This window comes from Rubripirellula reticaptiva (assembly GCF_007860175.1).
Lineage (GTDB): Bacteria > Planctomycetota > Planctomycetia > Pirellulales > Pirellulaceae > Rubripirellula > Rubripirellula reticaptiva.
Genome location: NZ_SJPX01000005.1, coordinates 865,073 through 922,743 on the forward strand (window position 1 = coordinate 865,073; position 57,671 = coordinate 922,743).

Annotated in this window: 39 protein-coding genes (2 of these 39 running past the window's edge); 15 read left to right on the plus strand and 24 right to left on the minus strand. The window is 55.3% G+C overall.

Annotated features, from left to right (window positions below; genetic code table 11):
- The 5 genes from Poly59_RS24405 to Poly59_RS24425 form a co-directional block, all read right to left on the minus strand.
- Positions 1 to 425: the 5' portion of a CPBP family glutamic-type intramembrane protease gene (locus Poly59_RS24405; RefSeq protein WP_186776487.1), read on the minus strand. The gene continues 325 nt to the left of window position 1, outside the view; only the first 425 of its 750 coding nucleotides appear in the window; the start codon lies at positions 423 to 425; the stop codon falls past the left edge of the window.
- Between the two features lie 4 nt (positions 426 to 429).
- Positions 430 to 1,293, minus strand: coding sequence for a 1,4-dihydroxy-6-naphthoate synthase (locus Poly59_RS24410; protein ID WP_146536688.1), 864 nt, complete (start codon positions 1,291 to 1,293; stop codon positions 430 to 432).
- Positions 1,290 to 1,976 (minus strand): futalosine hydrolase, encoded by a 687-nt coding sequence (gene mqnB, locus Poly59_RS24415; RefSeq protein ID WP_146536689.1) that lies wholly within the window; start codon positions 1,974 to 1,976, stop codon positions 1,290 to 1,292. The genes Poly59_RS24410 and mqnB overlap by 4 nt, the downstream gene beginning before the upstream one ends.
- Positions 1,977 to 2,006: 30 nt before the next feature.
- Positions 2,007 to 3,029, minus strand: a complete 1,023-nt coding sequence (tsaD, locus tag Poly59_RS24420) for a tRNA (adenosine(37)-N6)-threonylcarbamoyltransferase complex transferase subunit TsaD (RefSeq protein WP_146536690.1) — start codon at positions 3,027 to 3,029, stop codon at positions 2,007 to 2,009.
- A 93-nt stretch (positions 3,030 to 3,122) separates the two neighbouring features.
- A complete protein-coding gene (locus Poly59_RS24425; RefSeq protein WP_146536691.1) occupies positions 3,123 to 4,520 on the minus strand; it encodes a UDP-glucose 6-dehydrogenase in 1,398 nt (465 codons plus the stop codon).
- 299 nt (positions 4,521 to 4,819) lie between these two features.
- Here Poly59_RS24425 and Poly59_RS24430 point away from each other — a divergent pair, with 299 nt between their 5' ends.
- From Poly59_RS24430 to Poly59_RS24450, 5 genes are all read left to right on the plus strand, one after another.
- The gene (locus Poly59_RS24430) at positions 4,820 to 5,311 is read left to right on the plus strand and encodes a hypothetical protein (RefSeq protein WP_146536692.1); all 492 of its coding nucleotides are present in this window, start codon (positions 4,820 to 4,822) and stop codon (positions 5,309 to 5,311) included.
- A 232-nt stretch (positions 5,312 to 5,543) separates the two neighbouring features.
- Positions 5,544 to 6,647 (plus strand): Gfo/Idh/MocA family protein, encoded by a 1,104-nt coding sequence (locus tag Poly59_RS24435; RefSeq protein WP_146536693.1) that lies wholly within the window; start codon positions 5,544 to 5,546, stop codon positions 6,645 to 6,647.
- A 71-nt stretch (positions 6,648 to 6,718) separates the two neighbouring features.
- Positions 6,719 to 8,470, plus strand: a complete 1,752-nt coding sequence (locus tag Poly59_RS24440) for a solute:sodium symporter family transporter (protein WP_146536694.1) — start codon at positions 6,719 to 6,721, stop codon at positions 8,468 to 8,470.
- Between the two features lie 92 nt (positions 8,471 to 8,562).
- Positions 8,563 to 12,456 carry a serine/threonine-protein kinase gene (locus tag Poly59_RS24445; RefSeq protein ID WP_146536695.1) on the plus strand — a complete coding sequence of 1,298 codons (3,894 nt, stop codon included), beginning with the start codon at positions 8,563 to 8,565 and terminating at the stop codon, positions 12,454 to 12,456.
- A gap of 153 nt (positions 12,457 to 12,609) precedes the next feature.
- The gene (locus Poly59_RS24450) at positions 12,610 to 13,974 is read left to right on the plus strand and encodes an SMI1/KNR4 family protein (protein WP_146536696.1); all 1,365 of its coding nucleotides are present in this window, start codon (positions 12,610 to 12,612) and stop codon (positions 13,972 to 13,974) included.
- Positions 13,975 to 14,044: 70 nt separating this feature from the next.
- Here the strand turns inward: Poly59_RS24450 and Poly59_RS24455 are convergent, their stop codons facing one another.
- Complete coding sequence (locus Poly59_RS24455; protein WP_146536697.1) at positions 14,045 to 14,503, minus strand: FHA domain-containing protein; 459 nt, start codon at positions 14,501 to 14,503, stop codon at positions 14,045 to 14,047.
- A gap of 139 nt (positions 14,504 to 14,642) precedes the next feature.
- On the opposite strand from Poly59_RS24455, the gene Poly59_RS24460 reads away from it, so the two are divergent.
- The 3 genes from Poly59_RS24460 to Poly59_RS24470 all read left to right on the plus strand — a co-directional run bounded on the left by Poly59_RS24460 (position 14,643) and on the right by Poly59_RS24470 (position 16,782).
- Positions 14,643 to 15,749, plus strand: coding sequence for a TIGR01212 family radical SAM protein (locus Poly59_RS24460; RefSeq protein ID WP_390621522.1), 1,107 nt, complete (start codon positions 14,643 to 14,645; stop codon positions 15,747 to 15,749).
- 129 nt (positions 15,750 to 15,878) lie between these two features.
- A complete protein-coding gene (locus Poly59_RS24465; protein WP_146536699.1) occupies positions 15,879 to 16,376 on the plus strand; it encodes a hypothetical protein in 498 nt (165 codons plus the stop codon).
- Positions 16,369 to 16,782 carry a hypothetical protein gene (locus Poly59_RS24470; RefSeq protein WP_246151906.1) on the plus strand — a complete coding sequence of 138 codons (414 nt, stop codon included), beginning with the start codon at positions 16,369 to 16,371 and terminating at the stop codon, positions 16,780 to 16,782. The genes Poly59_RS24465 and Poly59_RS24470 overlap by 8 nt, the downstream gene beginning before the upstream one ends.
- A 16-nt stretch (positions 16,783 to 16,798) precedes the next feature.
- On the opposite strand, the gene Poly59_RS24475 is transcribed toward Poly59_RS24470, so the two are convergent.
- From Poly59_RS24475 to Poly59_RS24515, 9 genes are all read right to left on the minus strand, one after another.
- Positions 16,799 to 17,683: a serine aminopeptidase domain-containing protein gene (locus tag Poly59_RS24475; RefSeq protein ID WP_146536700.1), complete on the minus strand. Its 885-nt coding sequence runs from the start codon at positions 17,681 to 17,683 to the stop codon at positions 16,799 to 16,801.
- A complete protein-coding gene (locus tag Poly59_RS24480; RefSeq protein WP_146536701.1) occupies positions 17,680 to 20,412 on the minus strand; it encodes an amino acid adenylation domain-containing protein in 2,733 nt (910 codons plus the stop codon). The genes Poly59_RS24475 and Poly59_RS24480 overlap by 4 nt, the downstream gene beginning before the upstream one ends.
- Entirely contained in the window at positions 20,409 to 21,743 is a 1,335-nt protein-coding gene (gene ectB / locus Poly59_RS24485) for a diaminobutyrate--2-oxoglutarate transaminase (protein WP_146536916.1), read from the minus strand. The genes Poly59_RS24480 and ectB overlap by 4 nt, the downstream gene beginning before the upstream one ends.
- A 190-nt stretch (positions 21,744 to 21,933) precedes the next feature.
- On the minus strand, positions 21,934 to 22,281 hold the full coding sequence (locus tag Poly59_RS24490; protein ID WP_146536702.1) for a hypothetical protein: 348 nt from the start codon (positions 22,279 to 22,281) through the stop codon (positions 21,934 to 21,936).
- 50 nt (positions 22,282 to 22,331) lie between these two features.
- Positions 22,332 to 25,685, minus strand: a complete 3,354-nt coding sequence (locus Poly59_RS24495; protein ID WP_146536703.1) for an AsmA family protein — start codon at positions 25,683 to 25,685, stop codon at positions 22,332 to 22,334.
- A 43-nt stretch (positions 25,686 to 25,728) separates the two neighbouring features.
- Entirely contained in the window at positions 25,729 to 27,354 is a 1,626-nt protein-coding gene (locus tag Poly59_RS24500) for a hypothetical protein (protein WP_246151907.1), read from the minus strand.
- Positions 27,351 to 28,346 carry a glycosyltransferase family 2 protein gene (locus Poly59_RS24505; RefSeq protein ID WP_261343554.1) on the minus strand — a complete coding sequence of 332 codons (996 nt, stop codon included), beginning with the start codon at positions 28,344 to 28,346 and terminating at the stop codon, positions 27,351 to 27,353. The genes Poly59_RS24500 and Poly59_RS24505 overlap by 4 nt, the downstream gene beginning before the upstream one ends.
- A gap of 143 nt (positions 28,347 to 28,489) precedes the next feature.
- Entirely contained in the window at positions 28,490 to 28,675 is a 186-nt protein-coding gene (locus tag Poly59_RS24510; protein ID WP_146536704.1) for a hypothetical protein, read from the minus strand.
- A 115-nt stretch (positions 28,676 to 28,790) separates the two neighbouring features.
- Complete coding sequence (locus Poly59_RS24515) at positions 28,791 to 30,044, minus strand: DUF1559 domain-containing protein (RefSeq protein ID WP_146536705.1); 1,254 nt, start codon at positions 30,042 to 30,044, stop codon at positions 28,791 to 28,793.
- Between the two features lie 458 nt (positions 30,045 to 30,502).
- Between Poly59_RS24515 and Poly59_RS24520 the strand changes: the two genes are divergently transcribed.
- Complete coding sequence (locus tag Poly59_RS24520) at positions 30,503 to 33,583, plus strand: FG-GAP-like repeat-containing protein (protein WP_186776488.1); 3,081 nt, start codon at positions 30,503 to 30,505, stop codon at positions 33,581 to 33,583.
- 76 nt (positions 33,584 to 33,659) lie between these two features.
- On the opposite strand, the gene Poly59_RS24525 is transcribed toward Poly59_RS24520, so the two are convergent.
- From Poly59_RS24525 to Poly59_RS24535, 3 genes are all read right to left on the minus strand, one after another.
- Positions 33,660 to 34,514, minus strand: a complete 855-nt coding sequence (locus Poly59_RS24525; RefSeq protein ID WP_246151908.1) for a cell division protein FtsQ/DivIB — start codon at positions 34,512 to 34,514, stop codon at positions 33,660 to 33,662.
- 129 nt (positions 34,515 to 34,643) lie between these two features.
- Positions 34,644 to 35,522 (minus strand): UDP-N-acetylmuramate dehydrogenase, encoded by an 879-nt coding sequence (locus Poly59_RS24530; RefSeq protein ID WP_146536708.1) that lies wholly within the window; start codon positions 35,520 to 35,522, stop codon positions 34,644 to 34,646.
- Between the two features lie 12 nt (positions 35,523 to 35,534).
- A complete protein-coding gene (locus tag Poly59_RS24535; protein WP_146536709.1) occupies positions 35,535 to 36,824 on the minus strand; it encodes a hypothetical protein in 1,290 nt (429 codons plus the stop codon).
- A gap of 149 nt (positions 36,825 to 36,973) precedes the next feature.
- Between Poly59_RS24535 and fae the strand changes: the two genes are divergently transcribed.
- Both fae and Poly59_RS24545 read left to right on the plus strand, forming a co-directional pair.
- Positions 36,974 to 37,471 carry a formaldehyde-activating enzyme gene (gene fae / locus Poly59_RS24540; RefSeq protein ID WP_146536710.1) on the plus strand — a complete coding sequence of 166 codons (498 nt, stop codon included), beginning with the start codon at positions 36,974 to 36,976 and terminating at the stop codon, positions 37,469 to 37,471.
- A gap of 98 nt (positions 37,472 to 37,569) precedes the next feature.
- Positions 37,570 to 38,433 (plus strand): NAD(P)-dependent methylenetetrahydromethanopterin dehydrogenase, encoded by an 864-nt coding sequence (locus Poly59_RS24545; protein ID WP_146536711.1) that lies wholly within the window; start codon positions 37,570 to 37,572, stop codon positions 38,431 to 38,433.
- Positions 38,434 to 38,537: 104 nt separating this feature from the next.
- On the opposite strand, the gene Poly59_RS24550 is transcribed toward Poly59_RS24545, so the two are convergent.
- The 4 genes from Poly59_RS24550 to Poly59_RS29750 form a co-directional block, all read right to left on the minus strand.
- On the minus strand, positions 38,538 to 40,640 hold the full coding sequence (locus Poly59_RS24550; protein ID WP_146536712.1) for a carboxy terminal-processing peptidase: 2,103 nt from the start codon (positions 40,638 to 40,640) through the stop codon (positions 38,538 to 38,540).
- Between the two features lie 315 nt (positions 40,641 to 40,955).
- On the minus strand, positions 40,956 to 44,963 hold the full coding sequence (locus Poly59_RS24555; protein ID WP_146536713.1) for an ATP-binding protein: 4,008 nt from the start codon (positions 44,961 to 44,963) through the stop codon (positions 40,956 to 40,958).
- Positions 44,960 to 46,216 carry a metallophosphoesterase family protein gene (locus Poly59_RS24560; RefSeq protein ID WP_146536714.1) on the minus strand — a complete coding sequence of 419 codons (1,257 nt, stop codon included), beginning with the start codon at positions 46,214 to 46,216 and terminating at the stop codon, positions 44,960 to 44,962. The genes Poly59_RS24555 and Poly59_RS24560 overlap by 4 nt, the downstream gene beginning before the upstream one ends.
- Complete coding sequence (locus tag Poly59_RS29750; RefSeq protein ID WP_186776489.1) at positions 46,182 to 46,655, minus strand: hypothetical protein; 474 nt, start codon at positions 46,653 to 46,655, stop codon at positions 46,182 to 46,184. The genes Poly59_RS24560 and Poly59_RS29750 overlap by 35 nt, the downstream gene beginning before the upstream one ends.
- A 41-nt stretch (positions 46,656 to 46,696) precedes the next feature.
- Here Poly59_RS29750 and pgsB point away from each other — a divergent pair, with 41 nt between their 5' ends.
- From pgsB to pgsW, 3 genes are all read left to right on the plus strand, one after another.
- Positions 46,697 to 47,896, plus strand: coding sequence for a poly-gamma-glutamate synthase PgsB (pgsB, locus tag Poly59_RS24565; RefSeq protein WP_146536715.1), 1,200 nt, complete (start codon positions 46,697 to 46,699; stop codon positions 47,894 to 47,896).
- 126 nt (positions 47,897 to 48,022) lie between these two features.
- A complete protein-coding gene (gene pgsC / locus Poly59_RS24570) occupies positions 48,023 to 48,505 on the plus strand; it encodes a poly-gamma-glutamate biosynthesis protein PgsC (protein ID WP_146536716.1) in 483 nt (160 codons plus the stop codon).
- Entirely contained in the window at positions 48,502 to 49,647 is a 1,146-nt protein-coding gene (pgsW, locus tag Poly59_RS24575; RefSeq protein WP_146536717.1) for a poly-gamma-glutamate system protein, read from the plus strand. The genes pgsC and pgsW overlap by 4 nt, the downstream gene beginning before the upstream one ends.
- 106 nt (positions 49,648 to 49,753) lie before the next feature.
- On the opposite strand, the gene pyrE is transcribed toward pgsW, so the two are convergent.
- Complete coding sequence (gene pyrE, locus Poly59_RS24580) at positions 49,754 to 50,308, minus strand: orotate phosphoribosyltransferase (protein WP_146536718.1); 555 nt, start codon at positions 50,306 to 50,308, stop codon at positions 49,754 to 49,756.
- 122 nt (positions 50,309 to 50,430) lie between these two features.
- Positions 50,431 to 51,804 (minus strand): L,D-transpeptidase family protein, encoded by a 1,374-nt coding sequence (locus Poly59_RS24585; protein WP_246151909.1) that lies wholly within the window; start codon positions 51,802 to 51,804, stop codon positions 50,431 to 50,433.
- A gap of 352 nt (positions 51,805 to 52,156) precedes the next feature.
- Here Poly59_RS24585 and uvrA point away from each other — a divergent pair, with 352 nt between their 5' ends.
- A protein-coding gene (gene uvrA, locus Poly59_RS24590) for an excinuclease ABC subunit UvrA (RefSeq protein WP_146536719.1) crosses the window boundary here: on the plus strand, positions 52,157 to 57,671 show its 5' portion. Its footprint extends 908 nt past the window's final position; 5,515 of the gene's 6,423 nt are visible here — the first part of the coding sequence; the start codon lies at positions 52,157 to 52,159; its stop codon lies off the right edge, out of view.

Sequence of the window (57,671 nt, forward strand, 5' to 3'; positions counted from 1 at the left end):
CGCATGAAAATCTCTTCCATCCATGGCGTTACAATCGCGTAGCCCAGCATCCGAATGGCCATGACTAGCGGAACCAACGAGGCACCGGCCATCAGTGGATTCATTTCCGTCGCGTCAAATTCAGGCTGCAGGTTCGGAAACAAGATGAACGGAGCCATCCACATCGCGGCCAGCCCAACGCCAAGCAAGATATCCACCGCCGTCATCGCCGTCACGTGAAAACGCAGCTCGGGATACTCGCCCCGTCGCCAAAAGTAAATCAGCAAGCCAAGCGGAACCGCAACTCTCACCGCCAACATTGCTGCGGCACCTGCTTCGCCAACTCGCGCAGAAATTTCGATCAACAACAAAAACGCCATGATCGGCGTCACATAAGGCCAGTAAGATTCGCTTGGCTGACGTTGCGGTTGAGCGGATTCCGTCATTGACTCACTTTCCGTTTTCACACGACCAAACTTCGATCGCAGGCGCGGCATCCGCGACTAGCCCGATCGACCGAGCCATTTCCGATAGCCGCCCAAGCGACGCGCGGCCGATATCGCCCAAATCGATCGTCCAATCATTGACGTAAAGCTGGACGTGCTGCATCAACACGTCGTCATTGAATTCTTGTGCGTGCTTGCGCATCGTTGGCATCGCGGTGACCGGATCCGCCATCGCCACTTCAAGCGACTGACGAATAACCGATTGGACCTTGGCGATCGTTTCATCACCAAGACTACGATTGGCAACGATCCCGCCAAGCGGCAGCGGAGACTGCGTGGCCTGTTCCCATCGCGTCCCCAGGTCTTCGACCAAAAACAAGCCTTCGCTTTCCCAAGTGAATCGCCCTTCGTGAATGCAGACCCCAAAATCAGCATCATGATTCGCTAACCGTGGCATGATGTCCGAAAACACACATTGCTCGGTGCGAGTAGTGTTCGGATAGAACAGCGAAAACAGCAACGTCGCCGTCGTATGACGCCCCGGGCACAGAGTTACAAGTTGCGGTGATGCCGGTGTCGGAACTTGATTCTCGGTGGCCGCTAACAACAGCGGCCCCACACCGAAACCTAGCGCCGATCCGCTGGGCAAAACGACTGTTTTGTCGGTCATCAACAGTGCGGCGTGAAAGCTTGCTTTGGCGACATCAAAATCACCTGCAAACAATCGATCATTCAGTTGCTGAATGTCGATCAATTCAGTTTCAAAATTCAGACCCTGCCAATCAACACGGCGATCCATCAGCGCAGCAAACGCGAACGTATCATTCGGACAAGTCGAAATCCCAAGTCGAATCGGAGTCTTGTTCATGTTTCCGTTGGATTCCAAGTGCGGTGGATCAATGTTGCTGCAAGCGTTGCCGCCGACGCCAGTGCATCGTCGATTCGCCAATTCGAATGATCGCGGTCACCCACAACATTGGACAACCCGCGAACGATCTGCAGTGAGACGCCCGCCAGCGAACAGGCAGTCGCAACACCAAAACCTTCCATGTCTTCAGCAACTGCGCCGGGATAAAACGTGCGGCGACGACCGGCATCTTGCAAGTTCGCCGAAGCCGCCGGGCAGGTCAACAGTTTACCAGCACAGGGCACACCTGGAACAAAGGTTGAAACCAACGGCAACACGTCGCCAATGATCGGACGAGTCCCATCGGCACCAAACTGATGCCACCCCAGCGATTCTGCGGATTGAAAATCGTCGCCTGATCCGACTCCGATGCCATCACAAATGACCTCATCAAACCGGCAGCTCGTCCCAACTGGATACTGTCGCTGATCGAATGTCCCAGCAATCCCAATCAACAGCACTCGGTCGGGTTGGTAGCGGGCAATCAACGCCGCCGTCCGTGCGGCCGCAGCAATCGGCCCAAACCCGCACAACTGGAACGCGCAGGGCTCGATCGAATGGGAGTGGTCCGCAAGACTTGCACTTAGCACCGGACGCAAACGCTGCATCTCGATCGACGTAGGTACAAGAATAAGATCAGTCACGGACGAAAACTCTTTGAGAAAATGAAAACGTTAGAAACCGCGTTGCAGTCCGGGCGTGATATCCAAGTCCAGATCGGCAAACTGCCCACGTTTGATTTTCTCCATCGCGATCGCCCCCATCACCGCATTATCCGTACACAAATCCATTGGCGCGATCACCAGCGAGTATCCTTTCTTGTCAGCACTGAGCGTCAACTGATCTCGCAAATATCCATTCCTCGCGACACCGCCGCCGACAACTAACCGCCGAACACCGAATTGTTTAACGGCTCGGCTGCACTTGGCCACCAACACGTCCACCACCGCCGCTTCGAACGAAGCACACAAGTCGGCTTTCGCCGAGTCGGACATTTCTATTTTCGAAAAGTCTTGTTGCCCCGGGCCAACGATGGCGTAACGCACGGCCGTTTTCAATCCGCTGAAACTAAAATTGAAGTGCTTCTCGTGGATCATCGAACGGGGAAATGCATGAGCCGTTCGATTTCCAGACTGAGCCAGTTTTGATACTGCCGGTCCGCCTGGGAACCCCAAACTTAGCATCGCTCCGACCTTGTCAAACGCTTCGCCGGCTGCATCGTCGATCGTGCCGCCGAGGTATTCGAGATCTAGCGGACTGTCGAGTCGATACAGCGACGTATGCCCGCCGCTAACGACCAATCCAATGCAGGGGTAAATCGGCTTGTCACACGCCAATTGGCAGGCATACAAGTGCGCGTGCAAATGGTTGATCGAAACCAATGGTTTCTGCCAAGCCATCGCCAACGTTTTTGCAGCAACCACGCCCACCAGCAACGAACCGGCCAATCCCGGTCGATCGGCAACCGCAATCGCCGTCAAATCATCAGGACTGATACCGGCTTGGCGAATCGCCGTATCGATGACCGGCAAAATACGTTCTAAGTGCGCCCGAGCTGCGACTTCCGGAACCACACCATTGAACTTTTCGTGCAACTCTTCCTGCGTCGCAACGCAATCACCCATCACGGAACCGTCGTCACCGATCACAGCCGCAGCAGTTTCATCGCAGGTCGATTCGATGGTCAAAATCGGCATTGGCGATGAACCATGGGCAGCAGTTTACAGGAAACGAAACGAAAATCTTTACGGGCGAGCGAATCCAAAGGCAAGGTCGTCGAAACACGAAACCTAGACCGTAGCCGATTTTCCGATCGCATGAATCTCGAAACCGAGCAACGCAAGTTTTTTGTGATCCAGCAGGTTTCGGCCGTCAAACACGAACGCCGGTTGCTGCATTGATTGATAAATTTTTGTGAAGTCGAATTCTTTGAATTCGTCCCACTCTGTCATCACTACAATCGCATGCGAAGAATCCGCAGCCGACATGCCGTCCTTCTCGATCGTCACATTTGTTTCGATCAACTTCAAATCCGATTCGCAGATCTGTCCTTGCAAGTCCGAACAAGCCGTGACCAGATCAGCACGAATTTGTTTCTCAGAAACTCGCGGATCATAGATCGACAACCTCGCTCTTTCGCGAAGCAAGTCGCGACAAATGTACATCGCCGCTGACTCACGCGTATCGTTGGTGTCCTTCTTGAACGCGAATCCCCAAACTGCAATCTTTTTATCACTGACGGTGTTAAACATGGTCCGTACGATTCGTTCCGAGAACCGTCTTTTTTGGTAGTCGTTCATGCTGACGACTTGTTCCCAATACGCGGCGACTTCTCGCAAGCCAAAGTGCTCGCACAGGTAAACCAAATTCAAAATATCTTTTTGAAAGCAACTGCCTCCGAACCCGACGGATGACTTCAAGAACTTGGGGCCAATGCGCGAGTCAGTGCCGATCGCTCGCGCCACCTCGTCAACGTCTGCACCAGTCGCTTCGCAAAGTGCCGAGATCGCGTTGATCGACGACACGCGTTGGGCCAGAAATGCGTTGGCGGTTAATTTCGAAAGCTCACTGCTCCACAAATTCGTTGTCAGAATTCGATCGCGTGAAATCCAAGTCGCATAGATGTTCGCAAGCGCTGCGATCGCGACCGGCGACTCGCCGCCGATCAGAACCCGATCGGGCGACAACAAATCTTCGACGGCAGTTCCTTCGGCCAAGAATTCGGGGTTCGAAAGGACGTCGAACGTGGCACCATTCTCGGCACTCGAAAGAATGCGTTTGACCGCTTCAGCCGTGCGGACCGGCAGCGTCGATTTTTCGACCACGATCTTGTGACCGGTCGCCACTCGAGCGATCTGACGAGCGCACTTTTCGATGAACTCTAGGTTGGCTGCTCGGCCTGCACCGATGCCAAACGTTTTCGTTGGCGTGTTGACCGAAATGAAGATGATGTCGGCCGCTGCGATTGCTTCGTCGACTCGGGTTGAAAAAGTCAGATTTCGCGATCGAGCCTCGGCAACCACTTCGTCGAGCCCCGGTTCATAGATCGGCAACTTGTCCGAGTTCCAAGCATCGATGCGTGCCTGATTCAAATCGACGACATGCACGTCGATGTCCGGGCATTGTTTGGCGATCATGGCCATTGTGGGGCCGCCAACGTAACCAGCGCCAATACAGCAGATTTTCATAAGACCAACGAGACAAGTACGAGCGAGAAAGAAGGCTGCTATCCCTCGGCGGTGCGGCACGAGGGCTGAATCGAACAAGGATAATAGCCCAACATCGCGAGATTGAATCGAGGGGGGGAGAAAGCGACGTCAAATTTTCGAAAACCTCCCGTCAGTCTGCGCAATCGTTGTCATCGACGCATCAGGCACATCCAGCGTGTTCCGGCAAATTTAACTTCTTCCGAATCGGAGGCTCCGTCGTGCCGATCCAAACGGATGAAACTCTGCCGATTCTCTTCTCTCTGTCGAGCCCTCCTTCGATGAAACGATTTTCGATCACCATGCACTTGTCCGCAAAATTAGGACTGCCGGTCCTGATTGCCAGCGTGACGGTGGGCTGCGGCAGTGACCCTGATACGTTGGGCACCCTTCGCGAAATCGTCAGCCAGACTTCCCACAGCACAAAGTCCGGCAACTTCGGCTCAGATCGGGACACGGTAGCCAGCGGCGCCGATGTTCGGAAATTCACTGCACCCTATCCCGATCGACAGGACGCATTCGCATACCCCGGGCAATCGCCGGAAGCCAATGTTGCCGTTGTGTCAGCAACATCGGTGGCTGAATTCAAGGTTCTGGGATTCGCAAATGTTGGTGAGCCACGGGTTTTTTTAAAGTCGAAGTCGGCGACAAAATCAGTGGCTGTGGGCGAAAAATTCGACGGAGTCCATGTGCTGGAAATCAATCCACCGCGTGTTGAGTTACAGATGGGAACGCTGGTTTGGACCGCGACGATGTTCGATAACTCTCGATAGGCTTGGCAACCGGAAAACTTCGCCATACTTGACATGACATCGCAGCGTAGCCACCCAGCCGAAAAAGATTACCCGAGCGGTGGCTTTAATGCGGCTTAAGTCGCAATTCTAGCGAACTGCCCAGCACTTTCTCGCGAAATCTCTGCTATCGTGTGCGACGCTGGTTTGAGCTCACCCGAGCGTCAAATCAAGGCGTTTACAGCATGTCGATTGCAATCAGAGTTAGGTTGGGATGAGCGAGTCAATTTGTCGGTGGGGTTTCTTGGGTAGTGCCGCGATCTCGCGAAAAGTCTGGAAAGCGATTCGGTACAGCGGCAACGGCCGAGTCGCCGCGGTGGCTAGTCGTTCAGCCGTTCGTGCCCAAGCCTATATCGACACCTGCTCGGCCGAAGTTCCTCAGACCGGCCCGGTGACGGCGTTCGAGTCCTACGAGGCTCTGATCGCTCGCGACGATATCGATGCGGTCTACATTCCGCTGCCGACGGGGCTTCGCAAACCATGGGTCATCGCCGCAGCCAAGGCCGGCAAGCACGTCCTTTGCGAAAAGCCGGCGGCCGTTCACGCTGATGACGTCCGAGAAATGATTGACGCCTGCCAATCCGCGGGCGTTCAGTTCATGGACGGAGTCATGTTCGACCACAGTGCGCGAATGAACGAACTGCACCGCCAACTGCGTGACGAATCGCCCATCGGAACCGTTCGCCGGATCCAAAGTCACTTTTCGTTCCCCGGTGACAACTCGTTCCAAAAATCCAACATCCGCACCGACGCCGGTCTGGAACCGCACGGTGCGCTTGGAGACTTGGGCTGGTATTGCATCCGGCTGACGCTGCGTGCCACCAACTTGGAAATGCCAACGTCGGTACGTGGCCAAACTTTGACCGCTTTAAAAGGCGCCGATTCGGACGGAGAGGTGCCGGGCGAGTTCACGGGCGAAATGAAGTTCAGCAGCGGGTTAACGTCATCGTTCTATTGCTCGTTTCTGTCGTCGAACCAGCAAACAGCCACGATATCGGGCGATCAAGGCTATATCCAACTGAACGACTTTGTGCTTCCGTTTTACAGCGGCGAGTCGAGCTGGACCAAGAACCATCACGTGCTGGAAATCGACAATTGTCGGTGGAACTTTTCACAACACGCCGAGCGCAAAAGTGTCGCCGAGTTTGCATCGGGCGAACGCAACTCTCAAGAAGTCAACATGGTTCGGCGATTCGCAGAAGCAGTGCTGTCGAAAACAATCGATCCCATGTTTCCCGAGCTGACGTTAAAAACACAGACGATCCTGGACGGCTGCCGACGAAGCGATGCGGGCGGCGGCAACTGGATCGACCTCTAACAAGCTTTTCGCATTTGAATCAGCTCGCCTGATATTCGGATCCCACTTACCCACTCTCTCGAGCGCCACCGATGCTTACCCTTGTCTCCTTCATCTTCTTTACCGCCCTGGTCGGCGTGCTGACTTATCTATTGGTTCGTGGAAAAGAAAGTGAGTCGAGCGATGGTTACTTCCTCGCCGGTCGTTCGCTGACGGCCGGTGTGATCGCGGGATCGTTGCTACTAACGAATCTTTCGACCGAGCAGTTGGTCGGTCTCAACGGTGCAGCGTTCGGTGACGGATTGGCGGTGATGGCTTGGGAAGTCGTCGCCGGGTTGTCGTTGGTTTTAATGGCAATCTACTTTTTGCCTCGCTACTTGGCTCGCGGTATCACGACCATTCCGCAATTCCTTGCCGGGCGATTCAACGACACGACCGAGTCGATCACCAACGCGATTTTCATTCTCGCCTACGCTGCGATTCTGTTGCCGATCATCTTGTACACCGGTGCACGTGGATTGAGCGGCATTTTGGATCTGCATGAACTCACTGGCATCCAAGACGATCGAACGATTCTGTGGATCGTGGTTTGGATGATCGGCATCATCGGTTCGATCTACGCCATTTTTGGCGGTCTTCGAACGGTCGCGATCAGCGACACGCTGAACGGCTTCGGATTGTTGGTCGGCGGCGTGCTGATCGCCTACCTGGGCCTAAACTGGGTCGGCGACGGGAACGCGATGGAAGGCTGGTCGACGATGCGAGATGCCGAACCGGAACGTTTCAATTCGCTAGGCGGCCCCGAGTCATCGGTGCCTTGGCCAACTTTGTTTACCGGCGTGTTGCTGTTGAACATGTTTTACTGGACCACGAACCAACAAATCATCCAGCGGACGTTCGCAGCCAAGTCGCTCGCTGAAGGACAAAAGGGCGTTTTGTTGGCCGCCGGGATCAAGATTTTTGCACCGCTGATTTTGGTGCTGCCTGGCATGATGGCCTTCCATCTGGACAGCCGCGGTCAATTGTTTGACGACGAACGCGTGGCCATCATGCAAACCGAAGCGTCGGCGGAATTGGAAGCGATGGAGCCAGACGCAAGGGCCGCTGCAATCGCTGACCTTGGCGATGGGGCAAGCGAAGAAAACTGGATCAACAAGACGGTTCAAAGCAAAAAGAAAGACAAGGCTTACGGCACTCTCGTTCGCCAGGTCTTGCCGTGGCAATTGACAGGCTTCTTTGCCGCCGTGATGGTCGGTGCCATTCTCAGCTCGTTCAACTCAGCACTCAACGCAACGGCGACCCTGTTCAGTCTAGGCATCTATCAACGTTACCTTCGCCCCGATGCCGATGAAAAAGCAGTCGTTGGCAGCGGCCGAATCTTTGGTACCGTGATCGCGATCGTGGCCATGTTTGTCGGTCCCATGTTGGCGGGCCAAGACAGCATTTTCGGTTATCTGCAAAAGATGAACGGGCTGTACTTCATTCCGATATTCGCCGTCGTGCTCGTCGGAATGCTAGACCGGCGCGTGCCAGCCTGGATCGCCAACGTTTCGTTGGTCCTAGGTTTTTCTGCGATTGCCCTCGGATATTTCGTATTTGACGAAGCGATGACCAGCCTGAATATTCACGAGTTTCACTTTCTGGGCATCGTATTCGTCGCCTTGGTGATTCTGATGGAAATCGTTGCGATGACGAATCCGCGTGTGATTCCCGAAGGTGGTGCACCGGACGAAGATGAATCAAAATCGCCGATTCCAATGGAACGATGGGCTCTGGCTCGCCCCGTTGGTGCCCTTTTGGTGGTCGCGGTTTTGCTAATTTACGGGTATTTCGCCACAAGCTAGGGGGGCTTGGCATCTATAATCGGTGATCGATTCAATCCCACGGCACCGAGTCAGTGGGGTAGGCCGCCAATAAATCTTGCGTATCTTCCACCATGTCTGATTTTTTCCGAAGCGACGACGACACGCCGCTTCGACGGCAGGGCGAAAAAGAAACTCACGGCGACACCCACCGTGATCCTCCGCCATGGAAGGAAGGCGATACTCTGGGCGAATTCGTGCTGGAGCAGTTACTCGGCAGCGGCAGCAGCGGATTCGTCTACCGCGTATTCGATAAGAAAACGCGACGCCAAATCGCGTTAAAGATTCTGCGAACGGGCGATTCGGATGCGTTGATGCGAAACCGATTGGGGTTCCGGCGCATGATGCAAATCGAACATCCCAATCTTTTGTATGTCGACCGAATTTACAAAATCGGCGACTACACTGCGCTTGCGATGGATCTGGTCAGTGGCGTCACATTCAACATCGCCGTTCGTGGGCTAAGCACACTACCGCGCGACGAAGCGTTCCAGCAACTGCTGACCTGGATGCGTGATTTTTCGTCGGGACTAGCCGCGATGCATGGGGCGGGACTGACCCACCGCGACATCAAGCCGCAAAACCTAATGGTCGACGACCAAGGACGCGGCCGGGTGATTGATTACGGACTAGTCGATACCTTCAGTCTTGAACATTCCGAGGCCGAGTTTGGCAACGTAATCTTAGGGACGCCACACTACTTGGCCCCCGAAGTCATTTGCCGGCAACTCTATCTGCCGGCTGGTGACATTTTTGCACTCGGTATCGTGATGATCGAAGCGATGCAGTATGTCGCCTTGAACAATCTGCAAACCGATAATGCCAGCGGACGCGCGGACACGCTCGCATTCTTGCATGTCGATGGCCCCGGCGTCGAACGCAACCAAACTCTGCAGATCGACGCTGAACTGATTCTGACGGCGCTTGATAGTTTGTCGGAACACGTCCCTCAAGTCATCGGTGACGCCTGCCGCCAAATGCTCGATCGCGATGCCGCGGAACGTCCAACCGCATTGCGATTATCCCGGCTAGGAGCGCCGCCGAAAAGTCCGCCGATGCCCAGCGACAACACCATGGTCGGCCGCGCGGCACAGTTGGCGGAAATTCATCACTGGGCAGATTCGGTATTTGCGGGCAAGGTGTCACGACTAAACATCACCGGTCCATCGGGCATCGGCAAGACGCGTCTACTCGAGGAAGCGATTGCGTACATCGAATCCAAAAGGTGGGGGCAAGTCTTCCGCGGACGATGTCGGCTACGCGAAGATTCAGCACTGCAATCGTTCGAACAGATTTGTGATGCCATCGCCAATCGTTATCGGCAAGGCGACCGCGATCGATTGAAAATGGACCCAGTCAGCTTTGAAGTGTTGTCGAGCATCTTTCCCGTGCTTGAAAACGTGATGGAAAACTGTTTAGAGATGCCGCCGGTATCTGCCGAAACACCGCGTTTGGTTTCGATGGAAGCTGCGATTCGATTGAGCAAACAAATCCGTGAAATTGGACCGCTGTTCATCATCATCGACGATGCCCAGTGGGCTGACCAAGACTCGTTGGTGACGATCGATGGATTGCAAACGGGCGGAGGCGATACAGGATTGGGAATCATTACGGTGTCGCGGTCGACGGTCGATCGACAACAGACGCCGGCCGATGTTTCGATCGCACTGGGGCCCATCCCCACACGGTTTTTGGTTGATCACTTGGCCGCAACAGCCACGCGTTGGGGTATCCCGATATCCGAAGACGCACTTTCAAAACTTGCTGATTCAACCGGCGGCAGCGCATTCCGATTGCAAGAACTAGCCAACGAGTTCCGGCCGGGCGGTGTGCTATCGCAAATTGATTTCGATGATGTTTCCGATCACGCCGTAACGGACATCGCCGGTATCGATCGGCTCTGGCAACGGCGTCTGGAACGACTAAGCGAGCACGCCAAGCAGGTCTTACTGTTCGTGGTGACGGCTGGTGGCATGGTTTCGACTTCACAACTGGGGGAATTGACCGGCCAAGGCGAAGACGTCGATGCTGCGGTGTCAGAATTGTCAAACCTGCGGTTGATCATCGACGAGGCTACCGGCGGAGAATGCATTTCGATCTTTCACGATCGATTTGCCGACCAATGCATCGCAACGCTTGACCCAAAGGACAAACAGAAAGCCAATGCCGCCTGGGCATCATTGCTGGTACGCCAAGACCGCCCCGAAAGTCTGGCAGCTCGGATCGCCGGGCACTGGTTCGCAGCCGGTCAGCCGGGGCGTGCTGTATCGCATGCCATCCTAGCCGCCGAAGACGCCGAACGACGTGTTGCCAATACAGAGGCCGCTCGTTGGCACGCACAGGCGACACCACATTTGACCGGTGCTGAAAAAATACACCATACTCGTCAAGCTGCGCGTTGCTATCACGCAGCTGACCGTACATTAGAAGCCGCACAGCAGTATCAGTTGCTCGCAAGCTTGGTTGACGAAGACGAACGTTTCGATTTTGAAGTCTTGGCGACCGTCATGCTGCTGCAATGTGGGCAATACCAGTTGGTTGCCAGCACTTTGAATGCGTTTGCAAAAAAGCTTGGCTTGCCTCGCCCCAAACCACAGTGGCTGGCACGACTATCGATTGTCGCTCGCGTGATCCGTTTGAAGATGCAGCGACGTTCATTGATTGACCTCATTCGATCGTCACCTACGTCGTCGCCCACATCATCGGTAACCGACCGTGACGCGCAATCCGCCGCGTCTGCTACCAACTTCACCGAGTTCGATTCACCCCAACCAACGACGGTTCCCCCATCGCCCGAAGAAACGAACCCAAAGCTCAGACAAAAAATCGACTTGTGCGTTGCGCTCGAACGTCCGATGTCGCTGTTCAACAATCTCTACGCTACCGAACTGAATCTCACCAGCGCAATGCTGGTTCGAAAACATGGCACGTTTGAACAACGAGTGATCTCGGCAGTCGGTGAATCTGTTTTTGGTTCTTATGAATCTGGCCGCAACCGCGCCGAAGGCCTAGCGAATCTCATTGCGTTAGTGTCAATCGCGAATGAACGAGGAATCCCGAAACCAATCGGCGACGTGTGGGCAGGACTGACGTACTCGCACTTCATGGCTTGCCGATGGGATCAGATGGAAACTCCGTTGGCATCCTGTGTTGAAAACTACCGCAGAACAGAGCTGTCGCCTAACTTCGAGATCTTGCATGTGCAGTGGACAGGTTTGTGGGCCAATTGGCATCAGGGACGCTGGGACCGAATGACATCGTCAAGCGACGAAATGTTCGAAACAGCAGTGCGTCGAAACGACGGTTTTGGAAAGCAAATCACATTGACAGGGTTGGCCGGAAACGCGTGGTTGGTGCGCGACCACGATTCCGAGCTGAACCATCTTCGCAACCAATTGGACCAGTCAGACGGCCCAGGCCCTGACGAAATGCTTAATCTGTTCGATCGCTTAGGACGCATCTACAGCGTCATCTATCGAGGTGATGACAAGCTCGCATGTGAACTACACGAGGATCTGCAGTTGCAAACCAGCCGATTGCCGTTTTCGAAAATCCAGTGTTTTCGAATCGCTTGCCAATCGCTCGGCGCATTGATTGGGCTGCATTGCCACACAAAAAATCCCACACCCGATGGGGTCAAACGGATACGGCGTGAAACATCAAAGCTGCGGTCCGAAGGTATCCCTTTTTCCTGCCTATTGGCAAATTTCTATGACGGGATGCTGCAGTGGAATCTGGCACGCCAATCAGGCAATTCATCGGACACCGAAGCGGCGGTGGCGTGGCTGACGCGAGCCCAGGCAGAGGCCGAGGAGGCCCGGGTCAGACCGATTCAGCTTGCCGCTGCCGATACGCTTGCTGAAATCGCGACGGGCACCCCGTCGCAGTCGCTGCGAAACCGCATGATTGCACGCGGAGTGGTTGCCCCCAACAAATTAGCCCGGCTTTACACCATCGTTCCAGAATAGGGCTTCCGACCACCGAAATTCACAACCCTATTGCCGTTAGCGTTTCAGCTTCGGTAGCCTGGGCGATCACGGATCGACGTCCACTGCGAATGCCTTGCCCTGCGATCCGGGCGCCACTTCTCTTCGACCTCTCCTCGCTTTACCCGTTTTACGTTGACTGACCCAGCAAATCCGGCCGCTCAATCGAATGCAAAGGCATGGTCCGATCGCATCGCCGACCGGTATGCATGTGCCCTGTCGCCAGCGCTGGCCGATTGGTTTGACTCGGAAATTTGGGCCCAGACAGGCATCCACGAATACTGCGATCCGGTCTCGCCGGCGACGTTGCTCGACGAGACGCCCGACGTGATCTGGCCCGGGCTGATGAACGCCAATTTGGTCCCGCTGATTGCCAATATGGCGGGCGATTGGTTGTGCGGCCGAATCGATCCCGACAACCGGATTGGCCAAATCGTCCAGTGGTACCACGGTGGTGGCGACTGGATCATTTGGGGTAACGACCTGCCCGAAGCAATCGCGTTCGATGCCTTGGTGTCACGGCTTCCCGGACAACGACGAAGGCATGCGATTCCGGCAGATGACTTTTTTGCCAACTCAACTGCAAGCTCAACAGCGGGATCAACTGCCAGTGAAAACACGGGGCCGCTGGTGCAGTGGGCTAGCCGTCATCTTCCCGATGCGATCCAAAAACTAGTGAACTCACCTGAGTCGTCAAAGCTCGATGATGCGAATCGAGTTGCCAATCAGCTGATCGAACATGGGATCGCCGAAGTCACAGTTCGTTGTGAATTGGTGCAAGACGCGTTACAGCTTTCGACCTTGGCCTTGCTTGAACGTGACGTGTTGCTTGATCTTGAAATCGATCCGGGTTCGATCGCGCAGTGGGCATTCGACCATGACACCATTCCTGAACGTCATCGCGACGCAATCGTGACGGCACTAAAGTCTCGCGACCTTGCCGATGGATTTGTTCAGCAATGGGACGTCGCCGAAACACATGCAGAAGTCGTCACGCGAATTGCGCCCGATACGGCGTGGGGATGGGATATCGCTGGCTACGCGGCGCTTCGTCGTGGTGATCGCGAGCTCGCAAAGCGACGTTTTCTATCAGGCATCGATTGCTCCTGTTTCTCCGATCAATCGATTCGACTTGAAACTCATTGGACTTCACAAGACGCCAGTAAGTTTTCGGCTGCGATGTTGGCAAAGGCGTTCCCTGAAACGTTGAAAGAATCGGAGTACCTGCGATGCCTATGCATCCCTAATTTGATCGAGCGAAGTGACAGCGTCAGCGAGCATTGGCGAGGGCTAGCAGAGGCTGCGACATCATCGGGACGAAACCGCGATGCCCATGACCACTTGGTTGCTGCCGGATGGGACATCGGAATGCGGCCAATCACCGCGTTCGGCGAATTGATTCAGCGGATCGGCGATACGGCCGATCGATCCGGGCAAAAAGCACGTGCCGCGACAGCAAGGATTCATCGCGCGTGCTTGAAAGATCGATACGGTGCGTGAAGTGAAACTCGGTTCCCTCGCGCACCGAACATTCGGGATTAGCCGCTAAAGACCACCAGCGGCATCGTTGCTATTTGCGTTTTCCGTCGGGCTTGCCGCCTTTGCCATCGTCGCGACGACTCAAACCGGCACGGTCCATCAACGAGCTTCGCATCAATTCGTCCATGTAGTCGTCATCAGCCGGCGGTGGACCATAGGCTCCCAACTTCTGTGGCTCGTATTCGACGATATAATGATGTTTCGCAATCGACAATTTGCAGTTCGGATCCAATCGCTTCCGAAGCGCCGGTCGATCGTCCACCTTGATGCCGTTGCGGCTATTGAGGTCCTTGACAAACCAATAGCCGTGTTCCAACGTTAGCCGACAATGTTGAGTCGATACGTTGGGAAACTTCAATTGGATATCGGCTTCGCCACGACGACCAATCAGTAACCGATCCTTCACTAGCGGAATCGGATCGCCGCCGCCGATCGGCGTCAATTGGCCGTAGGCGCCAGCGTAATCGAGTACTTGTTCTTCAAATGACACAGTAAATTCCCATTCGTGGAAACATGACGCGGAATGAATGAAGTTAAAATTCCGTCAGTACGGAATGCGATTTTACCCTCGGGGAAGCAACTTCGCTCCTCCTAATCCGCCACCACCCCCCCGTTTGGTCGTTTTTCCAGTGAATCGAGACTCCGATTCTGACGCCTCGAAGTCCTGTAACGATCAGGCTTGGATTGCCGAAGGACTGCCAATCAACGCGTTCGGTAAAGCCCTGCGTCGCCGATTTGGTGGTCGCGTCCAACGTGTCAGCATTGATGCGGGATTCACATGCCCGAACGTCGACGGAGCCGTCACGCGGGGCGGATGCAATTTTTGCGACAATCGATCATTCAGCCCGTCCCGGCGAGTTCGACTGAAACAGGTCCACGACCAACTCACCGGCGGGATCATCACGGTCCGCAAGCGGTACAACAAAGTCGCCGGGTTTATCGCGTATTTCCAGCCTGCCACCAACACCTACGCGCCGGTTGAACAGCTACGTGAAGTTTACGAGTTAGCGCTCAGCCTCAACGACTCACCGGATTTTCACGACGAAGTGGTAGGACTTGCGATCGGGACGCGACCGGATTGTCTGCCCGAGTCGGTGTTGTCGTTGATCGAAGAACTTGCCCAGCGGACCTATGTTTCGCTGGAATACGGTATGCAAACGATCCACGACGCGGGATTGGTTTGGATGAATCGGGCTCACACCCACGCCGACATGGTCAACGCGATCGACCGCAGCCGAGGCCGTGGGTTTGAGATGTGCGGTCACGTGATCCTGGGGATTCCCGGTGAAACGCACGAAATGATGATGCAAACCGCTGCCGAAATCGGACGCCTTGGTTTCGATGCAATCAAACTGCACAATCTTTACGCCGTCCACGGCACGCCGCTTGGGGATCAAGTCTTGGCCGGCGAAGTTCGGATGATGGAACGCGAAATCTACTTACAAACGGTCGTCGATTTTCTTGAACGCATTCCGCCTGATGTAGTGGTCGAGCGGATCAGCGGCGACGCTCCGTCCGACTTTCTGATCGAGCCAAAATGGTGCCTCGAAAAATCTTCTTTACGCAGCGACGTCGAAGCCGAACTCGCTCGCCGTGGAACTCGCCAGGGCAGCCACTTTGTGCCTCCGGCGCAGCCACCAGCAGATCGCCCCGTTCCGGAGGACAAGACACCGGATTCGATCCGGGCTAAAATCGAGACGCGAGGCCGCTTGCCAGTACTTAAGATGGAATCGTAAACGGATTGGCGTCGGTCGCGGGTGCAAGCTTACGACCGAGCAAGCTTACGACCGAGCAAGGTTGCTACCGAGCGAGGTTGCTACCGAACAGTCGCTCAGTATTTGATCGCATAGGATTTGACCTCACTCATGGCACGCGTCGGTATCGTTTTTGGATTGCTCCTTTGTGGCCTCTCGGCACTTGGGATGTCGGCTACCGTGGTCAAAGATCCCGTTCAATTCCTGCCACTGATGCTTGGCATTCCCATCCTGTTTGGTGGGGTGGTTGCGTTGAATCCTCACCGTCGTCGGATTGCGATGCAGTCCGCCACTGCGATTGGACTAGTTGGAATATTGATTGGATCAGCTCAGGCGGCAAACCTTGGTTTCCAATGGTCCGATGGTGAAACCGTTAGCGACATCAGCTGGAAATTGATCGCCACGATGACTTGGCTTTGCGCAACGTTCGTCATCATTTGTTTGATCGTGCTCGTTCGCGAACATCGTCGACGACAAACCTCGATCATCAGCAAGTCGTCGCCAGGCGGCGAGTCGTCTCAATCGATGGTCTGCCTGCCACCAAATTCAGAAACCTTGTCGATTCAATCCGAACCGAATCGGTCGAGCACTGGGCAAGACGTTGCCTGAACATAAGCCCGCCTCAGATCCGTTGCTGCTGGACAAGCTCGTACAAGCGTTCGCCAATGAGGATCCGCTACGCGATCGCGTTCTGCAGGTTTTGAAGGCAATCCCCGCAAACGTCCAGAAAGATTTCATCGATGATCCGCGATTCAGCATCATCAAACTGAACTTCCATCGCGGCACAGGATCTAAACTCTACATGGCACTGCCGTTACCCGATGGATCTAGCAGCCGGTGTGTCGCGTTGAAGCCGCGACTATCCGAATGCGCCGAACCATTCGGGTTGTACGTCATCGCTCACGAACTGGCCCACGCCTTTCTAAGAAACGGACCTTGGGGTGACATCACCGACCCCGAAGACGCAGCCGACGCCATGGCAGCCGACTGGGGGTTTCCCCGTCCATTGTTTTAGTTCGCGTTCATGTTGGTCAGGCACCAGTCGGGACTTCGGTTGAATCCATGGTCTTTGTTGGCGTCGCGACTGCAATCGACTGCACTCGATTGACGATATGGTTGACCAATACTGCTCGGTCTTCGGCCAGGATTGCGACGTGGTCCATGGCAGCAAAGTAATGACTCGACACGTACGGTTCGCCGGCGAGTTCTGGAAACATTTCGGTGAACTGTCCGGCATAATTGAAGTATTCACCGACTCCGCCAGTGTAGACAAAATGCATTTGCACTTTGCGACGAGCCAACTGCTTCAGTTCTTGAACCGATTGATCACGTGAAGGGAATTCACGGACGTCCGTACCGGGTTGCAGTGAACTTGAAATCTCGTTGTCGTCCACACCGATTCGTTTTACCAGCTTCATCCATTTGCTAGGTCGCAGAATCCGTGGCAACGTATGACCGATAAACCGATGAACGTGAAATCCTGGCGTGCGATAGCCACAACCGTCCATCGCAATCACGCCAACCACGCGTTCATCAGATAACGCCGCATGAACCGAATCGTCTGCACCGCTGCACAAACCAAACAACACGACTTGTCGCGATTTTGTATGTTTCAAAATCCAGTCAATCGCTTGAGCAATCTCGTTTGCGGCACGGTCAATCGATCTGCCTGTTACACCGACGCCAAGACTCTCGCCAATTCCCGATAAATCGAATCGCAACGACGGAATACCGATCGTCGACAATTCGTTTGCTAAATCAACGTGCAATCGAAACGGGCCGCTGTGATGCAACATACCCGGTGTAACCATCACCACAGCAACGCCAGACATTGACTCGGCATCTGCGTTCTTCCAAACACCGAGCAGGTGCTCGTACTTCCCAAACACGATCGCTTGTTGGTCTGGCATGTTCATTGTGCTCGCTCCGGCCGACCGAATTGATTTAAAATCGCACGAAAACTTTCTGGCGAAGAAAATGCGCTCTCGGTGTAGCGAGATTCATCCCACGCTGCGACGTCCGCAGTTTGAATCACATAACGTTGGTCTCGTACTTGTCGTGCCAACCACTGCGCCGCCTCTTCCGAAGTGTCCCAGTGATCGGTCAACACGGTCGTGTACTTTTCATCCAGACTTGATGCCTGATCCAAACAAAGCCCAGACAAGCTGACACGTTTTTCGGAACTCATTCGTTGCCCATAGCACTGATCAATCGGCCCAGCCTCGCGAACAACGTTGAATCGGGACAGCGACGTCAGCGCCTCGTGATGGAATCGATCCACCGTTTCCAAAAACCGCTGCCCACTGACCACAGGATCCCAAAGAACAACCCGATCAAACGTTTCCGGATCCACTGTCGCAGCGATCGTCGCACCGATTCGCAATCCGATTGCCGAGACGTTCTCGATCCCGGTTCGGGTAACCAAAAAGTTCTTGGCGTCCACCAAGTTTTGACGCATCAAGTCGGCGGTTAGTTTTTCGCAGTCGCCTTCGGAATTTCCTGTCGACGCGTAATCGAACCTCAAGACTTCATGCCCCGCCTTGCACAACTGGATCGCCAGTTGCTGCAAATTCCGGTGCCCGCGAGCGTACTCATGACCGATCGAATGGCACATCACAATCGCTCGTCCCGTCGAACCGGCCCCAATCGATTTCGACCGAGGCGAATAGCGAACCGCGTATAGTCGATCAGCGCCGCTGACAAAATAGTCGGCATCCACCATCGGCAACTGATTTCGGAAGACCCGAATGTCTTCGTCACTGTCCTGTGACGATTGATTCGGACCACAACCACTCGTGAGTTGTTCCAAATGACGGGCGGATGCAGCGATGGTTGGATTGGCGAAGAAGTCGCGAACGGGCAACTCGACGTTCCGTTCGGTTGTCAAACGAGCCACCACCTGGGTGACTAGCAATGAACTGCCGCCAAGCAAAAAGAAGTCATCGTGAATGCCGATCTCGGGGACGTTCAACACGTCCTGCCACAACTCGACCAAGTAACGTTCGACATCGCTGCGTGGCGCCACGTAAGCGTCGTCTCGGGGCACCACACCCTCGCTAGGCGATGGCAATTGCGGGCGGTCAATTTTTCCGTTAATCGTTTTCGGAAAGGATTTGATAAACACGTACCGCGTCGGGACCATGTAGGCTGGCAACTTTTGCCGCAGAAAGTTTGCGATATCGCGTGCTGAGTCTTCTTTGCGATGGTTCGCCTGTTCAACGGCAACGTAAGCGACCAAGTACTTTTTCCCGTCGACTTCGTCATAGCTGACCAACGACTCGAGAACTCGTTCGTGTTCATTTACGACTGCCTCGATTTCCGCTGGTTCGATTCGGTACGATCCTAATTTGATTTGATGATCCATCCGACCGCCAAAATCAATGTTCCCATCCGGCAACCAGCGGGCCACGTCACCGGTTCGATACAATCGGCGCGAATGGCCATTGATGTCCGTTTCAATGAACGCGGCCTCGGTCAGGTCAGGCCGATTGTGGTATCCCAACGCTAATGCCGGTCCCGCCAGAAACAGTTGTCCCGTTTCACCTTCACCAAGCACTTTGCGGTCTTTGTCCAAAATGAACGCCTCGTAACGCTTCATCGGTTTGCCGATCGGCATGTTGGCGGCGTCGAACTGATCGTTGGGGATGAACACAGTTGCGCTAACGGTGGCTTCGGTTGGCCCGTAAGCATTGCACCAAAGCACCGGGTGATCACACAGATGCTGCCAACGCCGATAGTGCTGTACCGATACCTTTTCGCCGGTCACGATCATCAGCCGAATCGATGCGGGAACTTTGGCACCGGTAGCCACCATCAGGTCAACCCACTGGTGCCAGTACGCGGTGGCCAAGTGAATCGCAGTCACATCAAAGCGATCAACCAATGACGAAAGTTCATTGCGATCGTTCGCTCGTTCACGCGGGCGGACCACGACACAACCACCGGTCAACAGTGGCGGAAAGATCTCTTCGATTGCGATGTCAAAGTTCAATGTCGAAAACTGTAACGTTCGATCGTCGGGACTGATTTGATAACACTCGATGTCGGCAAAGCAATAGGTCGCCAGCGCCGAGTGCTGGATCTCGACACCTTTTGGCTTCCCCGTCGATCCAGACGTGTACATGATGTACGCCAAATCGTCCGGCGATATTGAAGGGAACAACAGATCGGTTTCGCTGACCGCATCACTCGCAACGAATGCCGAATCGCAATTGATCCACTGGCAAAGCGAAGCTTCATCACCAACAAGCTTCTTACCGATCGGTTCTTCGTAGTGAGGATGCCCCAGAATCGTCGCGATCGCAGCATCGCTGACCATGTAACGAAGCCGATCTACGGGGTATTCGGGATCGAGTGGAACGAAAATGGCACCAAGCTTCATGACCGCGATCATCGCCGCGATCGCTTCGGGGGAACGGTCAACGCACATGCCGACGCATTGCCGTGGCCCAATACCGGTCAAACGCAGCCGCATCGCAATTGCGTTGGCCATCGCATCAAGTTGCGAGTAAGTCCACTGGCCGTCTTCGGAAACAATCGCAGTTCGATCCGGCGTTTGCGTCCATTGACGCATCCACAGGATCGGAAACGCAATCAGTTCTTCGGCCACGACTGCGTCATCGGTTTCGTATCGGCCAGCCATCATTGTCCGGTTGCACCCGCCGAAAAGGATGCCATGAACGCAGGCGACGCCTGACCTGCACTGAGATCCAGCACCACTGCCTGTGGTCGTTCCGCTGCGGCGGCATCGATCGCCGAGCCTAAAATCTGCAGTCCTTCGATAAGCAATGGAACTTCGATTGTCAGAGCGGGCAATAATTTCAGCACCTGATCGTCGGCGCCAGCACCTTCAATCAACAGACCGTTTGCGAAACAATGGCGAATCACTTTGCCTGCAAACTCACCTTGCTGCACATCCAGTCCCCAGATCAGTCCGCGACCGCGACGCTGGAACCCCAGACTCGCGTGCTGATCACAGACCTTCGCCAGCCAAGCCTGCACAATCTCGCTGCGTTCCTGGATTTGCGACTCAAAAGTGGGATCGGCCCAATGCTGAAGCACCGCAGCGGCTGCAACGAACGCCAAGTTGTTTCCGCGAAACGTTCCGGTGTGTTCACCGGGACGCCACGTGTCTCGATCACGACGGATCAGCACCAACGACATCGGCAAACCGCCACCGATCGATTTGGACAAGCAAACCACGTCCGGCTTGATGCCTGAAGCCTCGAAACTAAAGAATGCACCGGTGCGACCGTTGCCGACTTGAATGTCATCAATGATCAGCATGATTTGATGTTTGTGACAAATGCCTGCGATCCGTTTTAGCCACGCTTCGCTGGCCACGTTGATTCCGCCTTCGCCTTGAACGGTTTCCAAGATCACTGCCGCCGGCAGCGGCAATCCGCTGCTGCCATCCGACAGCATTTTGGCAAACAGCTCCGACGTATCGGTATCCCCCATGTATCCGTCAAAGGGCAAGTGAGTCACGTTGTTTCGTGCCCCATAAAATTCGCTATGAAAGTACCGGTTTCCCGTTAGCGCGAGCGACCCGAGCGAGTGGCCGTGGTAGGCGTTAGTGAACGCTATGACGTGGGAACGCTGAGTCTGTTTGCGAGCAAGTTTAATCGCTGCTTCAACCGCATTGGTACCGGTTGGCCCTGTGAACTGAACGAGATAGTCGAGATTGCGCGGTTGCAGAATCAATCGCTCGAACGATTTCAAAAAATTGACTTTCGCCGTTGTTACCGTATCAAGCGAATGTTGAATCCCGTTGCGCGAGATGTAGTCCAACAAAGCTTGCTTAGCACCAGGATGATTGTGACCATAATTCAGAGCTCCGGCACCGCAAAAAAAGTCAATGAAGCGCTTGCCATTGGCATCGAAAAGCTGTGAACCAATCGCGGTGTCAAAAACAGTGGGAAACAAACGCGAATAGCCGCGAACGTTCGATTCGATGTGCTCGATGGGATTCGTCATCATGTGTCCTCGGGGAAATTCCCCCTGTCATTCTAAAATAGATAGCCTCTCTTGAAGTTAGATTCCAATTGGCGGCAGTCATAAATATCGACGACACCATCGTGAATGTCACCGCGGCTGCTGCGCAGCATGACGGTTGCAACGAATGTAAGACGCTTGGTCGCAAAATCGGCACCTAGCCTATCGACAATTAGGCTTGAAAGTCGATGTGTTCCAGCGGTGGATCGGTTGGTGTCGAAGTCGCCTGTGACTTCGCAGCGACTGCGGCGGCATCGGAATCACTGTCGTCGTCGGCGGGTTGCTCTTCGTCGGATTGCCGCTGGAACGAATCCAACATTTGGCGACCATCGCCGCCACGATCGCCGATCGGATCCCCTTTGCTAAGCGCATTCACTTCGCTGCCTTTTCCGGCCGAGTTATCGGCCGCAGACTGCTTTTGGGCGGCATCCGACGCCAGCTTATCGCTGTCACCTCCCTTGGCTGCCGCCAGCGAAGTTCCCGCGACTTGCGACGCGGCAGAAGTTGGTTGAATGTTCACTTTCAATGGCCTCCGACAATTATCATCAGTCAAATGTCATCAGTCGAGCATCATTGGAACCATCGGCCACCCGAACGTGCCGAAGCTGAACTCGAATCATCCTCGTCTTCACTTTTACCCATCCCCGGGAACAATCGCCCCAAAGTCTGTCCAACGCCGTCAAGCGTCCGACGTTCAATTTGAACATCACTTACAGGCCCGGTCACGTCGATCGTCATCAATGTATACCGCTGACTGCGTAGAGGACGAACAATTTTGGTGAACGTATTTTGTGGACTGACGCGAGTATTGAAAGTCAAATCCAATTCTTGCCGCCGATTCATCGTTCCGCCACCTTCCAGAGAGACCAACGCGCCCCAAAGATGCATTTGGTTGAAGGTGAGGGAATCACCAAAAACAGTAAATTCAACCTCGCCATCAGTGAACGCAACATCCTCGGTTGGGGTGACACTGATCAAATTCATGACCTTTACAATAAACGGCAGCTGGTACAGATTCGCGCCCGTCACTCGAGCCGCTCCGTTGCCCTTGAGCAGGTCGCTGGTGCCAAGATTCCCTTGAAGTTTTGTTTGACCGCTAAGCGTGCCAGTCCACCCGTCATCGATGTGGCCAAAATCGGCAAGTACCGTTGGAAGTTTTGCATCCTTGATCGCGACACCAACATCAAAATCGCCCGTCGACAACACAACCTGTCCGTCCAAGTCGATCGTTCCGTCGAATAGCTTGCCGCGAATTGATGGGGTACCGTTCGGTGTAGTTCCGGCCGCGCGTCCGCCCAAATCCATGCGGTCATCGTCGATCGAGAACGGGCCGCGGATGCCTGTGATCTGCAAATCGTCAACGTGCATCGAATCGATTCGAACCTCACCTTCGGCTCGCAAAATCGATTCGTTCCGGACGCCCTTGACCGAAATTTCACCACGCAACGAATGCACGGGACCGACGTCTGCGATCCGATTGCCTTCCAATTGCAAGTCCAAGTCCCAGTTGATTGTCGGCTCGGGACGGCTCTCGTCCGGGATCGTCAATTCAGTTGTTCCGCGAACACTGACGGGACCTCGCAACTGCAAACGTCGCATTGCTTCACGCATCTGCTCAGGCAGCGCCGCAATCAATTCGGCATCCGGTCGCAATCGGCTGCCGCTATGCAGGTTGGTTGCCAAAACCCATCGCCCATCCGCCCCCTGAACGCAGCGACCATTCAGCGACACCTTGGATGCATCATGGCTGGCCTGCAACGATTCAATAGTCACTTCCGAACCGTCAAACTGAACGACGCCACCGGTGACGTCCAAGCGATACGGCAGCGACGGTGGCCGGATGCTGAGAATACGATTGGTGACTTGACCGTGTTCCCACTGACTCGCCTTCATGTTTAACGTGACCGGAGCGCTGCCGAACTTGCCAAGGGTCAGCTTGACTTCGTCCAAAACTCCGCTTGGCGAAATGGCATCCCAGACCTGCTGAGTGGAATATGGCAACGATGAACGAAGCGATTCGTCCATGGGGACGTTCTGAGCAGTAAAGTTAAGCTGCAACTGCGAATCTTCCTTATAGCTCAACGCGGTGTCAGAGATTCGGTATTGAGCCACAAGCGGTTTTGGCGACGGCATCTGATACGCGCCGTCGCACAAAATCACTCCGGCGTTTGCATTGGTAGCCCGAAAGCCAATCAGTTTGACCAGCTGGTCTTGAACGTGAATCTTTCCCGCAACGTTGTAGAGCGGGTAGGCAAAGTTGTCGTACCGCATGTGACCATCAATCACATCAAGTTCGATCGACCGTGACTGATGTCCGTTGGCATCCGTTGCGAAGACGCCCATCGTTAACTTCATCGATCCACGCGGATGCAGAGACCGAACGAATGATTCCAGCCCCGATGTTTCGCTAGCTCGCGGTGACAACGACTCCAACAGAGTCTTGTCGATCGGAATTGGCCCGTCGGTTTGAACGATGAACGATTTTTCTTGCGTGATGGACGGATCGATAGGCAAACGAAACGCACACAACATGCGATTGCTTGAAACACGACCACTCAGCCCCGGTGTTTCGACGATTCCGTTTCGAAGCCGAAGTTTTCCGACCACCTGCTCGATCGGATAGGGAAACTTCTCGTATCGAACATCGACACCATGGCACGTCAAGTCGGCGGCGGTTTGCCACTTTCCGTTACGAAATTCCAGAGTCGCGTCCGCATCAACTCGACCGACCGGTTGCAGTTTATGCCACTTTTGCTGCAAGTCGACGGGTAGCGTTGAGGCGAACCGATCGTCCAGCAACAACCCGCGCGTCTTCAATTCAATGTCAACGGCACCAGGCCAGCGGTGTCCGTCAAGCCGCGCCTTGGGGATCTGCAACAGAGCATCACCCAGATACGCTTGAGCGTTGCTGACCGAAATGCCCTGAGGATCACAAACGATGGCGCCGCGCAACTGAGATATCGGCTGAGGTAGAACATTGTGTTCAATTCGCCCGTCTAGAACCTTTGCTTCGACGCGGTAGTTGATTTGCCCGGACGCGGTTTGGTGATACGACAGCGAAGCGTTGCTCGTACAAGTCAAGTCCTTGGAATGCTGCAGCACGTTACACCAAGCAAGCGGTAACGCGTCGTAGAGCCGACGGTTGAAGTGCAAATTGTTTGCGGAACAGCGTACGTCCAGCGAACCTTCTTTCTTAACGACTTTCGCATGAATGCTGCCTGCGAAATCGGCTGTACCAATGATCTCGACATCCATGTTGATGGTGCCGTCCAGCTTTTCGTCATTTAAAATCGTTATGCTGGTGAACTCGGCATCGACGGAACGGTCGACCAGTGCGTCGCCGAACATGCGGACATGAACCTGCCTCAGATCGATGCGAGGCGCTGCCGGTCCAAGCTTTGGCAGCGGCAGCAGCGATGCAAGCGAAGGTTTCCCGTCGTCCTGCATCCAAACGTTGGCGGTGACGCCTTCGACAATGACGCGGCGAGTCACCAACGGGCTCTGTTGATCAAGCAGCTTTTCGGCGTGCAGGTCACCCACCACTGTCAGGCGTTCGACACGAACCAAATCGCGGCCGCCGATTCCCAACATCGACGTTGGTTCGCTGATCCGAAGGTCTTCGACAACCAGACCAACTTTGGGATCAAAGTGGCCGCGACGAATGGCGACGTGATGATTGGGGTAGTGAGCTTGAAGCTGGCACAGAAGTTGTCGTCGCGCCGTTTCACCGATCGTCTGTGGTGCCAGCGACCAGATCGCAAAACCGGCGGCAGCAAAGATCAGCGCAGCAAGCAACCACCGCGACAGTCGTCCCGATGAATGAGGCTTCGCAGCGTCCTTGTTGCCGGCCAAATCTTCCTTGCCTTCCGGTGGCGATGCTCGAACCCACGACAACATCCAGTCGCCAAGATCACGAGAATCCACGCGAAATGATCGCGTTATCCGAAAGCCGATAGTACGCCCGGCGTCAGGCGTCAATCCAGCCCAAAAACTGCCAAAACCGATACAACCACGGTGATTGCCAAGGTGACGACAGAGCCGTCGACATGGAAATGGCACTTAAAGCTAGCAATCCAATGGCAACTCGTCGCAACCACGGCGACTCACTCCAATCATCCAGCACCGGCGCGATCATCATCAACCACAGCGGTGAAAACCACAGCATCCAACGGAAGCACGTGCTGACGCCCCCGTAATTGCGGTCAATCATTGGCCGGCTGATGTAGAAGGCCGCACACACCAATGTTGCTAGCAATATCGCAGCCGACATGCGGCGATAGTCATCCGGACCCATCCGCAGCGAAATGAAGAACCCGATCGGCAGCAGCAGCCAGATCGGCGTCAGCGAAAACAGACCGTAGTGCCCAACGGTCATGTTCAAAAAATATTTCACCCGCGAAGGCTCTCCAAGATCGACACCGCGGCGGTTTCCGTCCTGCCAATAGCTTCCTGGATACTCGTACCAGTCATCCCATTTTGCCAACCGCCAGCCTTCGCCGGTTGGAATCAAAGCAAACAAGTCGTCGTTGGCACGAACAACATACCGTTTTGCTTCGTCCGACGGATAAATGGTAAAAACAGCATCGTCCTCGATTAACCTGTTTGCTAGCAGCGCCGATTTCACCTGTCCCGCCAATGCAGAATTTGCTTGAGGAAGGTCAGCTTGCTTGGCCGTCGGATCCAAAACCGCGATCGTTTCGCCGACACCACGGTGGGCATACGGCGGTCGAAAGCTTTGATGGGCAATCCAGTTGGTTCCGAAAAATGCGATCGCGACTAGAGTTAGGCCGCCGACAAACGGAACAATCGAACGGCGATCCAGCCACGCACACAACACAAACCAAAACGCGGTCATCGACAAAGCTGGCAACTCGTTTGCGGCGGCGAATCCGGCAGCCAATCCAATCACTAGCCAAGCCCCTGGATTCACCGTCAATGAATCGCCTCGTTCGATCCCGGCGATACGATCGGCCACATAAACATAGAATGCTGCTGCGACCGCCATCGCTGCCGCCGCTGGCAAGTGGTTATTCAGCGACACCGTGAACGGTAACATCATGGTGCCAAAACAAGTGAATGCGACTGCGAGTGCCTTTCCTTCCGTCGTCTGACAGACGCGGCCGATGACAAATGTAGTGCACACTAAAAACAAAGCTAAGATCGGCAGATTGACAATCGCCAAAATCATTCGCGGCACATAAATCGGCTGTGCCGTCATCGTCATGCCGGTGCTCAGGTGCATGACCTTGTAAACACCTGCGATCATGGTCGGAAACAACGGAGGCTTGCTGCTATAGTAGTGCAGTTTTCCATCGGCGCCGGTGTGACGAACCTTGTCAATCGTTCCCCAGGGCCGTCGATTTCGGTGAATCGGATTGGCGATCGCAACTTGGCGATCGATCGCATAGGTGCCGTCTTCGACCAGACTTGCGATCGTGCACCATCGACTGCGATCATTTGCTGAAAGGAACGCCGTGTCACCTTCGGGGCTTGTCACGCAGGCGATCCGTCCCGCAGCAATTGCGATCGCAATCACGATCATGACTTGCAAAGAAACAGGTGCTAACGTTTTGCGTTGGTTCGACAAGATCATGGCAATCGTTCGGCAATGCTGTAGACGCTGTTGCGGTCGTCGGAACGCGAGACAATCAGTTCAGCCAGCAAACCGGCCAGCAGAAACTGTGCCCCCAGCAGCACCGAGAGGATGCAGTAATAGAAAATCGCCGTCTCGTGCAGGTGCAAATCCATCATTGAATCCGACAACCGCGAGACACACCAACGGACCGTCAAATAACAGATCCCAACTCCACCGGCCCCAAAAAAGAACATACCGATGCCGCCGATCAAGTGCAGCGGCCGCCCTGAAAATCCCGTTAGCAAATAAATTGTGATCAAGTCGAGAAAGCCCTTCAACAAACGCGACACACCGTATTTGGATTGACCAAATTCACGAGCGTGGTGCAAGACTTCGATCTCAGTGACCTTCCATCCTCGCGCCGCCGCCAACACGGGCACGAATCGATGGCGTTCGCCATACAAACGAACTTCATCAAAGATTTCGCGCCGATACGATTTGTAACCACAATTGTGGTCATGCAACTTCACACCCGTCATGCCGCTAACCAAACCGTTGAACACGCGGCTCGGCAGCACCTTGTGCCAGGGATCGTGCCGAACCCGTTTCCAACCGCTGACGACGTCAAATCCGTCGTCCATCTTGTTTAAGAAACGCGGAATCTCATCAGGATCATCCTGCAGGTCGGCGTCCATCGTGATCGCGATCTCGCCCTTGCACTGGGCGAAACCAGCTTCGAGTGCGGCGGCCTTGCCGAAGTTACGTCGAAACCGAATCGCGGCGGTATCGGTGTCTCGCTGCGCGAGCGACTGCATCACTTGCCACGTCCGATCGGTCGATCCATCATCGATAAAAACGATCTCACGGCGAACACCGTGTTCATTGCAGACCCTGCAAATCTCAGCATGCAGTTTTTCCAAAGAACCTTGTTCGTTCATCGCTGGGATGACAAACGACACCAACTGTTCTGCATGCTTGGTTGCCGTGGGAAGATTGCTCGAATCACTCAAAACAGTGCCCAGTAGGTTGGGTATTATTTAACCGGCTATGCCGGGGGGATGACATATTAACAAAACGCACCGCCGAAGTTGTCTTCGGCGGTGCATCGTTGTTTTGAGTTTGGAACGGTTTCCAAGGCAATGGATAGCCGAGATTATTTCGACTTTGCTTTTGCAGCAGCACCGCTTGCTGCTTCTTTCATCGCTTTTTCCAGCTCGCCAGGCGGAATTCGGTATTGGTCAATTTCGCTCTTATCAACCACGACGCTTGCCTTCTTTTCCTCGCAGCCGACAAAGCTAAACGTAGAAATCGCGACCAACACTAATAGGGCTCGAGTCATTTATCATTCCAAAAATTAAGGTGTAAAAAAAGAGGCTCACCAGGTTCTGTGACGATCCTAGCGAGCCCTCTCGAAGTGAAACGTGAACTTACACGCGACCAGACACGAGTTCCAATTAGAACTCTTCGCTGATCGTTTCCTTGCTTGCACGGGTACCAAGAGCACCCCACAGACCGAACGGGCTAGCCGAACCGACTTGCGACTTGGCGGCCGTTGCGTGACGGTTGACTTGTTCGGCGCTTGAATCGCCAGCTTCGATCGAGTCAGTGATAAACTTCACCGCTCCGTCGGCCATCAAAACGTGAGCACCACCTTGGTGACGGCTGCTGGCAGTGTAGTTACCACCGTGAACATCCGGGAACCAGTCGCCTTCGTTGAAACCGCAAGAAGGGCTGTTAGGAGGCAGAACAGTGCTGAATCCGGTGCACGCTTGGAAGCCGTTGTACCAACGGTATCCACGACCGTAACGCGAGGTCCAACCAACGCTCGAGTTGACTGAAAGATCGGGGGCCGAGACGTCCCAGAACAATGGACGAAGTGGATCACCGTAATTGGTCTTGGCGAAATCGACATCCGTGCGGCATTGGACTGAATTCAATGCATTGGTGCGACGATCGCTGTCGCCCAAGTCCGTCGCGATTTCGCCGCAGGCGATCGTGTTGGACAGGCCGTCAAGAATGTCGCGGAACTTGCTTGAATCGCGAGGCATGAAACAACCACGGTTCGATTCTCGGGCGGTCGTTGACGTCCAGCTGCTCTTCTTGTAACCGACAAAGTTCCATTCCCATGGACCATAGTCAAACGAAGTGTCAGTGTTGTAACTCGCTGGCCACCACGAATCGCCATGGCTAGCGGCGTAGTTGGTACGACCACTAGCAGGAAGTCCGACACCTGGATCGCTTGGACAACGGAGAGTTGGCAATTCGGTCAACCATGGATCGTAGTTGTAACCTTGGTCCGAGTCTGCGGCGGGACCGAACGGAAGCCACGTGAAACCGTTTCCGTCGTTGTAGGGATTCGAGATCTGTTCCCAAATTGCCTGCTGTTCCATGAACGGAGTCAGACCAACAAGAAAGCTGTTTTGCATCATGCAAGTATTCTTGCCTTGGTCATTTCCCCAGAATCCGCCAGCCCCTTCGTACGTCGCAGGGCCCGACATCTGTTGGGGCAATTGCTTGAACGCAGAGTGGTAATTGTGCAAACTCAAGCCAATTTGCTTGAAGTTATTGCTGCAGCTCATTCGCCGAGCCGCTTCGCGGGCCGCTTGGACGGCTGGCAAAAGCAGCCCCACCAAGACGCCAATGATGGCGATCACAACTAGTAATTCTACTAGCGTGAAACCACCAGAAACTTTTGAACGTAACTTCATAATTCCCTCGCAAGACAGTGAAAAAATCTGAGACACAAAAAGTGCTCACAGGTACATTGTGATACACATAAAGCCAATTGAACACATGTTAAGTGCTAAATTGCCGACATTCAACCGCTTTTAAGAGAATCCAACCGCCACTATCCCGCCGAAAGAGCCAGCATAACACCCCGCCAACAGGAGGGTTTTCAGATCCCAGTCCGCAAAATCGGATTAACAAGCGATTCATCGGTTCGCCAGGCACGGCTTGCATAGGACGCCGTCGAAGGGACTTATCAATGCCCAAATTCAGCAACCCGACAATTCCATTTCGCTAATCAGGCTCAACAAAGTGAGAGTTTGGCCACCCTGTTTTCCATCAATTTACCTTCGCAAATACTCGAATCCAGATTCGCACGATGCTGAAATCGAGACCTGATAGCAGCTGGCTGAACACCCGATCCGCACGCGGAGCGATCATGACATGCCTTTGGGTGCCGATATTGGCCGGATGCCAAACGGAATCCAAGCCGGTCACCAAGACGGCGTCAGCGAAAATCAGTCGCCCCGGTGGCGTTGAGCGCCAAGAGAAAACCACCGCCACCGACGGCGCGGACATGGCGTCGCTTGATGTCTTGATCAGCAAGGGCGAGGCGTCCTTTTTGAAAGGAGACTTTCAAGCAGCCGAACAGCACTACCGCACCGCGGCGTTGATGGACGCTTCCCGCGCCGACGTCCTCTTTGCTCTGGCGCAAACAAAGTGGCAACTCGGTGATACGGATCACGCGATCAAATTGATTGCAGACATTCCTGCCGATGACGCGCACTGGGGCTTCGCCGCACGCGGCCAAATGGCAGATTGGCTGATGCAGACCAGCCAGACCCAAAAAGCGGTCGTCGTCTACCGAGAACTAATCGAAGCACGTCCTGATTTCACTCCCCTTCGTCATCGATTGGTCAGCGCGCTCAACTCGATCGGCTTTCGCGCAGCCGCGGCAAAAGTTCTGATGCCTTTGGTCAAGGAAAAGCAAGCCAGCGAAGACGAGTTGCGAACGTTGCTAAACCTTTCCCGTCCGGCCGATTTTGCACAACGTCAGCCTGAACCATTCGATGAAACGTCGGCAACCGTGGACTCGATGCGATTAACACTGACTCGTTTTGATCGAAGCGAACTGCGTGACGCCGCCGACTGGCAACAGCAAGTCATCGATGCCGCCCCCGACAACCCCGAAGCCGCTGCTTGGATGTTGTGGCTGAGGGCTCAGTTGATGCAGTGGGATCAGTGGACTTTGGCGATGCAGACCTTGCCGTCGGGGACACAAGATTACGCCATGTTTTGGTTAGCGGCTGGCGACTATGAAATCAGTAAAGATCGTCACGAAAGCGCCGTGCGATGTTACTTGGAATCGATGCGGCGTGACGACACGGTCGTCGAAACTCATCAACGTCTAACCGCCGCACTGCTGGTGCTGGGCCAACCTGACGTTGCGCAAGCTTTTGACGAGCGGCGTTTTGCACAGACGGATACGATCGAGGCTGGCAAAGCCATTGGGAAACAACAACCCGACGATCGCGTTGCTGGCGAAGCGATCGTTAGGGATATGATCCGGTTTGGGCGGATGGACCAGGCCGCCGCTTGGTACCGAGTTTTAGCCAGTCGCCATCCAGAGTCCAGGAACGAGGTGATCGAATCGCGACTGCGGGTGCCACTTGATGAACCGGAGTACGAGCAGGCAAAGTTCTGTGGACTTTCCGCCGAGAATTTCGCTCTGCCCGAATGGATTGACGAGGACCGAAAAATCGCGGTCGACTCTTTCGGGCCGCCCACGCTCCTGGGCCCGAAAACCAGCGATGAAAACGCGTCGCCACGAATCTCGCGACCGATTGCAGCGACCATGGTCGAGGTCGCTGCAGAACGAGGAATCCATTTCCAATATCGAAACCACTCGACTCATCGCACCAAGTTCATGCGAATCCATGAATCGCTGGTAGGCGGCGTGGCGGCATTTGATTTCGACCGCGACGGCCGCATTGATTTGTACTTCAACCAGGGCGCCGGAATCCCACCCAGCAAACCCGGCATTTTGCCGAATCAACTCTATCGCAATCTAGGGTCGGTTTTTGAACTGGTGACGGACCTGGCCGCGACGGACGATCGTGGATACTCATTAGGCGTGACCGCAGGCGATTTGAATCAGGACGGATGGCCCGACTTAGTCGTTGCCAACCTTGGAACCAATCGAGTGTTCATCAACCAAGGCGACGGAACATTTCGCGACGAAGCCAGCCACAACCAAAATCGACAAATCACCGAAACGTTCACGACATCGATTGGTATCGCAGATGTAACGGGCGATTCGTTACCGGATCTGGTTTCGGTGCGTTATGTGACCGATCCAAAGATTTTTCAAGAAGTCGAAGTGGGACCCGATGGTGTTGCCTTGCGTTTTCCGGGACCGTTGCAATTCACACCTGCGGTTGATTCAGTGGCAGTTTGCAAGCCGACCGGCGAACGAACGATCGTTGATCTGGGGCAGACGAAGAGCAATGGGATCGCGATGGTTGGCGAGGCTGCCCAACCGGGACTCGGCCTGATGATCAGCGACTTTGATGGTAAACCGGGCGCAGAGTTCTTTGTCGCCAACGACCAGCGTCCGAACCAACTGTGGAAGTTCGTATCACCAGAAAATGACGGCATACCCGTAAGCGGCGAGTCACCGTTTACCGACATCGCAGTCGCGATGGGCACGGCGTTGAACCTGCATGGTCGTGCGACTGCCTGCATGGGCATCGCCTGGGCGGACTTTGACAACGTCAATGGCGACGATTTGATGGTCACCAATTGGTACAACGAATGGATCAATGCGTATCGGTCGGGACCGGTCGCAGGATTCCGTGACGACCCGATCCGGTTTGGCCTCGATGTGCTGAGCGAAAAAAGAGTTGGATTTGGGATCCAGCCGATCGATTTTGACAACGACGGCTGGAACGATTTGATTATCGGCAACGGCCATATCGAAGACCTCAGCCACACCGGCACTGCGTTCGCGATGCCGACTCAATTGTTGGCTAATCAAAACGGACATTTCGTGGATGCCCACCCCACAGAATCGGCGACGGTTGATGCCACACACAATGACTATTGGTCGACTCTGCATCATGGCCGATGTGTGATCACGTGTGACTTTAACCAGGACGGTCGAATGGATGCCGTGATCAGCGACTTGAATGGACCAGCCGCGGTGATCGAGAACCAAACGGTGACGCCCAATCACTTTTTGCAAATCGAATTGGTGGGACGATCGGTCGAACGCGATGCGGTGGCAACGATCATCCAGGTCACTAGCGGGCCAACGAAACTGCGCCATGCCACGGCAACAGGTGATGGTTACGAAGGAAAAAACGAAACCGTGACTCATTTCGGATTGGGTTCCGCCAGCGATCGAGTCGATGTCACCGTGACCTGGCCCAACGGGCAAGCGGACGAGTACAAGCAACTGAGCGTCGACCACCGCTGGCTGATCACGGAAGGCGATCCCGAAGCGTGGCAACTGCGATAAAGAGAATCGCGGATCGGGGTGCAAAGCCGAACAAGCCTACCGAATCCAAGATCACCAGAAATCGCGACGTCGGTGTCTACCGTGCCGGTGCTCGCGCAACGGTCAAATCACTCGACTTGGTGCGATCGGTTGCCATCAGTGCTCGAAGCTTCATTTCCGCTGATGCTTCGCCAGGCAATTCCATTCCGGGCGGACTACCCCAATAATGACGTGCATTGTTTTGCATGGTCAATTCCAACTGAGGCACTTGGACGCGGCGAGGGTCACCGGTGACCGAGATGCCGACGACACCAGTTTGTTCGCGGATCGGCGCAAGCGCTTCGGCAAGGATCGCTGCCGCCGCGACTCGCGTATCCCCGAAAGGCATTCCTTCGGCGTTGGCCGAGTCGGCGCCGGGGACGTCGATGTGGATGAACTGGGCGGTTTCCGATCGAGTGAACTCGCTGGTCGGCAACAGCACGCTTTGACCATCGACGGGAAAGAAGAATCGATCGCGAACCCCATCGACGCTTCGGTAAACCTGGACCATGGCAACAGGACGGCGATAGTCCAAACGCACATCAACAATTCCGCCGGACAGTTTGCGTACACTGGTGACGCTGCGGACCCACGGATGCATCGAAAAGGCCGAGGCAATTTTTGCAGTCGCTTGCCGATCCATCAACGACAAGCCTTCCATCGCGGTATCGCGATAGACACTTTTGACGATGTCGCTGCGCACGAAAGGCGGCGGCGGGCTGATATGGATCTGTTCCACCGCAACGCCCTGGTAGGGTCCCACGACATGCTCGGCACCCCACTGGTGCCATGAAACGTACCCACCGACGATCATCAACGCCGGCCAAAGAACCGACAGCGCCGCAGGCGCCTTGATCAACCGACGCAGTGCATCATGCAGCGGTCGAGTCTGGTCAGGTTCGGACGATCGCATCGCCACAGGCACGTCCTCGGGCTGACAACCACAAATTCACGCGTTCGGTTCGTGAAACTGTAACGTCGGCAGTTAAATCGAAATCTGGTTTTACGAATCGGGCGACAATCGCCATCCGATGATCAACAGTTACCAGATTTGCAGGTTCAACTGCAAGTCGACCCCGGTTTGCAGCAACACTTGTTCACGTACCCGCTCAATCAAACGCAAGCATTGATCGCTGGTCGCACCAGGATGCGCGACGACAAAGTGCGGTTTGCCAGTATCCAGCGAAACGTCGCCCTCACGCAGCCCCGCCAGCCCAACTTGTTGGATCAAATCGCTAGTCGGCATTCCGTCGGGATCGACAAACGGCATCGCGATGCGGCGTTCTTCGGTCGGTCGCGACGCATTGTAGCCGATCCACAGTTTCTGCATCCGTTTGGTCAACGCGGCAGCATCACGCGACTCGAGCTCGAAAACAACATTCATCACGATCAAACCACCCAGCGATGTCTTGCGGTGCGAGAAACCGATTTCATCCTGAGAAAGCACCCGCCGAGTGCCGCCTTTTTCCAAAACTTCGATCGAATGAACCGTTGACCCGATGTCTCGGCCGCCGCTCGATACGTTGCCAACAACGGCACCACCGACGCTGCCGGGGATTCCGACCAAGTGTTCTAGTCCTGCCAACCCCGCGCCGACCGCCTTGATCACGGCGTGCGACAGCTTGGCGCCGGCTCCCACGGTCATCAAATTTCCTTCGATCGACATGCCGCTGGTTTCAGCCGCTGCTAGCGAGATTACCAACCCATCGACGCCCGCTTCGCGGACCAAAACGTTGCTGCCATCGCCCAAAACTCGAACCGGCAGGCTGGCTTTCGAGGCAGCCACGACCAGTCGCTCGATATCCGATTCTTCAACCGGCTCGGCAAAATAATGAGCCGGTCCACCGATCCCCAACCAAACCAGCGGGCCCAACGGTTCATCGGTGCGAATCAAGTGATTCAAATCGTCCGGAAAGGTCATCGGCAAACAGTCTCAGATGGCGTCGGGGGAAGTGATCGGGGTCGTTTCAACGACGAACGGCAGTTTCTGTCCCGATAGGATAGCGAATCGTCGGCCGATTTTGCGAGACGCCCGAACAACGTCCGACGGATTTCCAATCAGCGAACAAACGGGCCAGCCTGCGAGAATCTCGGTGCCTTCGGCGGGGATGTCCGCGATTTGTACAGCCGGCGGCAATCCGTCCACGACCGGTTCCAGTCGAAAACGAAAACCGACGCTGGCGAATACGACTTTTTTGAGAACTGCGTCACGGTGTGGCGAATCGGTCTGAAACAGTTTTTTTTGATTGATCGCCAATGCCAGCAACGACGGAATTTCCCGGCCCCGCTCGACCAATTCGCTTGAACCGCTCCACCGCGGATTGATTTCAATCAGCCATGGCGTCTGGTTTCGATCCACCAAGAAATCGACGTTACACAATCCGGCTAATCCCGACGCGTCCCTGATCGAATGCCCCAGCGAAATCAGCCGATCAGCCAGACCTGGATCACAGGCGACTGGATTACAGGCGACTGGATTACAGGCGACTGGATCACAGGCGATCGGCCCAAACGATCCACCGTAGACAAACGGATAAACCGATTCGTCGGCAGCCGAAATCCGGTGAAATGTCGATCGGCAGACTCCCAACAACTGCGAAAGCCCTGGTCGAACCAGAAGCGTGGCACCAAAACTGCGTCCGGCAACCCATCGCTGGATCCACCCGTCTTTTTCCGGACGCGGCCGGTCAAGCCATTGAATCCCGATCCCGCCGGAACCGCTCCGTGGCTTGTAGAGCCAACGCCCAGTCGGAATCGCACCTTTCGGTGGATCGTCCACCGCTTCGAGCGCCAGGGGATTCGCTTCCAGCGTCTGAGGAAACGAAAAACCGGATTCGTTGGCCAGTTTCCTAAGCACGTTCGGATCGGCCAATTGCTCTTGGATCTCGATCGAAGGCGACAATCGAGGCCGTGCCACGGGGTGGGTGCCGAGCCAATCCTGGATCCCAGACAGCCCACCGACTTGGATCAACGGCGTTTCCGCGTATCGACTGAGCAATTCGGCGACTCGATCCACGTCATCCAGCAACGCAAATTCGTCGCAGGCCGCCACGGCGTCTCGGTCGCCGAACTGATCGATTCCGACCACGCGATATCCACCGGCAGACGCCGATTGAGCAGCTGCCCGCACCGATGCCCCAACCATCAAAACCGTTCGGCCGGCCGGTTCATCCGCCGATTCGTGGTGCAAACGGGCTTCGTTTAGGGCAGCGGGTGGTTGCATCAGCGGTGGGGTCTGCTACTTTTGGCATCGGTTTATGAGGACCGGCGGATAGCGAAATCGCTGCCGATGGAGTCTCCGAACGATTTGCATTGAACAAATCTGCAAGCCTGGATTTTTGTCCCTCAACCCACGAATAGGTAGTCCCCACAATGCATTTGAATGTTGGTGAAGCGCTGGTCGGCGATGGTAACGAAGTCGCACACATTGACCTGATGATCGGCAGCAAGAGCGGCCCCGTCGGAGTCGCATTTGCAAACGCACTTGCAACTCAAAGCGAAGGCCACACGAACCTGATGGCCGTTTTGGCCCCCAACGTTGCCGTCAAGCCATCAACTGTCATGGTGACCAAGGTCACGATGAAGGGCATGAAGCAAGTTGTACAAATGTTCGGTCCTGCACAAGCAGCCGTCGCGAAAGCCGTTGCCGACTCGGTCGCCGAAGGAATCATTCCTAAGGATCAAGCCGAAGACTTGGTTTGCGTCTGCGGTGTGTTCATTCACCCTGCTGCCGAAGACGACGAAAAGATCTATCAGTACAACTACGAAGCCGTCAAGCAATCGCTAGCAAACGCGATGGGCTGCAAGCCAAGTGCTGACGAAATGATCGCCCAAAAGGACACAGCGGCCCACCCTTTCAAGGGTTTCTAGTCCGCTGAAATTGGCGAACATGCCAATGTCAAAACAGAGCTTTCCGGTTTCAATGCCGGGAAGCTTTTTTTATGCACCGCCTTCCAGTAGAAATCGCCATGACCAAAAAAATCCTGCTCCAGCTCGACATCGATCCGCAACCTAGCTCATTCGATTCGGTCGTTGCGATCGATGCTGGCGTTGATCAATTACTGCGATACGAAGGCGTCCAAGTCACTGGCGTCACTTCAATCGTTCACGGTGCCATGTTCACCCGTGGCGGGGACAACCTAAAAAACACTGCGATCTTCATTGGCGGCAGCGACGTCGGAGCCGCCGAACGACTATTGACTGCCTGCCAAGAAGCATTCTTTGGCCCCGTCCGAGTCTCGTTGATGCTGGACGCCAACGGCTGCAACACCACCGCGTCGGCCGCAGTCGTCGCAGCCAGCCGGCACATCGACCTTGCTGGCGCAAAAGCAGTCGTGCTTGGCGGCACCGGACCGGTCGGTCGACGGGTTGCCCAACTGCTCGCCAGCGACGGTGCGGACGTCATCCTGACCAGCCGATCGCTGGACCGCGCTGCGTCAGCGGCTAAAGAAATCAGCGAACAAGTTCAGTCGGGTTCCGTCAACGCTGGCGAGGCTGGTTCACCAGCGCAAACGGCAGGCGTCTTGGCCGGCGCCCAAATCGTCATCGCCTGCGGCGCCGCAGGCATCGAACTAGCTGACGAAAAAACGATGCAATCGCTTTCAACTTTGAAAGTCGCGATCGACCTGAACGCCGTTCCCCCAGCGGGCATCGAAGGCATCGGCGTCGCCGACAAAGCCAAATCATTCGGCCAGGGTGTCGGATACGGCGCGATCGGTGTTGGTGGTTTAAAAATGAAAACCCACCGCGCAGCAATCGAATCGTTGTTCACCAGCAACGACAAAGTTCTGAACGCCGCCGAAATCTACGCGATCGCAAAATCAATCGGATAGACTTGCCGCCGGACACAGCGGAAACCTGCCGCGCACAAAAAAAGACGGAGGCGTCACAAACAACGCCTCCGTCTCGTATCTCTTGCTTTCTACGAACTTTCGACTCAGTCGGCCTTGGCCAAGTTTTGCTTTCGCAATCCGTCGATATAGTCGTGGGTCACGTTCAAGACTTCTTGGTTGTAAAAGTTGTCACGGTAGATTTTCTCGTCGCTCAACTGAGTCTCGAGAGTTTCTTCTTCCTCTTCTTTTTGAGAATCTAGTTCCTTGCGACGAGCCATGAACTGCTCTTCGTCTAACGAAACCGTATTCTGTTCTTTCTGAGCAACGTACAACTCGATGCGTCGGAGCAGATCCCCGAACTCTTTATCAGCAGCCACTCGCGTCATTGATCGCTGGCGAAGCATTCCGATCAGATCAGCAGGCTTCATGTTGTAGAGATCGTGACGAGCTTGTTTGACGCGGTCATGTTCCAACGCGAACTTCAAATCGCCTTCGCTGACATCCATTTTCGAAGTAATGCTTGGCAAGATCACGTCTGCCAAAACGCCCTTCCGCTGAGTGCTTTCACCATCGGGCAGATAGAACTGCTGCAGCGTGACCTTCAATGCACCGTAGTTCGCACGGTTGCTTCGGAACAATTGCTGTCCAAGGTCCATCAACGTTTGAACAGTTCCCTTGCCGTGAGTCGCAGGATCGCCGACGACGATGCCGCGACGATAGTCTTGGATCGCACCTGCAAAAATCTCGCTAGCACTGGCACTGAACTTACTGGTCAAAACGACAAGCGGGCCACTCCAAGCTGTACCGGCTTCCTCATCAGCATATTGTTGCACGCTGCCGTCCGAATTTTTGACTTGCACAACGGGGCCGCGGTCGATGAACAAACCAGTCAGATTGATCGCTTCGGTCAAGCTGCCGCCACCATTCTTGCTAAGGTCCAAGACGATGCCGTCGACACCCTGAGCATTGAAATCGTCCAAGATTCGATGAACGTCGCGAGTGCTGCTGCGGAAGTTCTGCTTGTCTTGGCGAGCCGACTCCATGTCCAAGTAGAAACTTGGCAGGTTGATATAGCCGATCTTCAGCGTGTTGTTGGTATCGGGCGAGACATGTTCGATAACTTCACCGCGAGCGGCGGATTCTTCCAATTCAATCCGAGCTCGCGTGATTTTGTAGACCTCGACCGCGCCGACACCACCTGCTTTGACGCCCAACCGAACGGTCGAACCAGCTCGCCCGCGAATCAGAGTCACGACGTCATTGAGCGGCATTTCAACCACGTCAACCATTTCGCCGGATTCGTCCTGACCAACCGTAACAATCACATCGTCGGTCTTCAATTTGCCATGCTTGGCCGCCGCACCACCAGGGATCACTCGAGTGACCGTTGTCTTGCCGTCTTTTTCGCTAAGCTGGGCACCGATTCCATCCAGATTCAAACGCATTTGAATGTTGAAATCTTCGAGCGTTTGCGGCGACATGTAAGTCGAATGCGGGTCGTACCCCATCGTGACGGCGGTCAAATACATTTCCAACAAATCGTCGCTGTCGGTTTGTTTCCAGCGGCGAGCATAACGCGTGTATCGTCGCTTCAATTGCTCGATCGCTTCTGGCCCCGTGGTTTCGTCATCTTTAAGATCCAGCAACGAATACTTGATCTGGCGGCGCCAACGATCACGAGCTTCATCGGCGTTGGTAGCGTAATGGGTTGACTTGGGGTCGATCACGATCGCTTCGTCGGTCGTAAATTCGAACTCGCCGCGCAGCAGTTCTTGGGCCACGGCCACACGCTCGTCGACTCGCTGAATGAATCGGCCGAAGATGTCGTACGCCAATTTCAGGTCGCCTTTGCGAACCATGTCGTCAATCGAGTTTTCGCTGGCGGCGAACTCGTCGATGTCGCTTTGCAGAAAGTAAAGTTTCAGCGGATCAAGTGAATCAATAAACAGCTGTAAAGCGCGTTTGCTAATCGTGTCGTTAAGACCTTGCGCGGAAATGTGATTCTCCGGCATCAACTTCGCGATCATCTTCGCGACGACCGTGTCACGCACTGACGGAACGGCCAATTGAGCCGGCGCGGGAGCTTCGACAGCGGCAGGTTGAGCATTGGCCAGCGGACTGGCACCAGTCACAAACAGACTAGCTGCCAATAACGGCAACAACGCACCAGCGCGGAAAGTGAGATTCGGACACAGACGACAGTCCATAGCGGTTTCCTAGAAGGTTGAAATCAAACGGGGGTTGCCGACCGGACGGGCAATATGCGTTGCGGTTGCCCACGTTCGTACAGCATACGGATCGTAGGAAAGCAGCGAAGTTCGGGCAACTCCGTTTCTCTTCCTATCTTACCACCTCGGCGACCGCTGAATTGTCGCCGCAATCACCGAATCGAGCAAATTTGAGCTGCAGTCAATCCAAAATTCTCGCTATTGGCCGAGGAAACCCATCTGCCTCGGCAATCGAGGCATCATGAGGCCAAATTCCAGGATCCAGTTCTGAAGTCTTGCGAATGAGTGCTGCGATCAGTGGTTGGCGACCTTATCGCCTTGCCACCATTGACCGCCACGGTTTTCGGCGGCGCGTTGGTCATGGTCGTCGGATCGACTGTCTCTCGAACGATTGTCACGGTTCCAGACATCATCAGGAACGACACTGTCACGAACGTCTAACCATTCATCTCGGGCAATCGCGGCTAGCGCGTCTTCGGCGTCCGTGATACGGCGGCCCGGTTCTTGTTCGAACCAAGCCCAACCGATCGCAGGCTCTCGTTCGACGTATTGTTCCTCTTCGAATTCGGGCTCGTCATATTCTGGCTCGAGCAGACGTTCCGGCTTGACGTATTTTGGCTCGACACGCTCAACGTATTCGACCACCCGTTTCTTTGCCGCAGGTTTGGGAACAGGTTTCGGCTCGGGCGCGCGTTCGACGTAGATGATCTTCGTTTTTGCTGGCTCGGGTTTGGGCTCTGGCTCCGGCGCGGCGGTGACCAAGACAGGCTCCGGCTCAGGAACTTCCTCGACAGGTTCTTCTTCCGCGACCGGCTCTTCTTCCTCTTCCATCACTTCGTCTTCGTAAACCTCCTCGTACTCAACTTCTTCTTCGTATTCTTCCTCTTCGACTTCCTCAGGCAACAAAATCGTCGCTCGGCCAGGCGTCCCTTGTGCGGGCATCAGCCGAACTTCGACGTCGATATCATGGAAGATATCAACGATGTGATGGTGGCATGTGAACATCATTACTTGATGGCCAAGTTCCGCAAACGTCTTCAACGTCCGTGCCGCATGAATGGCTCGGTCCCGGTCAAAGTTGACAAGCACATCGTCAAGCACCAACGGCAACATGACTCCGCGTCGTGCGTACGCGGCCGCCAGCGACAATCGCAGCGCGATGAATACCGCTTCACGTGTCCCGCGACTGAGCACTTCCAGCGGCAACGATTTTTTGTCGTCCGCGTCGATCTTCAATTGGTTTGTGCCCAGTGGCGTCCAAATGCGTTTGTACTTGCCGTTGGTCAATTGGCTTAGGAAGCTCGACGCTTCGCGTAGCGTTTCGGGCTGACGTTCGCGTTCGAACGTTCCGCAGACGTCTTCTAACAGACAACTGGCCATTCCCATGGTTTGCCAACGATGAGCCGTCGCTTCAATTTTTCGTTCGACACAGCCAAGTTCTAGCTGAGCGATCGACAAACGATTGTCATCGCCGAGGTGTTTCATCTCTTGAGCCAACTCACCGAGCGAAGTCCGTAACTGACCGACGCGTTCGTCCGTTTCCGTCATCCGACTGGTCAACGAATCCCAGCGTCGTTCCAAATCGGCAGCGGTCGCGCCTTCGATCTCGCGAGCGACTTCGTCATATTCAATGTGTTGTCCGATGATCGACTTGATTTGCTTGTCAAGTTCCTCTCGCTCTTTCCGCAACTCGCCCAGGACGACCTTGCTGTCGACCATTTCATAAAACTGTTCGGGGGTTGCAACACCACACTTTGCCCACAAAGCACGGCGTTGTTGTTCGGCCCGTTCGAGGGCGCGATGGTGAACACTTTGTTGACGTTTAAGCTGGACGTCGGCTTCTTTGTATTCGCGACGTCGCTTGATCCAGTGCGATTGCCGCGACAATTCCTCGTGCAAATGGTTCAGTTGGTCCAGCGGGCTGGTCCGCGTCTTCATTCGCGATGACGCAAGTTCCACTTGCGGGTCCGATTGCCGATCATTGCGTCCGTCGCGGTTTCGATCTCCGTCGCGATCACGTTTCCGGTCATTTTTGCGATCGCCATTGCGATCATTGCCACGCTCGTCATGCCGTTCGCTATCTCGACCCACCAGCCGATCCACTTGGCTGTCATCTTGGTACTCGTCTTCAGATTCACGCAGCGAGTCGCGTGCCGCTTCTTCGTTGACTTCCAAGGCTTCGAAATACAACGCTTCGATACGCTTTGCGATTGCGCCTCGCTCACGCCGACGTTGCTCTTTCTCGGTCGACAATTCTTCCAAACGACGGCGACTGGCTTGTAATGTTTCATATCCGTCGCCCAGCTTGCGGACGCTTGATGGCGAAAGCGATTCGCTAAGCCCAAGACTTTGCAACGTTCCCGACCACTGACGACGTGCCTCCTTCAATCCGTCGGCCGCCTTCGAGGCGCGGGCTCGCGATGACTTGTACGCCTCCATCGCGGCTTGGTGGCTGTGATAAACCGGTAAAGAAGCATCCAGATCCGCCAACAAACGCTCGGCTTCGCGGACTCGCAATTCCAACGACTCGTTGCTGGTCGGCATCGTCGAGTCAATGCTTGATCGTTCACCTTCGATTTCGCGAATCTGTCGGCGCAGCGTATCGATTTGACGTTCGCAGTCTTCGCGATCATGCGAGGTCGAACGTTTGCCGTTTTCCAGCCCCCAATAGAACGCAAGCAGTGCCAAGAACCCGATCAGCATGCACAGCATGCCCCATGTCGGATCCGGACGGCTGACCAACCACTGAATATTGAAGAAGTTGGCAAATCCGTAGATCATCGCCATTCCGCCGGCGATAAACGGAACCGCCAACAAAATGAAACGGTCGACCGGCAAGACTTCGTCGGTCGTCAAGTCGACGGTCTCGCGTTCGAGTTCACGGTAGTGACGCTTGAGTTTTTCGAGATGCTCGCCAACCTGGATTCGGTGCTTCAGCGCCGTCACCATTTCGGTTTGGCTGCGGATGGCTTCCTGCAAATTGGTGGCACGCGCCCGCTGCAGCACTTCGGTTAGCGATTCGTTCAGCTTGTCTGCACGTGTCTTGTGATCGGCGCCTTCCCCGCGAGACTGTTTCAGCCGGAACGCTTGCTCCTTGACCAACTTGGCTGGTTCGGACAGTGCCGCCAGTGTTTGACGCGACAGATCGGGCAATTGGCTGGTATCGCCACTGATTAGCGCCGCACGATCTTCTTCGTCCAACCCCAAACGGTCGGCGTCGACCTCGAGTTGCTTTTTGGCTTTTGCGATCTGGTCGTCGATACGTTCAATTTGCTCTTCGAGCGCTTCGACCCAAGTCGCCTGCTGCGAAGCGGCTTCGATCTTGCCTTGCAGATCCAGCATGCGGCGACTGACCGGCAACTGGCCCGCCTTGTCGCGCAATCCGCGCCGCTTGGACTTGATCTCTTCGATCTTTTGTTTGCGTTCTTCCATCATCGCGTCGATTTGCACCAGTTGGCCGGGTGCTTCGTCGGGCAGATGAATGTCGGATTCGCGTTCAGCAATTTGCTTGATGATTTGTTCGCGTTTTCGCCAGACTTCGTGAACACTCGTCGCCGTTTCGACGGTTCGTCCTTCACGTTCCCAAACGCCCATGCGTTCGGTTAGCTGCTCGATTTCCTGTTGCTGGCTGCGGCGTTGAGAGGCTAGTTCGCTCCAGCGGCGACCACCGCGAGTCAGAACGGCGACTTCGTCACGCAACTTTTCACGCTTGGTGATCAACGTCGACAGCTTTGCGGCTTCCGCTTCGTCTTCGGCCGATGCCTTTCCAACCAAGGCTCTGCGTCCACTGCGCAAATTACGCAGCACGTCGACCAACGAGACACGGTCCAGACCGCTGGACAGTTTGTAAAGTTCATCGGCGGCGGACGTGTCATCGAGTGTCGACAACTCTTGCAGTTCGCGCATGCCGATCGCGAACACATTGGTAAAAATGGGTTCGTCGATTTGCCCCAACAGGCTCTGTAAACGGTGCTGGCCTTGGCTCAACCCGTCTTGGCCGGTGACCGTCAATTGCCCCGTCACGCCATTGTCGGTCAGCTGGCTGTGGCGGCGAATTTGGTAACCGCCACCCGGCCCGGTGACGCGAATCGCACCGCCCGGGGTGCCGCCATGAACCGGCGGCAAGTACTTTTCGCGGCGATCGGGTGTGAATCCGTAAAGCATCGCGCGGACGAACTGCATCAGCGTTGTCTTGCCAGCCTCGTTAGGACCGTAGAACAACGTCATGCCGTCGGGCAGCGAGTCGACCGATAGTCCCGACCAGACGCCGAAGCCATCAACTTGGATGTCTTTGATTCTCATGATTTTTGCACCAGGTTTGGCTTACCACCGCGGAGCAGTTCAACGCCCAGCAGGGTGGCTTGATCGAGCAAGTCAGCGCGCGCCGAAGGCGAAACTTCGGCTAACATCGTCGCGGTCGTTGACGGCATCGCGGACGATCCCGACATGGATTCTTCGGTGAACGGTGCCAAATTCAGGTCGCGTCCGTCCGATTTGCGATGCTTTTCTGCAGCTCGCAAAAAGTCACCCAAAATTGTGTCTTCGTCATTCCACGACTTGGGATAGGTGCGTGGCGGACGGACCTTCAAGTGACAGGTCCAGGCCGACGGCGAACCGTGACCGAATTCGCGGCGCACCCATGACAACAGTTCTTCGCTGTCGCCGATTGACAACATCGAATCATTGTCGGTGATCGAAATATCCCAGCCCACCAACAGGTTTCGGCCACCGTTTTCGTGTTGCAGACGAACGATGCGTTCGCCCATCACGTTACGAATGCCGCCAACGGCATTGATGTCCGACGCGGTCAGCGCGACTTCGCAGTAACGGAACGAGTCACATTCAACCGAATGCACCCGAGTGGTTCGGTCGGCATCGACGTCGACGATCGAGTAACCGTGGACGCCCGACTCTTCCAAGCATCGGCCTTGCGGCGATCCACAATAGACCGCGGCACCCTCGGCACCGCCTTCGATGACTTCGCGATTGTGCTGACCACCGAGTGCCCAGTAATCAAATCGCCCTTCGGCTAGGGCGTTCGCGTCGGCCGTGCCGTAACCGACGGCAACGGTGTACTCGTCGGTCGGATCGGTGCGATAACTGGGCACATGCAAAACGCTGCGTCCGTCGGCGCTTCGCCCCACAACTGAACAGATCGTCCGTCCGGCTCGCTCGACTGGAATCGCGACCGCGCGATTTTTGGGGAACATGGTCACGTTGGGCGGCAACGGCACCGCTTCGGGCCACTTGGCAGGATCGTCGGCAATGCCGGCCGTCCAAAATACGGGTTTCTTTTTGGCGTGCAGTTTGTCGAAATAATCCAACAGCAGCGACATGCCGTGCGGCCCAGCGGCCTGGGGTGCCAGCAAGTCGCCCGACAAGACTAGGAAATCAACGTTTTCGACCAAAGCGGCTTCAAAGACAGCCGCCGCGGAACGCCGAGGAGCCTCGGCCATGGCTTCGCGAAGGTGTGGCGGTAGCGAATCGAGGTCTCCTAGAGGAGTCTCAAGATGAAAGTCGCTAGCGTGAATGAAGCGGAATGACTCGCCCGGCATTGGATCCCTCCCTGCTTGTCATGACGTACTCACATCGTGTGAGCGTGTTGCGGAAGTCTAAACGATTTCGTGAAACCGGGCCAAGACCGTTTTTTTCGGACAATTGGGCAAATGTTCCACGAAAAATCCACCCGGACCCTTGCTCGGGGCGGTGGGAACCAGATGGCAGCAACAAAGCTACTGAGTTGGCGTTAAGGTTGCCAAAGTTGCCTGAACGAATCGACGAGCGATAACGGCAACTCGGCTTGCCGACGCTAAAGCACTCAATAACACTTCTTTTCTGAAATTGCCCGCTAGACCCCTGCGCGGACAATGCGATAATTAATGCCTCCTGGAATTCGCTTCTGGAATTTAGCTCCAAGGTCTGATCTTCAGAGTTCCAGCTTTTCAATTTGAGCGTGCCGTTTCTGTCGGCATCCGAGCGTGGCGGATCGACCACTCTATTATTCGCATTCGCGAAGGTAAACAAAACACAACTCGATGGACGGATCACTCGCCCTTCTAGGCACTACCGGTGCGCTAGTTGGTCTCGGAGCACTCGAATCGCTGGTTCACCAGCGTCGGCTTCACACCATCCCGCTGCGAATTCACGTCAACGGGACTCGCGGAAAATCGTCAGTCACTCGACTGATCGCCGCAGGTTTGCGAAGCGGTGGAGTCCGAACCTGTGCAAAGACGACCGGCACATTGGCTCGCATGATTCTGCCCGACGGATCGGAATACCCGGTCTTTCGCCCGGCTCGCGCCAATGTCATTGAACAGGTCCGGATTGTCCGCGCCGCGGCCGAATCGGAAAGCGAAGCTTTAGTCATGGAATGCATGGCGCTTGTCCCGTACCTGCAATGGCTGTGCGAGTTCCGGTTGGTTCACGCAACTCACGCCGTGATCACCAACGCTCGCGCCGACCACTTGGATGTGATGGGGCCGACCGAACACGACGTCGCGTTAGCGTTGTTGGGCATGGTCCCCAAAAACGGTCGCCTGTACACCGCCGAACGACGTCACCTGGAAACGTTCCAGCGTGCCGCCGACGAACGGAACACGGAATTGATCGCTGTCACCGAGGACGAAGTCAACGCGATCACCCCGCTTGAACTGTCGCAGTTCTCGTTCATCGAACATGCTGAAAACGTGGCGCTTGCTCTGCGAGTCTTGAAAGACCTCGAAATCGATCGCAGCAAGGCGTTGCAAGGCATGTGGGCGGCAACGCCCGACCCGGGCATCATGACGACGGCCGAGATCAATTTCTTCGGACGTGAGATCGTGTTCGTCAACGGATTCGCGGCCAACGACCCCGAATCCACCGAACGGATCTGGGATATGGCCTGTGATCGCTATCCCGATTCGGGCAAGCGAATCATTATCTTCAACTGTCGATTTGACCGCCCTGATCGCTCGAAACAATTGGCCGAGGTCTGTGCGAAGTGGCGGCCAGCCGATCACTACATCCTGATTGGCTCGGGAACGTACATCTTTGCAAAGTACGCGACCGCGGCTGGGCTGGACCACCGCAAGTTGGTGATGGCCGAAGACGATTCGCCACAGGAAATCTTTGAAAAAGCCGTCGAACTGGGCGGGCGCAATTCGATGGTCATGGGCATGATGAACATCGGCGGCATTGGGCTGGAAATTGTTCGTTATTTCCGAAACCGCAGCTCTGTCGGCGAACGTGCATTTTAAAACGCCGCTTGCAAAGACACAAACATAGCCGAGCTGTTTTGTGGCGAACGATTTCTATAGCGCCATAGCGACACCACGGCTTTCCCCCAAAGTCATCTCTCTCACAACAAAAAAACGCGAACTCTCATGGATACTCTTACCGTTGCAATCGGGATCGGCTTGGCGGTCAGCCTGCTGTTCTCGGAATTGTTTGGCCTAGCGGCCGGCGGGATGGTCGTGCCGGGCTACATCGCCCTGTCGCTCGACAAACCGCTTAATGTGATCGTTACCTTTGCCGCGGCGATCATCACTTATTACATCGTCTACACACTATCCAACATGATCGCGATCTACGGCAAACGCCGGACGGTGCTGATGGTCTTGATTGGTTTCTTGGTCGGCGTGACTTTAGAACGATTCAGTCTGTTTCAATCGCAAGCGATTGATCCGTCGGACCTTAGCCTGCTTGATGACTCGGTCGACTATGAAGTCATCGGTTACATCATTCCCGGCCTGATTGCGATTTGGATCGACCGGCAGGGGATGGTGGAAACACTTGGCATCCTGCTGACGGCTTCGACGGTGGTTCGTTTGGTTTTGATCCTGATGGGATTGGAGTTGGTACTATGAAGCGACTCTTTTGGCGTCCTCGGCAAGTCTCGCAAACGGTCATTTGGTTGATGGCAGGCTTTTCGCTGCTTGGCCTAGCCACGATCGAACACTTCCGCACCAAGGCGCCGCAATCGGACCTCGACATTAAAATGACGGCGTCAACGTACGCGTCAGAAATGATGCGTGCGATCAAAGCGGAAAAAATGAATATGGCTCAGGCTTCCGACGCCGCAGTCGACCCAGCCGGGTCGGGCATGATCGGGCAATTGATGAGCCCCGTGACCACGCTGACCGGACGACTGAGCGCGAAGCAAACCGCGGTCAACCCGAATTTTGCGGCTGTCGTTGTCGAACAACTGATCGGCGCCGGCGTCGAATCTGGCGATTTGGTTGCCGTCGGATACTCCGGTTCATTCCCTGGCATGAACGCCAACGTCTGCGCGGCTCTGAAAGCCATTGGTGCCCAGCCAGTCATCATTGCCAGTGCCGGATCAAGCCAGTGGGGCGCGAATAACCCCGACATGATGTGGATCGATATGGAGAGCCTGCTTTTCGAAGAAGGCCTGTTGCCGTTCAAAGCGGTGGCATGTTCGATCGGTGGTTACGAAGACATCGGATTGGGAATGACCGTCGAAGCCAAAGACTTGGTCAAGAAAGCGATCAAGCGGAACGGCCTGCCGCTGTTGACGTCAACGGACTTCGTCGAAGCAATCGACGAACGCATGCAAATTTATCGCAAGCAAGCCGGCGGTCGCGATTACAAGGCATACATCAATGTCGGCGGCGGAACGATTTCGGTCGGACGAAGCATGGGCAAGCGGGCTTACAAGCCAGGCCTGAACCTATCGGCAAAGCACGAGGTGCTGCGAATCGACTCGGTCATGACTCGGTTCATGAGCAAAGGTACCCCAGTAATCCACGTGGTCGAAATCGACCGCATGGCAAGCAAATACGGCCTACCGCTAGCACCCCAACAAATGCCGCCAATCGGCGAAGGCGGCATCTACCAGCAAACTCGCTATAACAAGTTGCTGACCGCGACGGTGTTGGTCTTGATCCTGCTGTCGCTACGAGCACTCGTGCTGACCGACTTTGGATATCGATTCGTCAAAGGGCGCGGCGGAAAGAAAACCGCCTCTTCGCCCGAACCGATGGTCTAGCACATCTGCGTCGCTAGTCCACAAACCACGCTTGGCCTAATCAGCCAAGCGTTTTTTTCGACTCACTGCGACCGTTTCACTCTGGCTCGCTTCACTCTGGCTGACTTCACTCTGGCTCGATGCCGAAGTCGCGGATCGTGGTCAAAGTCGTTAGCTCGATACCCTTGGCGGCGAAGGCTTCGCGCCCGCCCGCCAACCGGTCGATGATTGCGATCACGTGATCAACGACCAGGCCGTATTCACGAACGGCGTCGACCGCTTTGATCGCGCTTCCACCGCTAGTGATGACGTCTTCGACAATGACGACGCGTTGGCCGGGCTGAACGGGCCCTTCGACTTGCTTGCCGGTGCCATGTCCCTTGGCTTCTTTGCGAACCATGAACCCCTTTAGCGGCAGGTCACGCTGGCCAGCAATGGTCACGATCGACGCCGTGATTGGGTCGGCACCGATCGCCATGCCACCAACCGCAGCGGGCAAGTCGCCCAGCGACTGCAAAACTTCCAACATTCCTTCGGCGACCACATTGGCACCCTTGGGATGCAGGGTCAGCGTTCGACAATCCAGATAGAAACTGGCCTTTTTGCCGCTCGCCAGCGTGAAGTCGCCGCGGCGCAAGGACTCGGATTGGATCAGTCGGATCAGTTCGTCGCGGTCGTACATGAAAAAGGTATTAGCGTTGAGGTGTTCGGTGTCGGAATACACAAGCCAGCAAGCTTAGCAAACATAATCGCCGGCTTCGACGTCCCTGTGTTCACAGCAACACCGCACTCTCGCAGCAATTCCTACTTTCGGATCGTCACGGACGAACCTTGGGAAATGATTCCGTACAAATCATCGGCAAAATCGCCGGCTAGGCTGATGCAACCCTTTTCGGTCGGCCGTGTGGCATCAGGACTGCCGTGAATGCACAACTGGCCACCCAAATCGATCCATGCGGCACCGTACGGATTGTCGGGGCTGCCCGGCGGAATCGGCGAGCCAGCCGCATCGTAAAACGTCCGCGACTCTTGCTTGTCCTGAACCGTAAACGTGCCCGGTTTTGGCATTGGATCGTTGCCAACACCGATCGGAAAACGACCGGAATAAAGATCACCCAAAAACAAAGTCAATTCTTGGTTCGTCAGATCGACTTCGGCGCGGAACGGGCCACGAACAACCTTCAACTCGGTGCCTGGCAAAACCGCGACCGGATCTTGGATCTGGTTGATGTTGGCCAGCAATTGCCAAGGCACTTCATAGCGACTGGCGATCTCCATCAGGGTTTCGCTTTGACCGACTCGGTGGGCACTTTCAAGCAGATGACGCTTGGAATAAATAACTTCCTTTGCCAACCAATCAAGTCGCTGAACCAACTCGCTGCGTTCTTCGCCCGACAAATTTGGCGTCGAATAGAACAGACTTAGTGTCGCCAAAGCATCCTTCAACTGGTCCTTGCTGTACTGGCGATCGGCAATTTGAATCGCATTGACCAACCCCAGATTCGAATTGCCGCCAAGCGATGCTCCTTGCGTCAGCAAATCGGAATCGCGGCTCACGTTCATGGCCGAGACTTGCGCGACCGGAGCCGACGCATCATCGGAGTTCGACGCGAATCGAGTGCCGAAATTTGGATCAAATTTAGATTGCGCTTCGTTCGGATCGGGCACCTCGAACGCTCGATTGGTCGTAGGATATTCGCGAGCACTATCGGCCGATGACGAAATCGCGTCGCTTGCCGCAGCACCCAAATCGGCGCCAACGGCACCAACCGAAGCCACAGCGGCGTTCGCCGATTCCTCGACATCGCTCATCGAGAAGCTAGCCGAACTCGCCGGTGTTCCATTGGTAGGCAATTCGATCGAACGGTTGGCAAAGTCGGGCACTGAATACGCCGAAGCATTCCCCATCGCCGGTTCAGGCGACATCAAACTGGCCGCGACCGTGTCGGCGGGCTGAGTGACTTCGGGGAAACCACCCAGACTGCCGGCATTGATTTCCAGTTCGCCAAGCGACGGTGGCAACGCTGAATCGATCATCAACGATCCATCATCGCTCATCACCAACATGTCTTCGACACCAAGCGGCAATGGTTCCGGTGGTGTGGTCAGAGATACGTACGCACCGTAAATGACGGTCATTAGCAGTACGACGATGGCTGCGGTTTTCAGCGTTTGCACGACTGTCCTCCATGACTGGGCAGGCAAACACGACGAAGCCCAGGTCGTTGATCCGATTTTGTTGATCTGTTTTTACAGACCGTTTTTCACTGATCTGTGCAGATTTACATCTGCAAGGAATCATTCCACCGCGAAGCCTACTCAATCGCCGGAGATTCCATCTAGCCCAATTTTCAGGATCGGCTTCGAAGCCAACGGCAAAGTGCCGTGACGACGACGGAAGAATTGCTGCCATAGCTAGCAATTCAACGCATTTAGCCCACCGAGTTGGCGGGGCTACGCCTACGCTTTGACCGTAAACGGGTATACACTCCGGTGAAAAATTCGTTGGCACGGCAAGCAAGCAGGCGTAATGACAACTACGGAAATCACGGTCAAAGGCGCTCGAGAACACAATCTTCGCGATGTCAATTTGACGCTGCCACGAGGGCAACTGATCTGCTTCTCGGGTGTCTCGGGCAGCGGTAAGTCCTCACTCGCTTTTGACACGCTGTACGCCGAGGGCCAACGGCGATACGTCGAAAGCCTGTCGAACTACGCGCGCCAGTTCATGGGCCAGATGCCCAAGCCAGACGTCGATCTTGTCAGCGGCCTGTCGCCATCGATTTCGATCAGCCAAAAATCCAGCGGCAACAATCCTCGTTCGACCGTTGGCACGATTACCGAAATCTATGATTTCCTGCGAGTCCTGTTCGCTCGCGTCGGCACGGGTTTCTGTCCCAAATGCGAAGAACCGATCACCGCGCAAAGCCGCGATGCGATCGCGTCGCGCATTTTGTCGCTGCCCGACGAGGCGACGGTGTGGATCATGGCGCCGCTGGTGCGCGGTCAGAAAGGTGAATTCCGCGACCTGTTCGAAGACCTTCGCAAACAAGGCTTCACGCGCGCTCGGGTCGACGGCGAAACCATCCGGCTGTCCGAACCGCCATCGCTCGATCGCAACAGCCGCCACGACGTCGAAGTCATCATCGATCGTATTGAACCCGATGCCCGCGACCGCGGCCGAGTCACCGAAGCGGTTGAAACGGGTTTGAAGCTCGGCGAAGCCACCTTGATCGTGTCGCTTTCTGAAGCCAACGATCACTCGACCGGTCCTGTCAAACAAGACGTGCTTTACTCGTCAAAGTATGCATGCCATTCATGCGGCACCAGCTTCAAGCCACCAACGCCGCAGCTTTTCTCGTTCAATTCGCCGCAAGGAATGTGCACGACCTGTGACGGGCTCGGTCGGTTGTACACGTTCGTACCAAATCTGCTGATTCCCGACGAGTCGCTATCAGTCAAGAAAGGTGCGATCTGCCTGCTTGGCAAGTGGGCAGACTTGGGCCGCTATCGCCAACACATCTACAAGGGTGTCGCCGAATCGTTCGAAGCTGCGTTTGGTTTCGACAAAGGCACGATGTTGGACAAGCCCTGGCGTGACCTTTCGGAAGAGGCAAAACACGTTTGGTTGTGGGGTGCCGACGAATCGGTGGAATTCACATGGAAGGCCGGATCGAAGGCGACCAAGTACTCCGGTGATTTCGATGGCTTCATCCCCGAACTGGTCGATCGCTACAAGACCAGCAAGAACAAAATGCAACTGCGTCAGTTCGAAAAGCACATGGCAACGCTCGATTGCCCGGACTGTCACGGCAAACGACTGAACGAACAAGCCAGTGCCGTTCGAATCACGTCAGCTGGCGAACGATCGCCCGCTGCGAAAGACATTGGTGCGACTCAAACCGCTTCCAAGACTCTACCCGAACTTTGCGAACTTCCCGTCGATGAACTCGCAGACTTCTTCGCTGAGATTGTCTTGGGCAAGACCGAAGCTAAGATTGCGTCGGAAGCACTCAAAGAGATCCGCGCTCGCATCGGTTTCCTGCTCGGCGTGGGACTCGAATACCTGACGCTCGGCCGGACCGCGCCGACGCTTTCAGGTGGCGAATCACAGCGAATTCGTCTGGCAGGCCAGATCGGCAGCGGCTTGGTTGGTGTGCTCTACATTTTGGACGAGCCTTCGATCGGGCTACACCCGCGCGACAACGACCGCTTGATCGAAACGCTCGAGCGACTTCGCGACACGGGCAACACATTGATCGTCGTCGAGCACGATGAAGACACGATGCGGGCCAGCGACTTGATTGTCGACTTCGGCCCCGGCCCCGGCGTCAAAGGCGGCCGCGTTGTGGCGACGGGGACCGTCGACGACGTGATGAACTCGACTCGCAGCGTGACGGGCCAGTTCTTGGCCGGCACCCGCGCGATCACGCCCGCCGAAACGTTACGTCCAATCGACAAAGCATCGATGCTGTCGATCCGCGGCGCTCGATTCCACAACCTAAAAAACGTCGATGTCGACATCCCGCTTGGTGGAGTGGTTTGCGTCACCGGCGTGTCAGGCAGCGGCAAGAGTTCACTGATCGGCGGTATTCTGGAACCGGCACTTCGAAACGCCCTCAATGGAGCCGAACAAGAAATCGGCGAACACGATTCGATTTCCGGACTCGAACATCTCGACAAAACGATTGCGATCGACCAATCGCCAATCGGACGCACACCGCGAAGCAACCCAGCAACGTATGTGAAGGTCTTCGATGAAATTCGCAACCTGTACGCGAAAATGCCAGAAGCAAAAACTCGCGGTTACACGTCAAGCCGATTCAGTTTCAACGTTGACGGTGGCCGCTGTTCAGCCTGCGAAGGCAACGGAGCTACCAAGCTAGAAATGGATTTCTTGGCCGACATTTGGGTCACATGCCCAATATGCCAGGGCCGACGATACAACCGCGAAACATTGTCCGTCCAGTTCAAAGGCGCATCGATCGCCGACGTGCTGGAAATGGACATTTCGCAAGCACTGAAACTGTTCAAGAACATTCCTAAAGTCGCCGAGAAACTGCAAACGCTCGTCGACGTGGGACTGGAATACCTAAAACTCGGCCAACCTTCGCCGACGCTTTCGGGTGGCGAAGCCCAACGCATCAAGTTGTCACGCGAGCTGAGCAAACGCGAAACCGGCAAGACGTTGTACGTGTTGGACGAGCCGACGACGGGATTGCACTTCGCCGACATCGAAATGCTGTTGAAGGTGATTCACCGGTTGGCCGACCATGGCAACACGATCGTGATCGTTGAACACAATACCGACGTGATCAAGACAGCCGACTGGGTCATCGATCTCGGTCCCGAAGGCGGCGCCGGCGGCGGCCGCATCATCGCTCAAGGACGACCAGCCGAAGTCGCGACGGTTACTGAAAGCTACACCGGCGCGGCGTTAGCCAAGTCGCTGGGCATCAAGCGATCGGCACCTCCGAAGCCAGTCGTCCGGCGAGAGATCGCTCAGGTGAGCCCGCGTGCGCGAACACACGTGATCGTCGAAGCGGCGTGCGAACACAACTTGAAATCGGTCGATGTCGAAATCCCGCGCGACGCAATGACCGTTTTTTGCGGCCCCAGCGGCAGCGGCAAGTCGTCGATGGCGATGGACACGATTTACGCCGAAGGTCAACGACGATATGTCGAATCGTTGTCTTCGTACGCAAGACAGTTCATTGGGCAAGTCCAGAAACCTCGCGTAGACCGCATCGAAGGGCTCTCGCCTGCGGTTGCATTAGAACAAAAGAATCTTGGTCACAGCCCGCGTAGCACTGTCGGCACGGTGACGGAAGTCTATGACTACCTGCGCATTTTGATGGCTCGGCTGGGCACGATGTACTGCCCTGATTGCCAGATCCCGATCGGCACGCAGACGCCCGACCAAATCGTCGACAAGGTCATGGCGATGCCCGAGGGCACGCGTGCCTTGCTGATGTCACCGATCGAAGTTCAAGCTGGTGAAGGCGCTAAAGACACCTGGCAAAGTCTGCGCAGTACCGGATACCAACGTGTTCGCATCGACGGTGTCACGGTGGCACTCGACAACGCACCGGCGCTTGACCCGCGTAAGAAACAAAAAGTGCAAGTCGTTGTCGACCGCATCGTTGTTCAAGAATCGGACCAGTCGCGGATCAGCGATTCAATCGAACAAGCATTGTCGCTTGGCGTCGGAGTCTTGGAAGTCGCGATCGCCGATGACGAGCGTGACGAACCGAAGTGGAAAACGATCATTCACAGCCAGCACTTGGTGTGCAGTTGCTGTGGCCGTTCGTTCAACGACTTAACGCCTCACCACTTCTCGTTCAACTCGGCTGTCGGCTGGTGCCCGAGCTGCGAGGGCCTAGGCACGCAAACCGGAACCAACCCGACGGCGCTGATCGGCTTATCCAGTTCGTCACTTTCCGAAGGCGCAACGCTGCTGTGGCCGAGTGTCGACAAGTCAGTATCGATGTGGATGCTGAAGGCACTGTCGCGTCACACCGACATTCGAATCGATGTCCCGTATGACGAACTGTCGGTGTCTGAAAAACGAGTGCTGTTTCGCGGAACCGGCCCGGCTTGGATCGAAGTCAAACAGTCGGACACGGACAACGATCCAGCCAAGTCAAAATCTAGCTCCTTAAAATCGGACCTATCGACTCCGATCTTTCGTTTTCAGTTCAAGGGTTTCTATCCGGCGCTCGAAGAAGCATCGCGGCTGACGCCTGGGCTTCGCGGCAAGCTGGAACAGTTCACTGACGAAATCGACTGTGCCGCGTGTGATGGGTCAAGGCTGCGCGAAGAAGCTGCCGCAGTTCACTTTCGTGGTCGAACGATCGCTGACCTTGTCCATATGCCGCTGAACCGTTTGGCGGACGAAGTCAAATCGTGGAAGCTTGACAAACGCGAAAAGAAAATTGCCGGCGAACTGGTTCGCGAAGTTCAATCTCGCGTGCGATTTCTGCTGGACGTCGGACTGAATTACCTGACGCTGCACCGAGGCGCGGCCACGTTGTCGGGTGGCGAGGCGCAGCGGATTCGTTTGGCCGGACAACTAGGCAGCGGTCTTTGCGGTGTGCTTTATGTTCTGGACGAACCGACGATCGGGCTGCACCCACGTGACAACCTGCGTTTGCTCGGAGCGCTGCATCGACTGCGTGACCAGGGCAACACGTTGTTGGTGGTCGAACACGATCACGATGTCATCAAAGGCAGCGACTACCTCTGTGACTTTGGTCCCAAGGCTGGCCGCAACGGCGGTCGCATCGTCGCACGCGGAGCCCCCGACGCCGTCGAACCTCTAGATGAGAGCGTCACTGCTGGCTACATCAACGGCGCCGAATCGATCCCGATCCCACCGTCGCGTCGACCGGTGACGTCGGCCAACGGCCAGATCATGGTCAACCAACTAAAAGTCATCGGCGCTCGTGAACACAACCTAAAGAACGTCAACTTCGAACTTCCGCTCGGCACATTCACGGCGATCACTGGCCCCAGCGGCAGCGGCAAGAGTTCGTTGATCGACGGCATTCTGTATCCGGTTCTGGCTCGTCGCTTGCACCGCGCACGGCTGCGACCGGGACGCCACGAAAAGGTCGAAGGTGTTCGCTACATCGACAAAGTGATCGAAGTCGATCAGTCACCACTTGGCAACACGCCCAGCAGCAACCCGGCGACGTACACCGGCGTGTTCGACCTGATCCGCAATCTCTTCGCCAGCATCCCCGAAGCCGCCCAGCGCAAGTTCACCGCCCGCACATTCAGCTTCAACGTGCCCGGCGGACGTTGCGAAACCTGCGAAGGGAGCGGGCAACTGAAGATCGAAATGCACTTTCTGCCGGACGTGTGGGTACCGTGCGAAGATTGCCAATCTCGGCGATACCGTGACGATGTTTTGGAAGTCAAGCATCACGGCCAATCGATCGCGGACGTTCTCGACATGCAAATCGGCGACGCGGTTGAGTTGTTTGCCGGACACACCAAAATCCAGCACATCCTGCAAACCATCTGCGATGTCGGACTCGATT

Coding starts and splice junctions, on each gene's coding strand:
- Poly59_RS24410 (WP_146536688.1), bottom strand. CDS start 1,293: ATGAACAAGACTCCGATTCGACTTGGGATTTCGACTTGTCCGAATGAT.
- tsaD (WP_146536690.1), bottom strand. CDS start 3,029: ATGCCGATTTTGACCATCGAATCGACCTGCGATGAAACTGCTGCGGCT.
- Poly59_RS24425 (WP_146536691.1), bottom strand. CDS start 4,520: ATGAAAATCTGCTGTATTGGCGCTGGTTACGTTGGCGGCCCCACAATG.
- Poly59_RS24430 (WP_146536692.1), top strand. CDS start 4,820: ATGAAACGATTTTCGATCACCATGCACTTGTCCGCAAAATTAGGACTG.
- Poly59_RS24435 (WP_146536693.1), top strand. CDS start 5,544: ATGAGCGAGTCAATTTGTCGGTGGGGTTTCTTGGGTAGTGCCGCGATC.
- Poly59_RS24440 (WP_146536694.1), top strand. CDS start 6,719: ATGCTTACCCTTGTCTCCTTCATCTTCTTTACCGCCCTGGTCGGCGTG.
- Poly59_RS24445 (WP_146536695.1), top strand. CDS start 8,563: ATGTCTGATTTTTTCCGAAGCGACGACGACACGCCGCTTCGACGGCAG.
- Poly59_RS24465 (WP_146536699.1), top strand. CDS start 15,879: ATGGCACGCGTCGGTATCGTTTTTGGATTGCTCCTTTGTGGCCTCTCG.
- Poly59_RS24475 (WP_146536700.1), bottom strand. CDS start 17,683: ATGAACATGCCAGACCAACAAGCGATCGTGTTTGGGAAGTACGAGCAC.
- Poly59_RS24480 (WP_146536701.1), bottom strand. CDS start 20,412: ATGATGGCTGGCCGATACGAAACCGATGACGCAGTCGTGGCCGAAGAA.
- ectB (WP_146536916.1), bottom strand. CDS start 21,743: ATGACGAATCCCATCGAGCACATCGAATCGAACGTTCGCGGCTATTCG.
- Poly59_RS24500 (WP_246151907.1), bottom strand. CDS start 27,354: ATGATCTTGTCGAACCAACGCAAAACGTTAGCACCTGTTTCTTTGCAA.
- Poly59_RS24510 (WP_146536704.1), bottom strand. CDS start 28,675: ATGACTCGAGCCCTATTAGTGTTGGTCGCGATTTCTACGTTTAGCTTT.
- Poly59_RS24515 (WP_146536705.1), bottom strand. CDS start 30,044: ATGAAGTTACGTTCAAAAGTTTCTGGTGGTTTCACGCTAGTAGAATTA.
- Poly59_RS24520 (WP_186776488.1), top strand. CDS start 30,503: ATGACATGCCTTTGGGTGCCGATATTGGCCGGATGCCAAACGGAATCC.
- Poly59_RS24525 (WP_246151908.1), bottom strand. CDS start 34,514: ATGCGATCGTCCGAACCTGACCAGACTCGACCGCTGCATGATGCACTG.
- Poly59_RS24530 (WP_146536708.1), bottom strand. CDS start 35,522: ATGACCTTTCCGGACGATTTGAATCACTTGATTCGCACCGATGAACCG.
- Poly59_RS24535 (WP_146536709.1), bottom strand. CDS start 36,824: ATGCAACCACCCGCTGCCCTAAACGAAGCCCGTTTGCACCACGAATCG.
- fae (WP_146536710.1), top strand. CDS start 36,974: ATGCATTTGAATGTTGGTGAAGCGCTGGTCGGCGATGGTAACGAAGTC.
- Poly59_RS24545 (WP_146536711.1), top strand. CDS start 37,570: ATGACCAAAAAAATCCTGCTCCAGCTCGACATCGATCCGCAACCTAGC.
- Poly59_RS24550 (WP_146536712.1), bottom strand. CDS start 40,640: ATGGACTGTCGTCTGTGTCCGAATCTCACTTTCCGCGCTGGTGCGTTG.
- Poly59_RS24555 (WP_146536713.1), bottom strand. CDS start 44,963: ATGAGAATCAAAGACATCCAAGTTGATGGCTTCGGCGTCTGGTCGGGA.
- Poly59_RS24560 (WP_146536714.1), bottom strand. CDS start 46,216: ATGCCGGGCGAGTCATTCCGCTTCATTCACGCTAGCGACTTTCATCTT.
- pgsB (WP_146536715.1), top strand. CDS start 46,697: ATGGACGGATCACTCGCCCTTCTAGGCACTACCGGTGCGCTAGTTGGT.
- pgsC (WP_146536716.1), top strand. CDS start 48,023: ATGGATACTCTTACCGTTGCAATCGGGATCGGCTTGGCGGTCAGCCTG.
- pgsW (WP_146536717.1), top strand. CDS start 48,502: ATGAAGCGACTCTTTTGGCGTCCTCGGCAAGTCTCGCAAACGGTCATT.
- pyrE (WP_146536718.1), bottom strand. CDS start 50,308: ATGTACGACCGCGACGAACTGATCCGACTGATCCAATCCGAGTCCTTG.